Annotated in this window: 41 protein-coding genes and 1 pseudogene (2 of these 42 only partly in view); 24 read left to right on the forward strand and 18 right to left on the reverse strand. The window is 42.6% G+C overall.

What is annotated here, in order from left to right; translation table 11 throughout:
- A protein-coding gene (locus C4F40_RS06180) for a sulfatase family protein (protein ID WP_196938479.1) crosses the window boundary here: on the reverse strand, nucleotides 1-823 show its 5' portion. The gene continues 623 nt to the left of window position 1, outside the view; only the first 823 of its 1,446 coding nucleotides appear in the window; its start codon is at nucleotides 821-823; its stop codon lies beyond the left edge, outside the window.
- Nucleotides 824-1,173: 350 nt separating this feature from the next.
- Here C4F40_RS06180 and C4F40_RS06185 point away from each other — a divergent pair, with 350 nt between their 5' ends.
- Together C4F40_RS06185 and C4F40_RS06190 are read left to right on the forward strand one after the other, a co-directional pair.
- On the forward strand, nucleotides 1,174-3,990 hold the full coding sequence (locus C4F40_RS06185) for a hypothetical protein (protein ID WP_196938480.1): 2,817 nt from the start codon (nucleotides 1,174-1,176) through the stop codon (nucleotides 3,988-3,990).
- Nucleotides 3,991-3,992: 2 nt separating this feature from the next.
- Entirely contained in the window at nucleotides 3,993-5,987 is a 1,995-nt protein-coding gene (locus tag C4F40_RS06190) for a metallophosphoesterase family protein (protein ID WP_196938481.1), read from the forward strand.
- Between the two features lie 131 nt (nucleotides 5,988-6,118).
- On the opposite strand, the gene C4F40_RS06195 is transcribed toward C4F40_RS06190, so the two are convergent.
- Both C4F40_RS06195 and C4F40_RS06200 read right to left on the reverse strand, forming a co-directional pair.
- Entirely contained in the window at nucleotides 6,119-8,029 is a 1,911-nt protein-coding gene (locus C4F40_RS06195) for an AAA domain-containing protein (RefSeq protein WP_196938482.1), read from the reverse strand.
- A gap of 85 nt (nucleotides 8,030-8,114) precedes the next feature.
- A complete protein-coding gene (locus C4F40_RS06200; RefSeq protein WP_196938483.1) occupies nucleotides 8,115-8,801 on the reverse strand; it encodes a head GIN domain-containing protein in 687 nt (228 codons plus the stop codon).
- Nucleotides 8,802-9,057: 256 nt separating this feature from the next.
- On the opposite strand from C4F40_RS06200, the gene C4F40_RS06205 reads away from it, so the two are divergent.
- The 6 genes from C4F40_RS06205 (at nucleotide 9,058) to C4F40_RS06230 (ending at nucleotide 16,574) form a co-directional block, all read left to right on the forward strand.
- Complete coding sequence (locus C4F40_RS06205) at nucleotides 9,058-9,474, forward strand: glutathione S-transferase family protein (protein ID WP_196938484.1); 417 nt, start codon at nucleotides 9,058-9,060, stop codon at nucleotides 9,472-9,474.
- Complete coding sequence (locus tag C4F40_RS06210; RefSeq protein WP_196938485.1) at nucleotides 9,465-10,145, forward strand: N-acetylmuramoyl-L-alanine amidase; 681 nt, start codon at nucleotides 9,465-9,467, stop codon at nucleotides 10,143-10,145. Before C4F40_RS06205 ends, C4F40_RS06210 begins: the two co-directional genes overlap by 10 nt.
- A gap of 42 nt (nucleotides 10,146-10,187) precedes the next feature.
- On the forward strand, nucleotides 10,188-10,499 hold the full coding sequence (locus tag C4F40_RS06215; RefSeq protein ID WP_196938486.1) for a hypothetical protein: 312 nt from the start codon (nucleotides 10,188-10,190) through the stop codon (nucleotides 10,497-10,499).
- 284 nt (nucleotides 10,500-10,783) lie between these two features.
- Nucleotides 10,784-12,418 (forward strand): tetratricopeptide repeat protein, encoded by a 1,635-nt coding sequence (locus tag C4F40_RS06220; protein ID WP_196938487.1) that lies wholly within the window; start codon nucleotides 10,784-10,786, stop codon nucleotides 12,416-12,418.
- Nucleotides 12,419-12,658: 240 nt separating this feature from the next.
- Nucleotides 12,659-15,454, forward strand: coding sequence for a TonB-dependent receptor (locus C4F40_RS06225; protein WP_196938488.1), 2,796 nt, complete (start codon nucleotides 12,659-12,661; stop codon nucleotides 15,452-15,454).
- A gap of 40 nt (nucleotides 15,455-15,494) precedes the next feature.
- On the forward strand, nucleotides 15,495-16,574 hold the full coding sequence (locus C4F40_RS06230) for a phytase (RefSeq protein ID WP_196938489.1): 1,080 nt from the start codon (nucleotides 15,495-15,497) through the stop codon (nucleotides 16,572-16,574).
- Between the two features lie 172 nt (nucleotides 16,575-16,746).
- Here C4F40_RS06230 and C4F40_RS06235 read toward each other — a convergent pair whose 3' ends face one another.
- Entirely contained in the window at nucleotides 16,747-17,751 is a 1,005-nt protein-coding gene (locus C4F40_RS06235; protein ID WP_196938490.1) for a cytochrome d ubiquinol oxidase subunit II, read from the reverse strand.
- Between the two features lie 6 nt (nucleotides 17,752-17,757).
- Nucleotides 17,758-19,084: pseudogene (locus C4F40_RS06240) on the reverse strand (cytochrome ubiquinol oxidase subunit I).
- Between the two features lie 350 nt (nucleotides 19,085-19,434).
- Between C4F40_RS06240 and C4F40_RS06245 the strand changes: the two are divergent.
- The 7 genes from C4F40_RS06245 to C4F40_RS06275 all read left to right on the forward strand — a co-directional run bounded on the left by C4F40_RS06245 (nucleotide 19,435) and on the right by C4F40_RS06275 (nucleotide 29,813).
- Nucleotides 19,435-20,025, forward strand: coding sequence for an RNA polymerase sigma factor (locus C4F40_RS06245; RefSeq protein ID WP_196938491.1), 591 nt, complete (start codon nucleotides 19,435-19,437; stop codon nucleotides 20,023-20,025).
- A gap of 64 nt (nucleotides 20,026-20,089) precedes the next feature.
- Entirely contained in the window at nucleotides 20,090-21,280 is a 1,191-nt protein-coding gene (locus tag C4F40_RS06250) for a FecR family protein (protein WP_196938492.1), read from the forward strand.
- Between the two features lie 173 nt (nucleotides 21,281-21,453).
- Nucleotides 21,454-24,831: a SusC/RagA family TonB-linked outer membrane protein gene (locus C4F40_RS06255; protein WP_231389940.1), complete on the forward strand. Its 3,378-nt coding sequence runs from the start codon at nucleotides 21,454-21,456 to the stop codon at nucleotides 24,829-24,831.
- Between the two features lie 30 nt (nucleotides 24,832-24,861).
- Nucleotides 24,862-26,343 carry a RagB/SusD family nutrient uptake outer membrane protein gene (locus tag C4F40_RS06260; RefSeq protein WP_196938493.1) on the forward strand — a complete coding sequence of 494 codons (1,482 nt, stop codon included), beginning with the start codon at nucleotides 24,862-24,864 and terminating at the stop codon, nucleotides 26,341-26,343.
- A gap of 16 nt (nucleotides 26,344-26,359) precedes the next feature.
- The gene (locus C4F40_RS06265; protein WP_196938494.1) at nucleotides 26,360-27,178 is read left to right on the forward strand and encodes a DUF4843 domain-containing protein; all 819 of its coding nucleotides are present in this window, start codon (nucleotides 26,360-26,362) and stop codon (nucleotides 27,176-27,178) included.
- On the forward strand, nucleotides 27,159-28,628 hold the full coding sequence (locus tag C4F40_RS06270; protein ID WP_196938495.1) for a PKD-like family lipoprotein: 1,470 nt from the start codon (nucleotides 27,159-27,161) through the stop codon (nucleotides 28,626-28,628). The genes C4F40_RS06265 and C4F40_RS06270 overlap by 20 nt, the downstream gene beginning before the upstream one ends.
- Nucleotides 28,629-28,673: 45 nt before the next feature.
- Nucleotides 28,674-29,813, forward strand: a complete 1,140-nt coding sequence (locus C4F40_RS06275) for an AhpC/TSA family protein (protein ID WP_196938496.1) — start codon at nucleotides 28,674-28,676, stop codon at nucleotides 29,811-29,813.
- A 52-nt stretch (nucleotides 29,814-29,865) separates the two neighbouring features.
- Here C4F40_RS06275 and C4F40_RS06280 read toward each other — a convergent pair whose 3' ends face one another.
- Entirely contained in the window at nucleotides 29,866-30,720 is an 855-nt protein-coding gene (locus tag C4F40_RS06280) for an NAD(P)-dependent oxidoreductase (RefSeq protein WP_196938497.1), read from the reverse strand.
- 263 nt (nucleotides 30,721-30,983) lie between these two features.
- On the opposite strand from C4F40_RS06280, the gene C4F40_RS06285 reads away from it, so the two are divergent.
- Both C4F40_RS06285 and C4F40_RS06290 read left to right on the forward strand, forming a co-directional pair.
- The gene (locus C4F40_RS06285) at nucleotides 30,984-33,656 is read left to right on the forward strand and encodes a glycoside hydrolase family 78 protein (RefSeq protein ID WP_196938498.1); all 2,673 of its coding nucleotides are present in this window, start codon (nucleotides 30,984-30,986) and stop codon (nucleotides 33,654-33,656) included.
- A 575-nt stretch (nucleotides 33,657-34,231) separates the two neighbouring features.
- Nucleotides 34,232-34,600 carry a diacylglycerol kinase family protein gene (locus C4F40_RS06290; protein WP_196938499.1) on the forward strand — a complete coding sequence of 123 codons (369 nt, stop codon included), beginning with the start codon at nucleotides 34,232-34,234 and terminating at the stop codon, nucleotides 34,598-34,600.
- A 59-nt stretch (nucleotides 34,601-34,659) separates the two neighbouring features.
- Here the strand turns inward: C4F40_RS06290 and C4F40_RS06295 are convergent, their stop codons facing one another.
- The 4 genes from C4F40_RS06295 to C4F40_RS06310 form a co-directional block, all read right to left on the reverse strand.
- Nucleotides 34,660-35,331 (reverse strand): hypothetical protein, encoded by a 672-nt coding sequence (locus C4F40_RS06295; RefSeq protein ID WP_196938500.1) that lies wholly within the window; start codon nucleotides 35,329-35,331, stop codon nucleotides 34,660-34,662.
- Nucleotides 35,332-35,728: 397 nt separating this feature from the next.
- A complete protein-coding gene (locus C4F40_RS06300; protein ID WP_196938501.1) occupies nucleotides 35,729-37,453 on the reverse strand; it encodes a hypothetical protein in 1,725 nt (574 codons plus the stop codon).
- A gap of 4 nt (nucleotides 37,454-37,457) precedes the next feature.
- Nucleotides 37,458-38,531 (reverse strand): FecR family protein, encoded by a 1,074-nt coding sequence (locus C4F40_RS06305; protein ID WP_196938502.1) that lies wholly within the window; start codon nucleotides 38,529-38,531, stop codon nucleotides 37,458-37,460.
- Complete coding sequence (locus C4F40_RS06310) at nucleotides 38,528-39,061, reverse strand: RNA polymerase sigma-70 factor (protein WP_196938503.1); 534 nt, start codon at nucleotides 39,059-39,061, stop codon at nucleotides 38,528-38,530. Before C4F40_RS06310 ends, C4F40_RS06305 begins: the two co-directional genes overlap by 4 nt.
- A gap of 364 nt (nucleotides 39,062-39,425) precedes the next feature.
- On the opposite strand from C4F40_RS06310, the gene C4F40_RS06315 reads away from it, so the two are divergent.
- The 3 genes from C4F40_RS06315 to C4F40_RS06325 all read left to right on the forward strand — a co-directional run bounded on the left by C4F40_RS06315 (nucleotide 39,426) and on the right by C4F40_RS06325 (nucleotide 42,119).
- Nucleotides 39,426-40,202, forward strand: a complete 777-nt coding sequence (locus tag C4F40_RS06315) for a lysophospholipid acyltransferase family protein (protein WP_196938504.1) — start codon at nucleotides 39,426-39,428, stop codon at nucleotides 40,200-40,202.
- 103 nt (nucleotides 40,203-40,305) lie between these two features.
- Nucleotides 40,306-40,866 carry a DUF4230 domain-containing protein gene (locus tag C4F40_RS06320; RefSeq protein ID WP_196938505.1) on the forward strand — a complete coding sequence of 187 codons (561 nt, stop codon included), beginning with the start codon at nucleotides 40,306-40,308 and terminating at the stop codon, nucleotides 40,864-40,866.
- A 149-nt stretch (nucleotides 40,867-41,015) separates the two neighbouring features.
- Nucleotides 41,016-42,119 (forward strand): NYN domain-containing protein, encoded by a 1,104-nt coding sequence (locus tag C4F40_RS06325; RefSeq protein WP_196938506.1) that lies wholly within the window; start codon nucleotides 41,016-41,018, stop codon nucleotides 42,117-42,119.
- On the opposite strand, the gene C4F40_RS06330 is transcribed toward C4F40_RS06325, so the two are convergent.
- The 3 genes from C4F40_RS06330 to C4F40_RS06340 are packed head-to-tail and all read right to left on the reverse strand — an operon-like array spanning nucleotide 42,120 to nucleotide 47,559.
- Nucleotides 42,120-45,263, reverse strand: a complete 3,144-nt coding sequence (locus tag C4F40_RS06330) for an error-prone DNA polymerase (RefSeq protein ID WP_231389941.1) — start codon at nucleotides 45,261-45,263, stop codon at nucleotides 42,120-42,122.
- On the reverse strand, nucleotides 45,263-46,765 hold the full coding sequence (locus C4F40_RS06335; protein WP_196938507.1) for a Y-family DNA polymerase: 1,503 nt from the start codon (nucleotides 46,763-46,765) through the stop codon (nucleotides 45,263-45,265). The genes C4F40_RS06330 and C4F40_RS06335 overlap by 1 nt, the downstream gene beginning before the upstream one ends.
- Complete coding sequence (locus tag C4F40_RS06340; protein WP_196938508.1) at nucleotides 46,759-47,559, reverse strand: ImuA family protein; 801 nt, start codon at nucleotides 47,557-47,559, stop codon at nucleotides 46,759-46,761. Before C4F40_RS06340 ends, C4F40_RS06335 begins: the two co-directional genes overlap by 7 nt.
- A 54-nt stretch (nucleotides 47,560-47,613) precedes the next feature.
- On the opposite strand from C4F40_RS06340, the gene C4F40_RS06345 reads away from it, so the two are divergent.
- Complete coding sequence (locus C4F40_RS06345) at nucleotides 47,614-48,420, forward strand: XRE family transcriptional regulator (RefSeq protein WP_196938509.1); 807 nt, start codon at nucleotides 47,614-47,616, stop codon at nucleotides 48,418-48,420.
- Between the two features lie 46 nt (nucleotides 48,421-48,466).
- Here the strand turns inward: C4F40_RS06345 and C4F40_RS06350 are convergent, their stop codons facing one another.
- The 5 genes from C4F40_RS06350 to C4F40_RS06370 all read right to left on the reverse strand — a co-directional run bounded on the left by C4F40_RS06350 (nucleotide 48,467) and on the right by C4F40_RS06370 (nucleotide 53,523).
- A complete protein-coding gene (locus tag C4F40_RS06350) occupies nucleotides 48,467-49,429 on the reverse strand; it encodes a helix-turn-helix transcriptional regulator (protein WP_196938510.1) in 963 nt (320 codons plus the stop codon).
- Between the two features lie 105 nt (nucleotides 49,430-49,534).
- Complete coding sequence (locus tag C4F40_RS06355) at nucleotides 49,535-49,822, reverse strand: transcriptional repressor (RefSeq protein ID WP_196938511.1); 288 nt, start codon at nucleotides 49,820-49,822, stop codon at nucleotides 49,535-49,537.
- Nucleotides 49,823-49,834: 12 nt separating this feature from the next.
- Nucleotides 49,835-51,574: a heme ABC transporter ATP-binding protein gene (locus tag C4F40_RS06360; protein WP_196938512.1), complete on the reverse strand. Its 1,740-nt coding sequence runs from the start codon at nucleotides 51,572-51,574 to the stop codon at nucleotides 49,835-49,837.
- Nucleotides 51,575-51,582: 8 nt separating this feature from the next.
- Entirely contained in the window at nucleotides 51,583-52,608 is a 1,026-nt protein-coding gene (locus tag C4F40_RS06365) for a FecCD family ABC transporter permease (protein ID WP_196938513.1), read from the reverse strand.
- 51 nt (nucleotides 52,609-52,659) lie between these two features.
- The gene (locus C4F40_RS06370; protein WP_196938514.1) at nucleotides 52,660-53,523 is read right to left on the reverse strand and encodes a heme/hemin ABC transporter substrate-binding protein; all 864 of its coding nucleotides are present in this window, start codon (nucleotides 53,521-53,523) and stop codon (nucleotides 52,660-52,662) included.
- A 315-nt stretch (nucleotides 53,524-53,838) separates the two neighbouring features.
- On the opposite strand from C4F40_RS06370, the gene C4F40_RS06375 reads away from it, so the two are divergent.
- The 3 genes from C4F40_RS06375 to C4F40_RS06385 form a co-directional block, all read left to right on the forward strand.
- Nucleotides 53,839-56,217 carry a TonB-dependent receptor gene (locus C4F40_RS06375; RefSeq protein ID WP_267134661.1) on the forward strand — a complete coding sequence of 793 codons (2,379 nt, stop codon included), beginning with the start codon at nucleotides 53,839-53,841 and terminating at the stop codon, nucleotides 56,215-56,217.
- 158 nt (nucleotides 56,218-56,375) lie between these two features.
- Complete coding sequence (locus tag C4F40_RS06380) at nucleotides 56,376-57,107, forward strand: HmuY family protein (RefSeq protein WP_196938515.1); 732 nt, start codon at nucleotides 56,376-56,378, stop codon at nucleotides 57,105-57,107.
- Between the two features lie 327 nt (nucleotides 57,108-57,434).
- Nucleotides 57,435-57,671: the beginning of a hypothetical protein gene (locus C4F40_RS06385; protein WP_196938516.1), read on the forward strand. The gene runs 447 nt beyond the window's last position; the window shows 237 of its 684 coding nt (coding positions 1-237); its start codon is at nucleotides 57,435-57,437; its stop codon lies beyond the right edge, outside the window.

Genomic DNA, 57,671 nt, shown 5'->3' on the forward strand with positions numbered 1-57,671 from the left:
ACTGAGGCCCCTGTTCTCCAAGAAAAATCACAATCGTATTTTCCAACTGCTTGTTAGCTTCTAAAAGTTGCAACACATCCCCCACTTGATTGTCTAATCTCCGTACTTCAGCGAGATATTTGACAAATTGTCGACGGGTCAAATCGGTGTCTACCCAATGTGCCGGAAGCTTTAGCTTTGCCTTATCAAACTCGGCGGTATCCCCTACCGTCCAAGGGGCATGGGGATTAACACTCATGACAAAAAGACAATAAGGGTCTTTATCCTCTTGTATAAAATCGGCGATGCTATCCAAAAAATACTCGTCTGTAGTCGCTACACAGTTTTTTTCAAAACCGGGAACAAGTTGAAATGGAAAACTGGATTTAGGCTTTGTTACATGATCCTTTCCTGTTAAACCGACCCGATACCCAAGCTCCTGCAGGTAATGCGCTACACTTTTTACATCTGGATATACGGGTTTGTGATTCTGATAGGCGCCATGCCGGAGGGGATAAAGCCCGGTAAACAATGAGGCTCTGGTGGGTACGCACATCGCCTCGGAAGCGATTAGGTTGTTAAACTTTAATCCTTCTTGAGCTAAGCGGTCAATATGCGTTGTTTGTAGATTCTCACCTCCATAACAACTCAACTGCCTGCTGTCCAAATCATCGGCCATAATGATGACGAAATTGGGCCGGTTTGCTTTAGACGACGAAACTGAAGTTTGTTGCTGTGAAAATGCTTTAGGAAAGAACAATATGACCAATATAGTGACCAATAGAAAGCGAATATGGTATTCTTTTTGTCTGAGACGTTGATATGCTAGCTTTATTTTTAACATAATAAGTTGACGTGAGTTCTGTCTCTCAAACTTACCGTTTGTTACGGAAGAATAATTGTCATTTCTGATCAAAACGCTATCAAATTATGTCATTATCTAGAACACTTAAATAGTAAAGCGACTGTATGGAAGTACAAATGCTTTTATGTGGTCTGAAAACAAACTGGTTTTCAATACATCAGATTGCCTAACGGAAAATATAGACGTGGGTATATTACCCAAGTTCCACCTTCCCTCATTAATTTGCATTATTCACTCACCCATAGTAACATTTCGCTCATTTACAAATAAATAGACCCTTATAGACCCTTAAGTTTATTGAATTTAGTATCACAATAAAGAATAACGATATGGCTACGAACAAACGTCTTACCGATTTAACTGCTTATAAATCTGTACTACCCTACGCCAGTGAAATTTTCGGCGTATACCAACCTTTAATCGGATGGAAGGGAAAAAGAAATACGAAAAGGTTTATTTGGAAACCTAAATTAATACCTTACGTACCTACACACGAGGAAAAATATCGCGGAGAGTTTACAGACCGTTTGGATAATACGACGATCCCATTCAATCATTACCTAAAGATGAATGGCGACGAAAGAGCCGGAAAAATGCCTGATGACTTGCTATTTTATGAGAACATCCGAATTCAGACTAGTGCCGAATCTAAAACTGGAGATGCTGTTTTCTTAGATGTACTCCGGGCCAATATAACCGACGAAGCGGAAATCGAAAACGTATTTAGCAAAGACAGTTACCAACAGATACTGGATGCAGCCACGGACACCCTGTACGCAAATTATAAAGAAAATTTTGTACTCACTAAGGAAACTTCCTCGGAGTACTACTATCGTCTCAACAACGATCTTTTAAAACAGGCACATCAGGCATCACAGGCTTCGAGCAAATTAATGGCGATGTTCAATGCAAGAAATATAGCGGACATAAAAGCCGTCATTTTTAACAAGACGGAACTCATCATACCCAAACAATATATCGAAAACCCGTTTGAAAGTTTTGATCCAACACAGCAACTTCAGCGCGTCGGTCTCTCGCCAATCGGAATTGTTCATTTATTCCGCCAGTATTTTTATGAACTAGACACCTTTCTGGGTACACCTGTGGGCCATGTGTGGTTATCACCGGGATCGTCCGTCGAATTAATAGAAAGTTCAACCCGGAAAACACTGATAGAACGAACCTCCGAAATTTTCCAGGAAACGATCTATAAAACAGAATCATCACTGACCGAAAAGGACGAGCTCTCCGAAGCTGTGAAATCCGAAAACGAAAACTCCATTAAATTTGGTGCAAACGTAACCGCTGAACAGAAATGGGTATGGGGCGAAGCCTCGCAATCTGCCAGCTTTGACTTAGGGACTACCCAAAAGACGGCAAGAGAAAACACCCATGGCAAGATGCGTGAACAAAGTTCAAAACTCTCCTCTGAAATTAGAAAAAATTATAAATCGACGTTTAAAACCGTTTCCGAGACAACAGACGTATCCAGCAAACGGATGGTATTGAACAATACCTCAATGGATCTCGTCAATTATGAATTGAGAAGGAAAATGAGACAAGTAGCTGTGCAGGTACAGGATATCGGCACCTACTTATGCTGGCAGACGTTTGTCGACCGTCCGGGCGACGCCTTGGGCTTATCGACGCTCGTCCATATTGCGCAAAAGCCCGATGGCCAAATTCCGCAACCGCCGGCAGAAATTCCAACAATGCAACCGTTCAGTAATCAAGAAATTATAACGATCGACTGTATTCCAACCACAAAAAAAGGAATCGAAGAATTTGATGGCAATGCGTTGGATGAGACCTATGTTATCTGTCAAGAACATGGTGGCAGCCATTTAAAGGAGGACAATGGACATGAATATGTTATCCGACGGTATCATGAAGTCGTACTAATACCCAAGAACCCCGGTTATAAGCTGATAGATTTAAGGTTTGTTGCCAATCCCGACGTCAGCTTGAGCACGGAAATTGAATCCGCTACGGGAACGGTCAAAATAACGCTGAATACCATAAATTTTCGAGATAAAACCAGTATCGCCTTAAACGCGGAATCCGTGTGGGAAGTCGATAAAACGAGTCCCTATTACCTCGATTTAGAACAAAAGCGAATTGATGCACAAAAGGTGTATGATAATGCCGTACGAAAAGAACATGAATCCCAATTTATTCAAGCCGCCCGAGAGCGTATTAAGCTCGCAAACGGGATTCAAACCAGAAAATATGAAGAACTACGCGAAGAGGAACGTATCGTTGTGTATAGACAACTTATTCGAGACTTAGGTAAAGATGTCGTATATAATAAAGACGAGACTGAAAAAAAGACAAGCCAAAAGGAAGCTGATTCCGATTTCCACGTCTTTTATGAATTATTGAATTCTATTTTTGATATCGATAAAATGCTCTATTTTGTTGCTCCGGAATGGTGGCGTGCGAAACCCGTTACACAACTAAATGTAGGCACAGATGACGGAAGTGACTCGAATTCGTCTGGTACATTACAAGATGCAAAAACGATTATTCCGAGAAGTAATTTTGCCACTTGGGGAGAGCCAAGACACAATAACTATTTTATCACGGACGATCAACCTTATCCTGCAAAATTGGGTAGTTCTCTTGGGTGGCTGCTCCAAATGGATGGCGATAATCTGCGAAACGCATTTCTGAACTCACCTTGGGTAAAAGCCGTCATGCCGATTCGCCCGGGAAAAGAGAAAGAAGCATTGAATTGGCTAAAACACGTAGAAGGTATGAACGGTATTTCGGAAAATGATATGTACCAAGGGCCGGAAGAAAGTCACAGAGGAAAAACATTATTGCAGGTGTTGGAAGATTTAGCCGAGAAAGTAAAGCAAAAACATAAAGCCTCCATCGAATCGAGGTCTTTCCCAGCAGATGATGAAGATCTAATCAATTCAATCGATCCCGAAACAAAAGAAATAATAGACGATAGAAACATCGTTAGTTCCACGCCTATCGACCGGGTTTATGAACATGGATTCTATCCTTTGCAGGAAGGATTTCGAGCTGAAGTCGATAAAGATTTTCAAATTTTTGATCAGTGGATAGAGGTGCTGCCAACTGATCAGGTTGTGCCGGTGGAAGTCGTCTATGATCCGAAAACAGGTCGACAAAAATAACTATGGGACTTCAATTTTTTGCTGGCCCCTTACTACGCAGGGTTTCACCCAAGAAAGTAATTATCTGGGCCGCTACTATTGGCTATCCCAGTATATCGGGCAAACTACATATAGATGGGCAAAGCATCGCGGAAGGTTATTCCAAATCCATATCTATTCAGGATAAAATCTTCATACACCTGATAGAAATTGAACCGGGTGCAGCAAATGCGCTTTATACCACAGCGGCTCGGCAAGCTATACAATCCTTGTTAGGAAATTCTTTCCCGACAAATAAAGTAATATCCTACAGCGTAGGCATACCCGATGGGGATATTTATAATTATACAGAATTTAATCAAATCGTCATTGACCAAAAGCTAGCATATGGGAACGAAGATTTGTATCCATCCGATACGCCGGCAATAAAGGATCTCACAAATCAACTGCCTAAACTGCCTTGTTTTATTATCCCCTCCACCAATCAGCAACTAAATATCGCTTTTGGCTCCTGTAGGAAACCACATGATAAAGGAGCCGACGCATTCGAACATATCGATCGAAATTTAAAAAACAGTTATACGGATGTGATGAAAAGGCCGCATGTACTTTATATGGGAGGTGACCAGATCTACGCAGACGACGTGGATGATAGCGTAATCCATGCCATTAAAAGTATGTCAAAAAAATATGGGTTAGAAGAAATACTCCCTAGCACGAATATACCAACAGATCAACTAGGCGATCGGTCTAAATTTATCAACAAAATCGGCTTTACAACCGGAGAAGGGAAAAATCACCTGTTAAGTTTGGGTGATTACCTAGCCATGTATGGACTGGTCTGGAATGCCGAAAACTGGAAAGGATTGGAAGGCATCCCCGACTTTTCTCAAGGCCTGATTTCCGTGAGACGTGTACTCGCCAATACACCCACGTACATGATCTTTGATGATCATGATGTCACGGACGATTGGTGTATTACCAATGAAAGGAAACAGAAAATTTTAGAGCATATCACGGGTAAGCGAATTATCGCGAATGCGTTAGCCGCCTATTTCCTCTTTCAGGGTTGGGGAAATGACCCTCAAAAATTTGATTATACTAAAATCAAGAAAGCTATTGAAAACAGGAAGTCTAGTACCACAGCATACGATTCTCTTTTTATGCACCAAGACTGGGAATTTGAAGCGCCCACTGTGCCTGTTAGCTATTTCTTAGATACGAGGACGAATAGAGGTGGAACAGGATTCCCAACCCTATTAAAATCCATCGATTCTTGGCAACGCACCCAGATACATGTTACAAATAAAAATCTCCCATTTGTATTGATCACTCCCGGTCCCATGGTCACGTTCCGTGGCATTGATCGTTTACAGGAAGATGTATCGAAATGGCCCGATAACCCTGTTGTGGGGCTCATGGGTAAATATGGTGCAGATTATGAATCCTGGTCATCCAACCCGATCAACTACAAACTTTTTTTTTCGTATTTCAAACAAAAAAATATAACAAAAATAGTCGTATTAAGTGGGGATGTTCATTATGGCTTTTCTGCCGTATTTTCTATCTTCGACAAAAAAGCAATGTTGGACATTCCCAATGGGTATAAATTAAAGGGCTTGCAGATTACCTCCAGTGCCTTCAAGAACAGCGCAAGTATTTTGGGGTGGTTTTCTCAGAACGGTTATAGAGGCAATATATACTTGTTAATTTTTAAAGACCGATCTAGTTATGCCTTCGATGAGGACAACAATAAATCCTTCATCCATTCCAAAAAACCGCGCCTTATAATTAACGGCAGCAAGATAAAACAGCTAATAGGTAATAATACAGACTCCTTATATGAAGACCTGTCTGAAGATTTATACCCAGAACTGATTATGGAAGTAAAAATTAACTCCGCTATCCCAAAAACGGCTGAATATATAGCGGAACACAATTATGGATTGATGAACATCAACCAAAATCAGATTCATTATTCTTTTAACAATGGAGGTAAATATTCCTTTAATCTCTAAGTGTGCGGTGCACCGTCTCTCTCCTCCTTCTGGCGAATATCCTATAATTGTAAAAGTGCTAACGAAAGCTTATTGGGTTCATGTTGTGTTGTGTTCGAAAATGCGACCATGGCGCTACTTCGTACTAATCTTTATACCTGTATGTCCCATTCCCAAACACTGTGATACTGATCAATGGATTCGATATAATCTAAAAAACCCTTATAAAAGCTGTGCTGCCCTATTGTACTGCTATCGCCTATCACAATCAGTTTTTTCTTGGCGCGGGTCATTGCAACATTCATGCGCCGTACATCGGATAAAAAGCCGATATGCTGCTCTGCGTTACTCCGCGTTAGACTAATGTAGATAATATCTTTTTCCTGGCCTTGAAAACTATCAATGGTATTGATCTGAATGGAATTGGTAAATGGAACGATTTCTTCGTCTTGTCCTAGTAGCTCCTTTAACAAAATGGCTTGCCTTCTATAGGGGGCAATAACGCCTATGCTCGGAAATGCTTGATCAGAATAGGCTACCTTGAGGTCTTGCAGTAATGCGCGAAGATGTGTTTTTAAAAAATAAGCTTCTTCGGTATTATAGATAGCGCCATCAACCTGCGTTTCTTCAAATCCTGCGCCTGCTGTGTCGATAAAAAGTATGGGTTTTACGTCATGCAATAACGTCCAGTCGGATACCGAAGCTGCTGCTTGCAATTGATCTGCATATAGGGCCTGGGATGGATATTTTTGAATCTGTGCATTCATTCTATACTGAACATTCAACAGCGAAACTTCCGTCGGATAACGCTTTACTAATTTTTCGAATAAGGTATGATACAGCCCTTCCTTGGAGCTGCTATTGGATTTAACGGTTGGAGGGAGTTGACAATGATCACCCGCCAATATCACTTTGTTTGCTTTTAGGATTGGAATCCAGCATGCCGGCTCCAACGCCTGGGCTGCTTCATCGATGATGATCGTTTCATAGTGTCTACTACGGATGGTATGATGATTTGCGCCAACTAATGTTGCGGTAATAACCTCTACCTTGTTCAGAATATCTTCAACGATATAATCCTGAATTCGATCTATCTCCTTCCGAAGTTTACGGGCCTCATCAAATAGGGCCTTTCGTTGTTCCCGTTCCGACTTACCGAAGTTGCGTTTGTATTTTTGCGCCAGATCCGTATACGCACGGGCTTGCTTTTCCAAATTTTTCATTTCCCTATTGGCGCTGTGTCTCTCTACCTTAGCATCCAATGTCAACTCCTGCAGGTGATCGGATACCTTGACGGGGTTACCGATGCGGGTTACTGAAATCCCAATAGCATCCAGGCGCTCGGTCAATACGTCTACGGCGGTATTGCTAGGTGCCACAAGTAAGAGCTGCTTGTTTTCCTGCTTTAACAAAGCTTGCACCGCTTTAATTAGGGTTGTAGTCTTGCCTGTACCTGGCGGGCCATGTAGGATAGCGAGGGGGCTGGAACTTAAAATATGCTGAATAGCGTTATTTTGACTGGCATTGAGGTCGGGGTGTTTATAGGCTACTTCCACTTGATCCTGCACAACCAGCTCCTCTCCGATGAGCTGCCGAATAAGGCGTCCCTGTCTAAAATCTGCACGCAGCTCTTTGGCTTGGCTCAACGCATCATGCATTTCCCGATAGGAATTTTCGTCAAATAATAGATCAACACCCAGCTTTCCTCTCCGACTCCATTCCGGTAATTCTTCTACCCTAAATGAAATCCGCATGGTATCCCGGCTTACAAAGGCTATAATACCATCCAAACGGTCTTCGTCTGGAGCATGATTGGAAAATAAGGAAACAGGCATACCGAATCGAAACCGATGGCCTTCTTCTAAATTATTGGTTTTGCTCAGGGTTATCGTTAGGTAGTCGCCTCGACCGAGCGCACTGTTCGTTATCGAAATTGGAAACCATGTTACACCTTGCACCCGCCGCTCGTTTAGGTTGCTTTTTAAAAGCAGAGCTTCGTGCTGGGCTTTGTCGTAACGTTGCTCCTCATTCAATAAGGCGGTGAGCTCTTCAAAATAGTTCATACGGATATTTTCACTATAAAACAGGCGCAGTGTATATACCGGGCCTGATATCTAGTTGTTTTCATTACAAGAGCGAGTATAAAAATTATGGCGCGGAAAGGAAATTGATTTTTCCACCAGCGAGTTTCCGTTGCTTCCGTTCGGCCGGGTTACCATAAATGTCTATTACTCCTCCTGCTCTGGTTTGCACATCGACACTTTGCTTCGCATTTATTTCGCAGCGACCGCCGGCATTTACACGTGCATATGCATCGTCCGAGTGCAAATCTTTTGCAATATACGTTCCGCCAAAGGCTATATTGGCCTCTTGCTTTGTGGCTTCTCCCGAAAGATCGATGGTACTTCCTGATGTGCTATACGACTCCAAGAAGTCTACACGGACAACTAAGTTTAATTTTGCCCCCTCATTAGCCGTTAAAACAAGAGAATCGGTTTGTATTTCCCCATGTTCCATTTGTACATGGGCCCCCTTTCGGACGGCAATGGTATTAAGCGTGGGCGTATAAACGGTAACCTCCGCTTGATCGCCTTTCAGCAGGTAGCCTGAGGTCATTTTTATGCGTAGTGTCCCGTTTGTTTCGATGACTTCAACCTGATTGGCGAGTTCTCCTGTGATAACCACCTCATTCTTATCATTCGGAATCAATATTACATTTATTTTATCCGTTACATCTAATTGCCGTATCGCACCTATACTTCTGGATAATTGTGAAAAGCCTGTTTGAATCATTAATACAATAAGCGCAGCGGCAAATACTATTCTGTACATCATTTTAAATTAAATTAAATTTATCGTTATCGTCCTATAGTTATCGTTCCAAAAATAACCAATTCTTTTGGTATATACCTTTTTCTTAACGGGCCATTGTAAAAATCGAAAATAACTAAAGATACTATACATGATCGTCGAGCAAGATAAAGAACAGTAAAATTAAAAACAGGCGCTTTATAACTGCTCCAAAATTCGTATCTTTAGTACTTATTTAAAAAGTAATGCGGTGGCATTGCCGTATATAAAACGTTCTTCTATGATGATTAAAATAAAACTAGCATCCCTATTACTCCTAGCAGTTTTTAGCACTTCATGTCAGCAAACTTCGGAAAATAAAAATGCTTCTTCTGGTGCACAACAAACGAAAATAGACTCGCTAGAGGTAGAACATGATTTGCAAAATGAGACCTTAACGGATATGGATTCTACTGTAGTATCAGTAGACCTGAGTCTTGCACCTAAAATATATAATGCAAAAGTACTTTCTCAGCCCAATCCGACGTCTATCCACCCGGATTGGGAGCAAAGTGAGTTGGGAAAATCATGGAGCTTGTTTGCAACTAAAAAAATCAACAATAAAGATGGTATATTTTACGAAGGGGATCTCGTATCGCCAAGAGGAGGTAAAATGGAAAATGGTCCGTACTATTTTATAGCGTCAGAATGGGAATAGTGATCAGGTCGTACGCCAACACGATAGGAAAAATGGTCGTAATGGTATTTCTATTTATAGGAATTAATAACAGCGAAGTACTGCTGGCAGATGCGGGGGGCAGTAAACATGTTGTTGCAGATTCAGAAAATAGCAAACAAATTGATACAGTAACTATAGTGCCTCGAAGCGCTTGGAATGCACAAGAGGCTAAACCCTATAAAGCACATTTGCCGGTATTAATTACCGTACACCACGAAGGTGGTAAGATATTGCATAAAACAGATAACGCCAAACAGCGATTAAAGAATATACAAACTTGGTGTATGGGACCTGATCGCAATTGGTCGGATATCCCCTACCATTATTTGATAGCACCGGATGGCACGGTCTATGCGGGAAGAAATCCCCTTATTGTGGGAGAGACGAATACGGAATATGATCCGACGGGTCATTTACTGATATGCTTTTTGGGCAATTACAACGAACAAAAAATAGATGAACACCTGCTAGCGGTATTAACCGATCTACTACGGGATTCTTGTAAAAAGTATAAGATATCTCCAAAGGACATATCCACTCATAAGGATCATAGCAAAATGACCAGTTGTCCGGGAGAAGATATTTATTCCTACTTTGAAAGTGGATATATTTTGAATGAAGTCAGCAGAAAGATGAAAAAGAGATCATAATATTCTTTCTAAGTTTAAATTATAAATCAAGAATCATTAGCCGTGAAAAAACGTAAGGTTTATAACAATCAGGACTTCAAAGCGGGCGATATTGTGCGGTCTCACACGCCCGTACCCGGCAATGATCCCGATATGATTTTCATCGTAGTACAGGCATATTACGATAAGGAATTGCCAATGGTAGAATTGGTCAAATTTAGTAGAGAACTCAACTACTATTTTACGGTCAAAAAATGGTTTATTCATGATTTGGAACGCGTACCTAATGTAAGCCTAGAGCTGGAAAAGGAAATAGAAGAATTCTTAAAGCGTAAGCCGGGTAATTTATTGGTTAGCAGACTATTGAAATCGTAATTACTTTAACACTTAAAACAAAACAGTGATAACCCCACCTAAAATACGACAGAAGGATAATCTACTGCGATCTGTCACCGTGAAGCCGTCTTTCGAATAAAAGCATCCAACACACACACGTACTCGCTCATCTATCCAGATGCGCACTCTTTAAAAAAATCTGAGAGAAAAAATTTGTGGTCGCTGTTAACTGAATTAAAGTTAATGATAGCGTAACATTATATTCACTTTGCAACTTTACTTTTAAATGTCGAAATGTATCCTCAGTATTTTTTTAATCCAAAATGAAGCAATTTTTCACGTATATACATCTTTTACTTTTTATCTTCCTATTTGCTACAGGTGTGTTTGCGCAACAGGAACAATCCACTTATTCAACATCAAAAAAGGAATCGATGAGGCAGAATCCCGATTTGGCTTTCAAGCAAATAAAGCGTAACCTCAACGATGCATTGGAGGAAGGAAATCAGCTGTTTGCAGCACGCTGTTATAGGCAAATCGGAGAACTGTACTACTACCAAGCAGCTTATTTACAGGCGCTTGATAATTTCTACAAGGCAGAATCTTTGTTTAGAAAACAAGAGCAATTCTTGGAACTGGCGAATACCTGGATCAAAATAGGAGAAACCAACTTTTACAATAAGCAGTACACGGTATCCTCGGAGGCTTTTGAACAGGCACTCTCGCTGTATACATCGGTCGATAACAACGAAGGTATGGCCGATGCATTAGCACATATCGGACAGGTATATGAGAAAACAGAAAATCTTCAAGAAGCCAAACGATACCAATATTTAGCTTTAGATCGCCTTGGAGATAATGCGGATCAAGCATTGATGGCCAAGATTTATGAAAACATTGGCAGTATTTACGAAGATAAGTTTCAGCTGGATTCGGCACTGTTATTTTTTCAAAAGGCGTTAGAGATCATTAACCGACAAGATGATAAGATGGGCAAAATAGAGGTAATTAATAATCTGGGCGACGTTTTTCGCAAAACAGGTGATTATGAAACTGCGTTGAGATACACCCGAGAGGCTACTTCATTGGCCAAAGATATGAACGAGCATTATCAGTTAGCAAGTGCTCATCGTGACCTAGCAAAGACTTTCTCGTTGATGGGAAGGTACGACAGCGCATATTACTATAGCGAAGCCGGCAGAGAGATCCACGCCGAAATTTTTTCAGAAGATATGACCAAGCAGCTCACAATTCTTCAAACTTTGTTTGAATTGGAACAGAAAGATGATGCTATCGTACAATATGAAAGGGAGCGAAAGATTCACTATACCATGCTTTTGTTCGGAACCGCTATCGTGCTGCTATTGATTTTTCTAGGCATCAGTGTGATCAGTAGACAAAAACTGAAGATCACGAATGGAAAGCGGCTCCATGAGCAAAACCAGATTCTTTATGAAACCCAAAAGCGGGCTATGGAAACCGACCTGTACAACAAAAAACTGAAGGAGGAGAATCTGAGAAATGAACTGGAGCTAAAAAGCAAGGAACTTACCAGCCATACCCTGCACTTGATTCAGAAAAATCAATTGCTAGATGAACTTAGGGAGAAATTGAGTGTGGTGGTAAAAAGCGATAAGAGAGATCAACGAAAAGAACTGAAGCATATCATGAACCTCATCCAGCTAAACCACAACCAAGATAAAAACTGGGATGATTTTCGCATCGTATTTGAACGCGTACACGAACACTTTTTTGACGGACTAAAAGAACATAGCGAAACCCTAACTTCGTCTGATTTTCGACTAGCCGCTTTATTGAAAATGAACCTGAGTTCGCCCGATATTTCGACTATGCTGGGCATATCGCAGGACAGCCTACGGATCGCACGATATAGGCTGCGCAAGAAATTGAACCTCCCAGAAGGAGAAAGCTTAGCAACATTTATTCAACGCCTGTAAGCGCAGCACATCTGCTTAAAACTATGGTAACACCCGGTTAACAAAAAGTTAATGGTTATTCAGAAAAATCATAATAAGCTTATTTACAGGATATTAAACACTAAATCTTTAGCATTGTTGCTATGCTGTATATGGGCGAATTGACGTTGTTGCTGTTTTGTTTACGCACAAAAATTGCCGCTATGCCTGCCGTCTACAATCTTTGTCGAATAAATAAAACCACACCAAAAAATGTTTAAAATGAAAGGACTACTTTACTTATTTATTTTTTTCCTATGTTGTTCAAACGCAATTGCGCAGACAACGATTTTAAAAGGGAAAGTCATGGATTCCAGCGACAGCTTTTCGCTTCCGGGCGCAACGCTACGCTTGGAGCAGGGAAACCGTTATACCGTATCGGATGCAACGGGGTCTTTTGAGTTCTTGAATCTTCCTGCTGGAACATATACCCTCTCCGTAAATTATATGGGCTATCAAGCTTATAATCAATCAGTCACTATCAATGGCAAACAGGAACAGTTGCAGGTTCTTTTGGACCCGGCGTATAAGACTGTGGGCGAAGTACAGATTATCGGCGATATGGCCCGAGGCCAGGCGAAGGCATTAAACCAACAAAAAAACAACAGCAACATCACTAATATTATCTCGTCAGACCAGGTGGGTCGTTTTCCGGACCAAAACATTGGAGATGCATTGAAGCGCGTCCCAGGTATCACCATGCAAAATGATCAAGGAGAAGCACGCAACATCATTGTACGGGGTCTATCTCCGGAACTAAACTCGGTAACACTAAATGGTGACCGTATCCCCTCGGCCGAAGGTGATAACAGGAACGTACAAATGGACCTGATCCCTTCAGATATGATTTCGAGCATTGAGGTGAATAAGACGTTGACACCAGACATGGATGCCGATGCCATTGGTGGTTCTGTCAACCTGATTACTCGCGCTGCCCCCAATGGCCAGCGACTATCTGCAACGTGGAGCGGTGGATATGCCCCTATACGGGAAAAAGGACTGTATAATGGATCGATAGTCTATGGTAACCGTTATGCAAACAATAAACTAGGTCTAATAGTAAGCGGAACAATCCAGACCCAAAATTTTGGTTCGGACAATATCGAAGCTGTCTGGGAAGTGGACGACGATCGTACCTTTGTCGAAGAAATGGACATCAGAAAGTACGATGTACAACGTATCCGCCGCAGTTTTTCCGTCGCTTCAGATTTTGAAATAAATTCAAGAAACAAATTGGAGTTTAATGCCATATACAATTGGCGCGACGACCGCGAAAATCGCTACCGTACACAGTACAGGAAGATGGAATGGGATGAAGATGAACAATCTTTTGTCGGAGACATACGTCGCCAAACAAAAGGAGGTGCTGATGGAAAAAACCGTAACACGCGACTCGAGGACCAAAGGGTGCTTAACTTCTCGCTAAGAGGAGAGCATCTTTTATCTTCAAAGCTCGACTTTGACTGGGCAGCATCATATTCCAAAGCTTCCGAAGATCGTCCACATGAACGTTATATCGATTTTGAACAAGAGGCAGTAGTATTGGGCCAGGATCTGAGCAATGCATATAAACCGCTAATCATTGATAATTACCATGATTACTCCCGGTTTGAGCTTAATGAAGTAACCGAAAACCACGATTATACGTCCGAAGATGAGTTCGGAGCAAAGATAAACTTCCGATTGCCTCTTAGCGTGATCGATGGACAAAAAGGACGTTTCCGCTTTGGCGGACGCTTACGCTTAAAGAACAAGACGAGAGACAACGTCTTTTATGAATATAAGCCAACAAGCGGTTTTGAAAGCATGGCCGCTCTGCCGTTGGAAAACTGGCAAATGAATAATTTCGGACCGGGTAGCCAATATGTGCCCGGGGGGTTCGTAGACAAGAAATACTTGGGAAGCCTGGATTTTGGTAATTCTGGTCTCTTCGAACAGGAAGCCGTGCCTTCGGAGTACCTGGCGGTAAATTACAAAGCCAAAGAGATGATCACTGCAGGCTATATACGTTGGGATCAAAATTTTACGGAACGGACCTCGATGATCATTGGAGCGCGCGTAGAATATACTAAAATAGACTATACAGGTAACTACGTGGAGGATGAGGAAGATTTAGTTGGCGCTGTCAACAACAAGAATGACTACATCAACATTCTGCCAAGTTTGACATTGAAACACGATGTAACTAAAGACTTGATCCTTCGTGCAGCGGTGACCACGAGTCTAGCCCGACCTAATTATTATGCGTTGGCTCCTTATGTCAATGCTCTACCTGGAGATGCTGAGCTTAGTGCGGGTAATCCCAATCTGAAGGCGACATATGCCACTAATTTTGATTTTATGGCCGAAAACTATTTTCAAAATATCGGTTTGGTTTCCGCGGGTGCATTTTACAAACGGCTAAATAATTTCATATATCGGTATAACGATCCTAATTATAATACCGGGAAGTTCGAGTCTGATTTCCCAACGGTATCTAACCCTGTTCCAGCCGGGGAAAACTGGCAATTTGTACAGTACCGTAACGGAGATAATGTCGATGTGTATGGGTTTGAGGTAGCATTCCAGCGTCAACTAGACTTTCTACCAGGAAGGTTTTTAAAAGGTTTCGCAATCTATACGAACTACACATTTACGGAATCCAAGGCACAGGGAATCCAAAGTAGCGAAGATGGAGATGAACGTACTGGTCTGGGTTTACCGAGAACAGCTCCACACATGTTTAATGGCTCTCTTTCTTGGGAGAACAACAGATTCTCAGCCCGTGTATCCGCAAACTATACCGCCGCTTACCTGGATGAGATAGGCGAAAGTGATTTTTATGATGCCTACTACGATAAACAGTTTTTCCTGGATGCGAATGCGTCGTACAAAATAACCCGTCAATTACGCATCTTCGGCGAAACCAACAACTTGACTAATCAACCGTTACGCTATTATCAAGGTAGCAAGGAACGGATGATGCAGCTGGAGTATTACCGTCCAAGATATACGTTGGGACTGAAATTTGATTTATAGTAATACGCAGACATTTTTAAACTCAAAAAAATTACAGGAAATGAAAAGACATCTCAATATTTTATCATTTTTGGCATTTGGCCTAATGATTTTGTCTTGCCAAGACAGCATGGCACCGGTCGCTGAAAATGCGATCAAACCCACGTTTATTACAGAACCTACACCTCATGATACAGATGATCCTGCTTTTTGGATTCATCCGACAGATCCTTCGAAGAGCCTTATCATCGGCACTGATAAAGAAGTTGGTGGTGGTTTATATGTCTATAACCTGGAAGGAAAGATTGTGAACAGTTTTGATAATATGCAACGTCCAAACAATGTTGATGTGGCGTATGGATTGGATATCAATGGTGTGAAAACCGATATCGCCGTGACAACTGAGCGGAAAACAAATACGATCCGGATATTTTCGCTGCCTGACTTAACACCCATTGACAACGGGGGAATTCCGATTTTCGAGGGAGAAACAGTCGACGGAGAACGAGATGGCATGGGCGTAGCATTGTATACCAAACAGGTCGATTCGACTAGCAGCGAAATTTATGCAATTGTTGGACGGAAAACTGGTCCTGCAGAAAATTATTTATGGCAATACAAATTGTCCGGAAATACCGATGGCACAGTTGGAGCGGCAGTGGCACGCAAATTTGGCAGATACAGTGGAATAAAAGAAATTGAAGCGATCGCGGTAGACAACGAGCTCGGATACGTATACTATTCGGACGAGACAGCCGGAATACGGAAATATTACGCCGACCCCGCTAAAGAAAACAATGAGGAACTCGCTTTTTTTGGGCAAAAGGATGCAAAACGGGATCATGAGGGGATTGCTATCTATAAAAAAGATGCTGAAACAGGATATATTCTGGTATCTAACCAACAGAAAAATATATTTTTGGTTTATAAAAGAGAAGGCTCAGAAAACAATCCACACACACATCAGTTGATCGCAGAAATTCCTGTTTCAACGGTAGAATGTGATGGAGCCGATGCCGTCAATGTCAACTTCGGTCCACAATTCCCACAAGGCATTTTTGTAGCAATGAGCAACGGGAACGTGTTTCATATATACGACTGGAGAATAGTGCAGGAATGGATAGATAACAATTCTATGTAACAAAAATATTAAAATCTAATTATTGGCAAGTAATTTGATCTATATGTAACTCATAATTTAGGTTAATAATTGGTTAGTTAGAAAATCCTGAGGCTCCCCGCTTCAGGATTTTTTTATTTCATATGTCGTTATACTCAGAAGATCCTTCCTACTTCTGACAGCCTAAGATTTATTAAGGTCTTTTCTTGTGAAATGAATAAAGTAGATAAAAAAGAAACGGGAGTATAAAAATGCTTCCAAGCAGTAGACCCCACGCTAACAGCGCAATTGTCTTTTCGCTACTCTGCTGATCTAAAAGCGAGAGTGCGCTTCCATCGGCAAATAGAATAAGTTCCGGAAAATGATTATAGGTCGCAGCGATCAGGATCATGAGAACCTGAAAGGCGGCACAGATCCGCATTAACGTACTTTTGTAGCGGCGGGCAGCAATAAAAAGCACGATGATGGATACCGTTGCCAATAGGATTGCCGTTTGACCGATCAGGCTTCCGAATACCCATTCAAATAACGGTATACCCGTCCAGTAAGCCATTACAAATACTAGACTACCAGTGCCCAATACCACGAAAAAGTATATTTTAGCTTTGCGCATGAGGTAAGCAGCAAACCCCTTGTCCCCCGCTTCCCCGACAATATATATGGAAGCCAGATAGGCGCTGATAGATACCGTGAAAATGCCAACTGCGATACCGAATGGATTCCACCAGCTATACACATAGGCTGCCAGGAAGTCTGTGGCGGCAGTATCAATCTGTCGGGAAACGGTACTGGCCGCTATAATACCTAAAAAGAAAGGCGTTACCAGGCTACTGAGTTGAAAGATTCGATTGTAAACCCACTGCCATTCGTCTTCAATGGCATCGTAATGCCGGAAAGTAAATGCGGTACCACGTGCTATAATACCCAAGAGCATGAGCAAAAGCGGGATATGAAGGTAAATAGACAGCGTGCTATAGATTATTGGAAAACCAACGAAAAGTACGACAATCGCAATAATTAGCCACATGTGATTTGCTTCCCATATTGGACCGATCGACTTGTAAGCGGTAGCTTTGACCTGTTGTTTGTTCTTTTTCCCCGTAAATAGTTCTATAATACCTACGCCAAAGTCTGCTCCTCCCAGTATGAGATAGAGATAAAGGGAAACCCAGAGATAAGTGACAACCACGTATAGCATATCGTATTATTTAGATTTTATGCCAAAGTTAGGATCCGTTACATCATATAATCTTCCCACCATTTTTAATTGTCTGTGCAGCAAAAATATCACAATTGCGGAAAGCGATACAAATACGGCGGTAAATATATAAAAGGAATACACAATGCCGGGCATTGGCGTAACAGCATCTTTTGTACGCATAATGCCGTAAATAATCCAAGGCTGACGTCCGACTTCCGTAACTACCCACCCCGCTTCAAGGGCGATATAACCTAGGGGTATAGCAAATACAAAAAGGCGCAAAAACCAGTTGGCTTGCATCCAATGCTTTTTTTTCCACATAGCGATGAGGTATAAGAGCGAAATCCCGCAGAGTATCATGCCCAAAGTGATCATGATCTGAAATGCATAGTGTGTGATGGCTACAGGAGGCCAATTTTCTTTTGGAAATTCGTTGAGTCCTTTGACCGGCTTATCCATGTCACCATGTGCGAGAAAGCTAAGTACGCCCGGTATTTTGATCGCGTAATCTATCTTTTGTTTTTCCTCATTGACAATGCCTCCGAGGATAAAAGGCGCTCTCGCCTCCGTATTGAAATGTGCTTCCATAGCCGCTAACTTTATCGGCTGCCGTTGGGTTACGTCCTTTGCAGATATATCTCCGCTGATCGGTTGCAATACAGCCACAAGTTGCAGCGATCTTAAATGCCTTAGCATGGAATTCCACATTTTTTCGCTTTAAAATCATCAGGGCATGCATGCCGGCTACCGCGAATCCCGTGGATACAAATGCGGCTAACACCATATGCAGTGCTTGAGAAAACCATGCATCGTTGAGCATAGCGGCGATAGGGTCAATATTGGAATACACACCGTTATGATAATCAAAACCCGTCGGACTGTTCATCCAGGCGTTAGCTGCTACAACGAGTATGCCCGATGCTAAACCGCTGATACCGACCAACACCCCCGTAGCCCAATGGAACCATTTATTGAATCGATCCCAACCGTACAAAAAGAAACCCAGTGCAATGGCTTCGATAAAGAATGCCGTCCCTTCCAATGAGAATGGCATCCCAAATATGGGCCCCGCATGTTTCATGAACTCGGGCCATAGCAGCCCCAATTCGAATGATAACATGGTACCCGAAACAGCACCTGTAGCAAAAAGAATCGCTACGCCTTTGCTCCACGCTTTTGTTAAGCCTTTGTAGATCTCGTCTCCCGTCCGCAGATATTTAAAATGACTAATCGCCATAAAAAAAGGCATGACCATGCCCACGCAGGCAAATATAATATGAAAGCCAAGTGACATGGCCATTTGGGAACGGGCGGCGATAAAATCATCCATGTTTTAGATCATTTGTAAGCGTATAGGTCAGCTGCTTTCATTCACAGTTGTTTCTTTTTCCAGACTTTCTGGTATATGTTACTAAGGTACGGATTGGATGTTAAAAGCACAACCCGTAAATCACTTCCGACATTCTTAACCTACAGAATAAACAGAAACTTTAAATTAGCGACGCCGGAACCTATGACATCTTTTCCTCACGAAATTCATTAAATTAAACACAAACAGTGACAAAAGCACTCATCCACCAATCAGATTCAATGTGATTCATTCATTCGCGCCGTATTTTCATCTAATAATGCTTATATTTACGAAATAAATCATACTAGCCACGTTCTTAACGAGAAAAAATGAAATATACGAGTGAAATGCTTTTACTTTACGATCTAAAAAATGGAAAAGAGAAGGCATTTGAGTATATATTCCACCGATACTACAATCGGCTTTGTGTATTTGCTTCTAATTTTGTTGATGAGACCAAGGAGGCAGAGGATATCGCAGAGGAAGCTTTCGTAAATATATGGAACAGCAAACGGGATTTTCAAAGCATACTCCATCTTAAATCATCGTTATACCAAACGACCCGTCGTATAGGATTAAACAAGCAAACTGCTCGGCACCGCCGAATGATACGTACGGATAATTACCTAGCAAACCAAGAACAATTTCAGGAAAGCCAGCTACAACATATTGTATACGCGGAAGCTATGGGCGAACTGTATGAGGCTATAAAAAACCTGCCTCCTAAGGCCCAACAAATTATCAAAGCAACTTATCTGGAAGGAAAAAGTAATCAGGAAGTGGCCGATGAAATGGGAATAAACTTACAGACGGTAAAAAATCAAAAACTGCGCGCGCTAACCATTTTACGCAACCGCCTGAACAAAGATTCTTTCAACCTTTTAATCTCTGGTGTATTTATTATAGAAAAATTTCAATAATTTACATTTTTCTTTAGTACTTTTTTAAATCGGCGTGGTATATATAGGTAACAAGCGGAAAAATATGTACCAAAACGAAGAAGAACCCGTCATTATCGGTGAAATTATTGCAAAAGAGATCCAGGGGATACACTTAACCGAGGCAGAGCAGGGACTATTGCAATATTGGTTAAGCCTTTCGGATAAAAATCAGGATGTTTACCGGCGCTGTAAGAACACAGACGAACAGCGACAGGCGTATGAAAATTTTTCGGGAATAGATAGTAAGCGAGCGTTTGCCAGGTTAACGGAAAAAGTTTTTCCTTATCCGGTAGTTGAGAAAGTACCTGTCCTAATACGTTCACGGCCCTACCTTATCGCTGCATCCTTGTTGTTGCTAATTGGCGTCTGTTCGTATATATTTTTCATGCGGACGGGAGAGCCGACAACAATTGGCGCACCTATCACGGCCTTAGATTATGCCCCAGCGGGGAACAAAGCGACGATAACGCTATCCGATGGACGATTGTTCGAGCTGGACGAAAGCCAACAAGAAATCTATATCGATGAAAATGGGGTAAATTACCACGACGGTGAAGTGGTCGCCCATACAAAAGCTGTAGCATCTGTAAAAATAGCTACACCGAGAGGTGGGACATATCAAGTAACACTTCCGGATGGTACGCGCGTAAAGCTCAATGCGGACAGCGAGATAAATTACCCTGTTACCTTTTCCAAAGACAAACGAGAGGTTAGCCTAAAAGGAGAAGCCTACTTTGAGGTAACGAAAAAAACAGACCTTCCTTTCATTGTCGTTACCGACGATCAAATATTAACGGTGTTGGGCACCCATTTCAACGTGAACGCCTATGCAGCAGACTACCCAATCAAAACAACATTGACGGAAGGTAAGGTACGCGTACAGGTTTTGGCAAACCGAACGGAAACTGTACTTGATCCAGGACAACAAGCTGTATTGGAGGGAGGGAAAATTTCTAAAAAGTATGTCGATGTGCTACAGGAGCTAGCCTGGCTTCACGGTAAATTTAACTTTGACGGTAAATCGCTCAGAGAAGTTATGCGAGAGGTATCCCGCTGGTATAACGTCGAGGTCGTTTACAAAGGCACCGTGCCCGATATTGAATTTTTCGGCGGCACTTTTCGGACGAGTAAACTATCCACCATATTGACCTTACTGGAAAGCAATGACCTAAGCTATCAACTCACAGCAGATAACAAGTTGGTGATTTCCGCTGTATCTCAGGCTAAAAAATAATTGATTGCACTTAAAAGAAAAGAAAGGAGGTTCGGGGAACATATTTAAGAACATGTAAGAACAATAAGCGGAAAGGTAGTTGCAATACCTTCCCGCCGAACTCAACCAGGGGTCTAACTGGCCTTTAATTAATCGTATCGGACGTAGTCCAATTACTAACCACGACAAAATTAATGAATATAAGTTACTTTATCAGAGTGATCAAACTAAGTACATTATTGTATTTCGTTGCATGCCTACAATTTAGTTATGCAGCCTACACCCAGACTGTCACCTATACGGGACAAAACACGTCGCTAACGACCGTGCTACAAGCGATAAAACAGCAGACCGCCTATGAAGTTATGGGTACAAAGGAGCTGTTGACTAATGCGCAGCCCGTAAATATAGTGGCTAAAAATATGCCCTTAACGGCATTTTTGGACAAAATCCTTATTCCCCGGAATATCACGTACCGCATCGTCGAACGTACCATTATTCTGGAACGAAAACCCGTGGAAAGGAATGTCCCAACAAAAACAAATCGGGTAACCGAAGAGGCGGAACAACAGACCATCCAAGGTAAAATTATCGGAAGGGACAATTTACCACTAGCCGGAGCCAGCTTTGCCGCCGACGGTAAAATGATCGCTGTTGCCGATATGGAGGGTAATTTTACATTGCCCGGAACACCCGACGGCCGGACGATTACGGTCACGATGATAGGCTACAAACGCCAGGTATTTAAGCTTCAGGAAGGAAAATTCAGTTATCCCATACAGCTGCAAGAGGACGCCGCGGATGTGGAAGAAGTCATCGTGACGGGCTATCAGACAATCAAGAAAGACTCCTACACCGGTACAGCGATCACAAAAAGTGGTGAGGAACTCCGACAAGTGAACCCGCAAAATGTATTACAGGCAATGCAAGTATTTGATCCCTCATTTAAATTGCTGGATAATAATCTTGCTGGTGCAAACCCAAATGCGATACCGAATATTAATGTACGTGGTTCCTCTGCCCTACCCGCAGGAAGTGGGGAAGTATTACGTCGCGATAATATTACGGGGACAACGAATATGCCAGCCTTTATACTTGATGGGTATGAAGTCAGTGTACAAAAAGTACTCGATCTTGACATGACACGTATCGAAACAGTCACCATACTTAAAGATGCGGCTGCTACAGCTATCTATGGATCACGGGCCGCAAATGGTGTAATGGTAATCACCACGAAAGCACCGAAAGAAGGAAAACTTCAGGTAACCTATTCACACGAGAGCAATATCAACGCGCCGGACATTAGCGACTACAATGTATTACGTGCACCTGAAAAACTGGAGTTTGAACGGTTGTCTGGCTTATTTGATTCCGAAATTCAACGCCAGCCACAAAGTAATCTCGATGAGCTGTATTATAGCAAGCTAGCAAATGTATTAGGCGGCGTAGACTCCTACTGGCTGTCGCAGCCCTTACGCACGGCTGTCGGACAAAAGCATGGTTTATTTGTTGAAGGGGGCTCTGAAAGCTTCCGCTATGGTGTGGATGTACGCTATCAGACCAGACCAGGCGTGATGAAAGGTTCGGAGCGGAATCAGTATTCCGGAGGCTTAAACTTTAATTACAACCTGAAAAACAAAATCCGTTTCTTCAATGAGCTAGCGGTTACAGTCGTGCAGGGTACAGAATCTCCATATGGTGCTTACGTCAATTATGTACGCATGAACCCGTATTACCGCATGACCGACGACAACGGAAATATTATTCAACGGGTGGATACCTGGAGACGTGTCGACGCATCAGGATATACTAACGATGAATCTGTACTGAACCCATTATATAACGCGACCTTAAACAGCTTTAATCGGCAAGGTTACACGGAAGTTCTGAATAATTTTGCCGGAGACTTTGATTTAGGGTATGGACTACGTCTGCGCGGACAGGTTAGTCTAATGAAACGCATGAATACAGCAGACGAGTTTATTTCGCCAATGGCGAATGAATTTTATAATTATTCGACAGACCGCACAGATGAAAAAGGTAGCTATGAAAGCTATTACAACAACGAACTACAATGGGATGCAAACGTTCGTTTAAACTGGCTAAGACGGATTGGAAAAAGCGATTTTAATGTTGTCGGCGGAACCAACATCCGTACCGAAAGCATGGATGAACGCTCTTTTACGGCGATTGGATTTCCCAACGATCGCTTTCAAAGCATAGGCTTTGCGAAAGGATATGCTGAAAATGCGAGCCCATATAGTTACTTAGCTTTATCCCGATTATTCGGTGCTTTTTTGAGTACAAACTATTCTTACGATAACCGATTCCTTATGGACGCTACGGTGCGTATGGACGGCTCGTCAAAGTTTGGGGACAACAACCGCACAGCCCCCTTCTGGTCTTTCGGTCTGGGTTGGAATGTACACAACGAATCCTGGTTTCAAAACAAGGTTATTAACTTATTCCGATTACGCGCAACAACGGGCTTGACAGGTTCGGTCAACTTTGCACCCTATATGTCTACAACTACTTATACCTACGATCAAACCAATTGGTACTCTTCAGGTATTGGTGCTAACGTCCGTAATTATGGAAACGAAAACTTAACTTGGCAAAAAACACAGAATACAGATGTCGGCATAGATATGGGACTCTTTAATGACCGTATAACCCTATCGCCGAGGCTATATTACAAGTTAACAAAAGATATCTTGACGGATCTTACGGTAGCGCCATCAACCGGCTTTGCATCATACAAAGAAAATCTGGGCGATATGGAAAATAAAGGCTTTGAGATCAACCTCAACGCAGTCGCACTGCGAAATACCGATTGGACTTTAAGCTTAATGGCGAACATGGTGCGAAATGAAAATAAAATTGTGCGTATTTCCAATTCGCTAAAAAGCTATAATGATCGCGTTGATGATGTACAGCAAGAAAATGACTTCTTGGGAGTGCCTTTATTACGTTTTAAGGAAGGACAGTCGGTAGATGCGATTTATGCTGTTCCATCCTTGGGTATTGATCCGGAAAGCGGACGCGAGGTATACCTGAATAGACACGGGTCGTTGACGTATGACTGGAATGCAAGGGATATTACCGTAGTAGCTGTTGCAACCCCCAAACTAGAAGGTTTTTTTGGTGGTACACTACGGTACAAACAGCTAACAGCGGTAGCCTATTTCCAAGCGCGCATGGGTGCTAAAATGTATAACCAAACGCTGGTCGATCGTGTCGAAAACGCCGATCCGCGGTACAACGTAGACAGTCGCGTATTGGCCGAAAAATGGAAGAATCCGGGCGATGTCACTTTTTATAAAAGCATACAAGACCAAGGACAAACGAGGGTATCCTCTCGTTTTATTATGCCCGATAATCTATTGGCCTTACAGTCTGTGTTCCTATCGTACGATTTCGAGACAGCTTGGGTGCAGAAAATGTCGTTATCCCGCCTTCGCTTAGGACTAACGGCCAATGATATTTTCCGAATGTCTACGGTACGGCAAGAAAGAGGGATCAACTATCCCTTCGCAAGAAGTATTAGCTTTAGTTTACAAGCAGCACTATAAAACAGAATACATATCATAGCGAACTGAAAAATGAAAAAACTCATAATATACATCCTGCTGTTATCGCAAACTGCTTTTTTATCCTGCTCCAAATGGCTCGATATTCAGCCAGAAAGCGATATCGATCGGGATCTTCTCTTTTCAACCGAAGAAGGGTTTAAGGAAGCTTTATTGGGAATTTATACCCGAAGTGCCAAGGCAGATCTGTACGGGAAAGAACTTACCGTCGGCACCCCGGAAATATTGGCGCAAAATTACAGGATAAAACCTCTGGAACACGACAAACACTTAGCCACAAAGAACTACAAGTACGACGATGCTGACTTTATGCAACATAGAGACGCGATATGGTTGGGACTTTATAATGGCATTGTAAATGCCAATCTTATTCTAGAACAAATCGATCGACAACAGCGCCTGTTTATCGGAGATAATTACCGTATTATCAAGGGAGAGGCGCTAGCACTACGCGGCTATCTGCATTTTGATGCACTTCGGTTATTCGCCCCTGCTCCTCTGGTAAACCCAGAAGCCACTGCGATACCATATGTAACTTCCTATTCAAATAAAACGACAGCAATGTCTAAGGTGACAGAAGTATTGGATTCCGTCATTGACGACCTGGAACATGCGAAAGAACTATTGGCAGACGATCCAATTCGCAAATCAGCCTATATTATTGGATATCCCAATGCTGACACACTGGCCAACACCGAATTACATAACCCAAGCTTATTCTTACAAAATAGAAGGCATCGACTAAACTACTATGCGGTATGCGGCGCCTTAGCCCGCATTTACTTGTACAAGGGAGACAAGATGAATGCCATGGTGAATGCGAGAATAGTTATTGATGCTAAAAAATTCCCCTGGACAAATAAAACTGATTTCCTAGCGGTAGACAATGACAAAAAAGATCGTATCTTTTATAAAGAACTGCTTTTTGGATGGTATATCCCAGCGATGAACAACCAATACAATAGAGACTGGTTCCCAGAAAACACAAACTATATGTATTTAGAAGTAGATGACACGCAGAGCATCTACGAAACATCAGGTCCAGGTGCCACAGACATTCGATTTTCGCAGTGGTTTATCGGATTGAATAGTAATGAAGTGGCGGTTCAAAAATACCGGCGTAACCCATTAGGAGACACCTTTATTGCAAATAGACACTACCTTATGGCACCAGGCATCCGACTTAGCGAGATTTATTATATAGCGGCAGAATGCACCTATGAAAGCGATCCGATACGTGCTCTAGCTTATCTGGATGAAGTTCGGGAGCAACGTGCAATCGATACAAAAGTGCAAGCCGCTAGTTTGGAACAGTTTCAGACCGAACTGCTCAAAGAATATAGGAAGGAACTATATGGCGAAGGACAGCTTTTCTACGCGTACAAAAGGTTGAATAGAGCCATTATAGGTCTACAGGGTGAAACGATTCCAGCAAGTCAAACTGTATTTGTTTGGCCTTTGCCAGACGATGAGATTATTTATGGACAGCGTTAATCTAATGGAAACAATTATGAAAAAACTAAAATACTTCGTTCTAGCATCTATTGGTTTTCTGTCGCTACTTAGCTGCAAAGAAGCGGAGCTGAAGCTCTATGAAGAAGATGCAAATATTTATTTTAACCTGAGTCAACGCGATCGCGATAGTATCGTTTACACGTTCGCTTATGATATGACAAAAGCTGTAGACACCGTCTATCTACCTGTACGAATTACGGGGCATCGTCTTCCACAAGGCAGTACTTACAAGGCCTATGTGGAACAGGACTCCTCCACTGCAGTTCCCGAACTACACTATAAACCCTTGGAAGATAATTATTCCATAGTTGCTAACTCAGGACACGCATGGCTTCCTCTTATTCTGTACAATGTATCCGATCTAGAAGAGCGGTCTGTGTCTGTAATTTTAAAACTACAGGGAACAGAAGACTTTGGTGTTGAAAACCCTAACATTATCCGTGCGCGGGTTATACTGTCAGCACGATTAGAAAAGCCGCATTGGTGGGATCAATGGCTCGGTGAATATTCCCGCGCAAAACATCAATTATTCACGCTTGTAACTGGGGTAGATTATATGACAAACACTGATGACGACCCATTTGGTGTACCAAAAAACACCTACATTGCGAGCGTGCTTACGATGATGCTAAATGATCCCTTCCGCTGGGTAAATAACAATCCAGAGAAAGGCTACGTACTCACCACAGAAGATGATGGTTCGACTTATTCCTTTTACCATAAGGATAATCCGAATAGGCCGATGCTACTTCGATATAATGCAGGATCCGGAAAGTATTTTTTTATAGATGAAAATGGAAGAGAGGTTAGATAATATGAAAATCAAGACAAATATCAACATGTTCCAAGTTGTGTTCTTTGCTTTCTTGCTATCATGCTTAGGCAGCTGCTATAAGGACAAGGGCAACTATGACATCAATATGCCGATTACGCCAGAAATAATTGGTTTAGACACGCTGTATGAAGCTGTAGTAGGGGACAGCCTGATCATTGAACCGAGATTTGAGGGTATTGATGCTAACCAGCTGGAATTCCTATGGAATATCATGGTTCCCGAATCCATTAACCCGGAACGCGATCTGTATGAAGGTTCTTCCCTTCGCATGCTGTTTGGATATGGAGCTAAAGTATATACGACTCGGCTAACGATTACAAACAAAGCGAATGGGATGAAGTATTTTCACAATTTTAAAATTCGCGGAATCACCGAGTTTTCTAAAGGCGACGTTGTTTTAAGTATAGAACAAGGAATAACGAAACTTTCCTTTGTCAAACCGGATAATACCGTACAACCAAATATTTACGAAGCAATCAATGGAGAAAACTTACCACGGGATCCCTTGCACATATATTTCATGCGTCACACCGGTATAAATAATGCAACTCCGTTGGGCTATTGGATAGTAACCAAAAATGGAGGGGTAAGAATAGACGTAGATGACCTGGGACTGGAAAAAGTGAAGCCGAATACGATACGCGATAATTTCTTTTTAGCACCCGCTACCATAGAGATTGGGAATCTCCAAAATCACCCCAATGGCGTACTGATGGGTGTAATTAACGGCAAATTTTATGGCGGAACCATGCAAACCTGGGACCAGGCGCACACGTACGGCATGTTTGGGAATAATGCCGATGGGAATTATGAATTGGCACCACAGTTCATCATGAGTACTATTAATGGTAATACCATCATGATTGGATACGAAAAAGATAAAAAACAATTTGTGCGATTAAACATCTACGGTATACCAATGTATTTTGGCACCCAATATACGCCCATCGATCCCGGAATTTTCGACCCCCACAATGTAGGTATGGATCTACTACATATCATACAAATCAACAACGCGGATACGTATGCCTATATGAAAGATGCAACCGGCAACATTTATGAGTTAAAGTTTAAATGTGATTATATCCGAGATTTCAACTTCAGATCCGAACATAAGAAACTATTTGTTCATCAGGATTGGATTAACGCCGACACGAAAATGGTGGCCACACAAACGGGAAATATCTACATCGCTGCACAAAACAAGGTATACAGGTATAACCCAATTAATCAACAAATCCGGGAAATGGAAACAACATTTAACGACAAAGTAACCATGTTGAAATTGGAGGATGATGAGAACACCCTTATCGCAGGGTCAGAAGGCAGCATTTATTACATGGATATCCATGTGGGACGTAACGGAAACCTTATTAAGAAAATTGAAGGAATACCAGGTACACCTGTGGACATGGCCTGGAGAAAATAAAAATGTGGAAATTGATAAATAAACGATAAAAAACAAATAATCTATATGAATATCCTAAAATTAACAGCAGCACTTTTGGTGCTATCCCCTATTCAATTGCTTGCACAGGACGGCTTCGAGTTAAAAGGCACAGCTCCTAAAAAATTCGATGGAAAAAAGGTTTATCTCGATTATACCAAAGAAGGCTTTTCTATGGCAGACTCCGCAGTCATTAAAAATGGTAAATTTACATTCACGGGTTTGGTCGACGAACCGGCCTATTCCCGAATGGTATTTGACCCAGAGGGAAAAGGCAAAATGATGGTGCAGAATACAGGTGATAGGCTTTACTTCTATCTCGGTAACGAAACCTATAAAATGGCTATTAAAGACTCCTTAAGCACGTCTAAGATTACGGGCTCTCCTATGCATGATAGCTACACAAAATATCTTACGGAAATCGGCGGTGATTTTATGAGCATCATCGATGGCGCGAATAAAGAGTTTGCTGCAGTAAAAGCGGACGCGCCTGATGCTAATGCACAGTACACCGCTATAAACGAAAAATATGAGGCAAAGTTTGAAGCCCGAAGAGGGAAAGAATTTATCTTTGCCCAGAATAACCCCAATTCCATATTTTCGATCGACGCATTGAAAGATGTGGCCAACAAACGTAAGCTTTCAGAAATCGAACCCGTCTTCTTAAAATTATCCAAGGAAGTAAGACAGCTTACATCGGCCCGCGAACTCGAAGCACGAATACTGGCGGATAAAATGATCAAAATAGGTAGTAAGGCTCCGGATTTCGCGCAACCGGATATGGATGGCAAAATGGTTAAAGTGTCTGATTTCTTAGGTCAGTACGTACTAGTTGACTTTTGGGCAAGCTGGTGCGCTCCTTGTCGTGCTGAAAACCCACACCTGGTTAAAGCGTACGAAAAGTATAAACCAAAGGGATTAGAAATACTTGCTGTATCCATCGATGATAACAAAGGTAGGGATGCGTGGCTAAAAGCTGTCGATGAAGACGGATTGCCTTGGGTTCATGTGGCGGATTTAAAAGGCTGGAGCAATGATGCTGCAGTGCTATATGGGGTAAGAGGTGTGCCGCAGAATTATTTGATAGATCCCACGGGCAATATTGTAGCAGTCAATTTACGTGGTGAAAAACTTGACATAGAACTGGCAAAAGTATTCGGTCAATAGAGTCAATAATTGGTTAACAGAAAATCCTGAAGCTCCCCACTTCAGGATTTTCTCATATCTTATTCTTCTCGTCCTTTAAATAGTTGATGATTCCAATAACGTCATCGGATCCAAACCCTTTATCGTGTGCCGACTGGTATGTATCAACCAACACTTGAGTTAATGGATAATTGGCTCCCGCCTTCTGGGCTAGAAGAATATCTTTCAGCATCAAGTCCAATGCAAAAGCAGGTGTATAGTCGTTTGCGATCAATGGATCGGTTTTAACTTTTGTTGCACCACTGCCGCTCGCACTTTCATTGATTATTTCGAGCATAGCATTACGATGTATCCCCAGTTTCTCGGAAAATAAAACCGTTTCTGCCAATCCCTGATAGATCATGGAAAGAAAATAATTAATCGATAATTTCGCTGCTATCCCCTGACCATTCTCTCCCAAATGCTTAACAAGTTTTCCTAATTTTTCCAAATAAGGTTGAGCCCGTATCACATCCTTTTCCTCTCCCCCAACCATAATAATTAACGTCCCCTCTGCAGCGGGTTTGGTGCTTCCGGCAACAGGTGCATCGATAAAAGAGGCTTCTTTTATCCGTATGGCTTTGGAGATTTCAATGCTCGCCTCCTGCGATATGGTACTCATATCCACAAAGAGCTTCCCAACTATGGAGACACCTAAAACCTGCTTATAAACTTCCTTTGCAGCATCGTCATTAGTAAGCATTGTGAAGATAATATCACAATGCGCAATCAATTCTTTAATGCTGCTGTAAATAGTGGAGTGCATCTTGAAATCTTCCGCTTTTGTAGCTGTTCGGTTATAAACGGAAAGCGGAAATCCCGCTTTTTCCAGATTTTTTGCCATGGGATGGCCCATATTTCCTAGTCCGATAAATCCGATTCTTTCCATACGTATTGTCTATTTTTTGTCGTTCAACCCTGTAATTTTCATCCTTCAGATAATAATAAGTTTGGATCCGCTCCATGCTTATTCGCGTTAGATGCCTCGATAAAGATAAAAAATAATGCACAAACCTCACGCCACTTTCCGCTGATGTATTATTTAAATAGCATATTGTTAATAAGCGGTATTCTATATATCTTAGTGAAGAATATACGTCTTCTTTTAGGCACCTTTCGGGATAATATTCACTCCTAAAAACAATTAAAACTATGCGTACTATTTTCTTCTTCAGCCTTTTAATGTTAGCAAATGCATTTACAAGTCCGCTTGTTTACGCACAGAAAATCAACGTATTTGATCTAAAAGTGGAACATCAGTCAAATCCCCTATGTATAGAAAGCGGCGCTCCCCGTATGAGCTGGAAATTGCAGACAGCATTGAAGAATACATCGCAAAACTCTTATGAGATTAGGATCGGCACGGACCCTAAAGACATTAAAACAAATAAAAACATCATTTGGAGGGTTTCAAAAAAAACCAGCCAATCTATATTGGTTCCCTATGAAGGCCCCTCTTTAAAACCCGGATGCCGCTATTTTTGGCAGGTACGTGTCACAGACAATCATAATAATACGTCGCCCTGGAGTGAAATACAATCCTGGCGAATGGGAATCACCGCATCAGACTGGACAGCAAAGTGGATCGCACTGCCATCTGCGGATACGACAAAGGCGAGTCCTTTATTTAGGAAAGCATATCGTTTAAATAAAGATATAAAATCGGCGACAGCTTATGTTTCGGCGCGCGGTCTCTATGAAGCCTACATTAATGGACAACGTATCGGAGATGCCTATTTCATGCCGGGCTGGACAAGCTATAAACACCATATACAATACCAGACCTACGATGTAACGGCGCTGCTAAAAAAAGGCGACAATGTATTGGCAGCCATGTTAGGTGATGGCTGGTACAAAGGTAGGATTGGCTTTAGTCATCAAAAGGCATTCTATGGGGATACCCGTGCATTACTTCTGCAAATAGAAGTACAGTACAGCGACGGCAGCAGGGAGATACTTGCTACGGACGGGCAATGGAAAACCGCTGTAGGTCCTGTGTTGGCATCTGACATCTACGATGGTGAAATATATGATGCGCGACTGGAGAAAAAAGGTTGGGCACATCCCGAATATACAGAAGATACCGATTGGCAACCTGTCCGGGTGATGGAATATTCCTATGACAGCTTAGTTGGTATGAACGCCCCTCCTGTTAAAAAACAGGAGCGATTTAAGGTGAAAAACATTACCCGAACGCCACAAGGTGACCTAATTGTTGATTTCGGCCAAAATCTAGTAGGCTGGGTAGAACTTAAGGCCATGGGTGCACAAGGAACTAAAATAACCCTCAGCCATGCTGAGGTACTCGATAAGGCAGGCAACTTTTATACCACCAATCTCCGAACAGCAAAACAACAGAATATCTACCTACTGGATGATAACACCGAACAGATTTTTTCACCGCATTTTAGCTTTCAGGGATTTCGTTACCTGAAGGTAGAAGGCTATCCGGGTGAACTGACACCTGAAGATCTGACGGCAGTTGCTCTTTATTCCGATATGCCGCAAACCGGAACATTCGAAACCTCGAACCCGCTACTCAACCAGTTGCAACACAACATCGTATGGGGACAGAAGGGGAATTTTGTAGACGTACCCACAGACTGTCCGCAACGAGACGAACGACTGGGGTGGACGGGTGATGCTCAGGCATTTTTTAACACCGCAGCCTTTAACATGGACGTCAGCGGATTTTTCGTTAAATGGTTACTGGATGTTCGTGCCGACCAACATGCGAGTGGCAGTATACCATTTGTTATCCCTGATGTGCTTACATCAAATGACGCGGGCGCCGCAGGATGGGGCGACGTGGCTACTATCGTTCCCTGGGGAATGTATTATGTTTACGGTGATACGTGTATCTTGGAAAATCAATACAGCAGCATGCAAGCATGGGTAGATTTTATAACGGCCAAATCGCCACAACATCTCTGGAATAACGGCTTTCATTTTGGCGACTGGCTATTTTACCGTCCAGATGACGATAACGATGGCAGGGCTGCCGTTACCGATAAATATCTTATCGCGCAATGTTTCTATGCACATTCTACACAGCTATTGATAAATGCGGCAAATGTACTGGGAAAGACCGAAGATGAAAAAAGATACAAGGATCAATTGGAGCGTATAAAACAGGCTTTTCAACAGGAATACCTCACTCCAAATGGCAGATTGGTTTCCTCCACACAAACAGCATATGTACTTGCCTTGCAATTTGATATGCTCCCCGAGAATTTACGGCAGCAGGCCGCCAACAGATTGGTGGAAAATATTAGAAGTTATGGCAACCATCTGACGACGGGATTTCTAGGCACCCCTTATTTGTGTCACGTTTTAACGCGATTCGGTCATACCGAGACGGCATACGATTTACTCCTTCAGGAAACATACCCTTCGTGGCTGTACCCCGTAAAAATGGGCGCGACAACAATATGGGAACGTTGGGATGGCATTAAGCCCGACGGTACTTTCCAAACACCGAGCATGAATTCGTACAACCATTACGCCTACGGCGCCATAGGCGATTGGATGTACAAAAATATAGCCGGTATAAATCCAGACGAAGCAGGCTACAAAAAAATTCGAATAGAACCTCGATTGGGACGCGGGATAACAACGGCATCTGCCAGTCTAGATACGCCGTATGGAGTTGTCTCATCATCGTGGAAACTCGAAAACGGAATCTTTAAACTTTCGGTTTCCATCCCTCCTAACACAACCGCTACGGTAATTATGCCCGGACGTATTGCGAATACAAATGGTGGACAAAGCAACAGTGCGATTATAGGATCGGGATCTTATTCGTTTGAATCTGAAATAGAATGACGTCGGAAATTAGAAAGGAAGAAAAAAGTAATCCTCCATGTGGGATATAATCAAATAAGGTAAGCTTTGGAGCCTAGTCTTCAAAGCTTACACAATCATCACCATCATAACCAAGCTCTTGCAAGTCGGTACAGGTGTCATGTTCGAAAATTTCTAAATCTTTTACCATATAACTCTTGTTTTTATTTTACACAATAAACTTCGCAATACATTATGAACTGAAGGTTATATATGTGTGAAATAATTATTAATTCGATTAACAACTTATCAAAAATATAAAATATTGGTAACAATAAAAACAATTTAATGTAAAAATTACAAAAAGCAACTTATTCTGAGATATTTATCCACATCTTCTCCCTTGCTTCAACCACTTACCATCCTGGCGGATTTTAGAGAAAAATGCAACTACGATATGCATCAAGAATGCTAATGCTACTATAGAGCTTGGGATAATATCTATCTGGAAGGCCGACGCATAATCCATTTTGTTAAAACATCTGAGGGGCTTGCAACGTTCTAGTAAGATGATAGTGTTACAAAAGTATTTTTTCAAAAAACTATCGCATTAAGGCATGAAAGACCAAAAGTTTTCGTTATCAAAAAGAATAGCCAGTTTTGGGCCTGCTTTTAATGGGTTGAAGATCTTGCTAAAAGAAGAACATAATGCAACAATCCATATGACAATAGCGCTCTGTACGTTAATAGCAGGTGCTGTGTTCAGGTTGTCGGCATCCGAATGGACCGCGATTATTTTTGCCATAGGGTTGGTATTCGCCGCTGAATTAATAAATACTACTGTAGAGCATATCGCAGATTTTATCTCTCCCGGACAAAATGATAAAATAAAAAAAATCAAGGATATGTCTGCTGCTGCGGTATTAATCAGCGCAACAACGGCCTTAACGATTGGGTTGATTATTTTTATTCCGAAAGTTTTTTAGTCGTATAATGACTTTATAAATTGGTTACCTTAAACATATATTTCTGTCTCAAATCACAATTACTTTCCAAACCCAAATAACAGCTGTACATAGAAATTACGCACTCGATCCGCGGGCGCTCCTGTAACCGTCGCATCAGTTATCTTCCATTCTCTTTCTTTTAAGCCATGGCGATAGCCAATTTTGAATAGGGTTTTGTAAAAATCGGTATTTGGCTTTGCTTTTTTGAAAGCGATGCCGAAGTCCAATGCCTCCCCTTTATTTTCCAATTGTACGCGATTGGATGTACTGGTTAGCAACTCATCAAATGTACCTGTTACCCCTTCTTTAACAAACCGAGCCCGTGTTTCCTCATACCCAATTCCCACTTGCGGACTTATAATCAAATTATTAGCACGAATAGCATTTGTAGAAAGATAGAATCCGACATACGAATTTTTCACATGATTATCATCTTCCGTACGGAAGCTTGAACTGGAAATACTTGTATTTAGACCTAAGATAATATGTTTAATACGATAGGAAAGCCCGAAACCACCTGCCATTCTAAATTTGTCTGCTTTATCTACACCTAACGTTCCCAAGCGTTCATTCAGATTACCGAAATTACTATATTCGCCTCCTGCGGAGAAATAGAACTCCAATGGAGGTAATTGCCGTTTTGACATTTCCTGACTATAAACGGGAAAAATAGATAAGAGAATACAGGAAATTGTAAGTAGCTGCTTCATCGTAACGTTGTTTATAAATTACAGCTAAAAGTAACTATAATTTATAAACAACGGTTTGTATTTTGTATTAAAAATATACTTAAACAAGTAAACATTTCAAACCGGCAGCTATCAACTGGCCTCTTAGATAGGTTTTCTAATGTACCGGCATTTAAATAGGGTACTTCGTTAATTTCATCCTTATTTGTTAAAAATTGTTAATACAACGAGGATAACACACTATTGTCTATAACGCGTCGTTATAGATGTAGTTAAAACAAATGAGTAAAAAATTTCATAATTTCATAAGTTAGGTTAATAATTGGTTTGGTAAAATCCTGAAGTTCCCAGCTTCAGGATTTTTTATTTTCTTACTATTTACCCGTACTTCTGTACTTATTACCAAATCAATCAGATATTAAAAAACATAGGTAATCCCTACCGTACCTCCACCATGGAAAGTATTCCGTTGTCGCTCCTTACCCCATAGTTTCCATAAAATCGCTTTGGAAGCCGCCGGCTCTACTGCTTCAGAATAGTGGAACGATGGGGCGACATACAACTGTAGCTTTTTGGAAACATACACGGCAGGAATGATGCGAAATGATATACGTTGTACATCTTTCGGGTTGAAACGATCACCAAAATTTGTTCTTTGCAACAATTCCGCAGAAAGCGTAAATTTAGGTGTTGTTAGCAGTTGTGCTCCTATACCAAACTCTGCTCCATACTTAAGGATAGGATCATCTAAGTAAAGTCCAAAACCAATCAAGCTATACATTACGCGTCCACCGGATCGAAAACTAAGACCAAAAAATTTACTATCATCTACCCCGGCCGAAAGTTGTTTTGTTCCATTTTTTATCCAATTAAATACACCGATCGGATAATCACTGCTATCGGAAATATTTAGTAACCCGGCGATCTGGATGCCAGATACGCTTTTGGCTATATTAAATCCTCCAGCAATCTGATTTCGAACCTGTCCGTTCGAGCGATTCGCCAAGCCTGCAATCTGGATACCATCTACTTCTCTACCCAAGTTAACGGCGCCTGCTATTTGTAATCCACTTTTAAGGGTATCTACTTGATTCCAAACACCGCCTATCTGCACGCCAGATAGGTTATGCAGTACCACATTACCGACTCCAGCCATTTGTAAACCCTTTACATTTCCCCCTACAATATTAAGCACACCTGCAAACTGGGCACCATCCACATCGTACTGATTTATATTAAGCGCCCCCGCGAGTTCTACTCCGTCTACTCCGGCACTAGAACCTCCGATAATGTTAAGCGAGAAATTATTGACTACTTGAGAATCGAAAAAACCGTGTGTGCTTAACCCAGGGGTTAAGGAGACTTGAACGGGACTGTACGCAAACATTCCCCCTAGGTTAAGGCTTTGTATTTTTTGAGCGGAGCTGGTAAAGAAATTTCCAAAGAAATTGTTATACACCGTCTTACCCGCACCATTTACCTGATAATACCCTACCTTCCGTTTTTTTAACGATCTATAGGCTTCTACCGGCAGCAGCAATATTATCGACGTATCGCGGTAATTTTCTTTACTTAGGGCAATCGCAACCAAATTTTCAGAATTTTTGATATCGAGCGCAAAAAAGCCGTTCTTATCCGAAAGCGTAGATGCACGAAAGGCCTCTCTTTCGTAAACACTGGCATTTGCAATTGCCCTATTGGTACGAATATCTTTAATATATCCACTGATCATCGCCCTGTTACTCTCCTTTGAAGAAATATTAGCTGCTACATCCATACGCTCCGGTGCATAGGAAATTAAAATATGGGATGTAGTTTCTTTAAAGCTAAATCTTTCGCCCAATAACCCGGTGAGATAGTCAATAAGCACTCCATTATAAGATTTTTTGTTGACGAGGCTATCAAGGTTTACCAAATCGCTATTAAAAGAAAAATAAAAAGATTCTTTCTTACTGAGACTATCAAATATCTGGCGTATACTGGCACGTTCGTACCGAGGGATATCGACTTGCCTGGATAACTTTCCTTGCGCCCAGACCTGATTATAGGTCAGAAGTATACCGAAAAATACAACAAAAAGTTTTGCCTTTCTAATAATATAAATGATCAACTTGATATCTCTGATAAACTTGAATCTGGACATGTTATTATTTAATATGGTATTCGTTACCGCGCTTTTCTACTTTTAGATCAAAGGTTCGCACGATCACATGGATAATTTCGGAAATATTCTGTTCCCTAAATGTGGCAGTAAGCAAAAGCTTCTCGTGTTCAGGATTATCCAAAACAAATTGTTGATCATAGGCCCTACTCAAGACATTCATTACGCGTGAAAGTGGTGTATTTTCAAAAATAAACTCCTGATGTACATAATATTTATAGAGTTGATCTGGCACAGTGTCTACTTTGACTTTAGTATGTACTGTATCTTGGATAATTAAGGTCTGCTTGGGTGTAAGTACCAATTCTTGATCAGCATAATTTACTTTTACAGAACCTGTTGCAACGATAACTTCTGTTTCTTGTTTACCGCGGCGAACGTGAAAGCTGGTACCTAATACAGTGATCGTTGTCTTACCGGTTTCAATTATAAAGGGCCGTTCCATATCTTTCTTAACATCAAAAAATGCTTCTCCTTGAACAAGATTAACCCGCCTGTTTCTGTTGAACAAACTGCTACGATAGCTTAATTCGGAACGCTTATTCATGCTAACCGCACTCCCATCGGGCAACTTACTGTGCTGCGTATATGATCCTGTTTTGAAATGTTCTTTTTGATTGTACGATGAGGTGATCAGAATAGGAAAAAGAGACACGATTGCAACGGCAGCAGCTATTTTCCACCATCCTATCGACATAATCTTTTCTATTGGTGTTAAAACCCTCGCATTGTACTTTTTATCCTTCAAATTTACAAAATTGATCCAGGCCCGATCGATATCTACTTCTGCCGGCGGATTCATTTCTCTACCTAACTCCCACGCCTTTTTCATATCCAAATATTCGTTCTCATGATCTGTATCTTCTTTAAGCCATTGTTCTACCAGGTAACGTTCTTCCATTGTTCCCTCTCCCAAAATATATTTAGTGATCAACTCCTTTTTCATATCCAAATATTCGTTCTCATGATCTGTATCTTCTTTAAGCCATTGTTCTACCAGGTAACGTTCTTCCATTGTTCCCTCTCCCAAAATATATTTAGTGATCAACTCCTTTTTCATAACCCAAACATTAATGTTAATACTAAAACGGTTAAATAGTCCACCAGATAGATCCGCAGATGCCGAAGTGCTTTGGTCATATGTCCCTCTACTGTTTTTAAAGACAAATTGAGCTCATTTGCAATTTCCTGATTCTTCAACTCTTGAAACCTGCTCATCTCAAAAACCGTTCGACATTTCTCTGGCAAATGCGATAGCGCTGCATGTAATTGCTTCTTTAACTCGGTATCGCTACCATCATTATATCCTTCCGCAGCCACATGTTGTGACTGATATGTTTCGTACTGCTTTTTCAGTCGATTCCGCTTCAATAGGTTTAGGCTTTCGTTGTATACTGCCCGATATAGGTAAGCCCGCACGGAAGTATGGATCAACTTCTCCCAGTCTCTCTCCCAGAGCTTTAAAAACACCTGCTGAACTACTTCTTCAGCAACATCCGTATCCTCAAGAAACCGATAAGCGTATCCATGCAATTCACGGAAATGCATGCGAAATATTTCTTCAAACTTCTTCTCTGTTTGTAACGACATATTTAATTTTACTTCGTTAATAGCGACTAATACGATGTACTGTTTCGCGGTTTAATAGTAAGACAATCAAATTCCGGAATACCCTTGCGTCTCTCCATTTTTTTTATTAATAACTTAAAATATATAAACAAGGGTAAACGTAATTTCAATTGTCAAACTTAGATAAATTTGCATTTAGATGTTGTTAGATATGCGTAGAATAAAAATGATAATTATTTATAGCGGTAATCTTAAAAAAGCTTTTTTATGTTTGTAATTATCTTCTTGCTTGGCTTTTCCTGCCTATTTTTTGCGATACTTTTCTATCTATTATATACGTTAACGAGGTATATTCAAGAAAGTGTGGATTAAAAATCTCATCTTTATGCAGATAATGGATAAAATATACAATTTCTTGGGATTCTTGATTGGCTCGGTTTTTCACTATAGATCACAGGTAGCCGTGCAGAATCTAGCAAGGGCATTTCCAAACGCCTCCTATGGGGAAGTAAAGCAGTATCTGCTTTCGTTTTACCGTAATATGGGGCGGGTACTGTTAGAGAGTATATTTCCTTTCCTTCCTAAGCCCATTGTTGATGCAGCAGCAGTCGAACATCTCCAACAGATACACCATAGTAATAGAAACATCATCTTAATAATAGGACATTATGGAAACTGGGAAACGTTGAATAAACTGCCCATGCAAATCGATATCCCGATTCAGGCATTGTATAAGCCGATAAAAAATAAGCTTTTAAACGGTATTGTGATGAAGCTGCGCGAAAACTATGGTGCGCGAATGATACCAGCACAACACGGAATACGGACATTAATTAAAGAGAAAAATAACCCGAGTATTACCTTATTTGTTGCAGATCAGTTTCCGGGACATCAAAACGGCCTGCCTATGCAGTTTCTGAATCAAAACACGTGTATGTTTACCGGGGCCGAAAAGGTGGCCAAAAAACTTAATGCCTATGTGGCGTACGTAGAAATGGAAGCAACCACGCAGCATCGGTGGAACGTAACGTTTCGGACTATATGCGATTTTGCCGCAGAAACAGAAGATGGCTTTATTACGGAAGTTTACACGCGATACCTGGAACGGAGTATTCAGCACGATCCATCCTGGTGGCTTTGGACACACCGGCGTTGGAAATAAATGGCGTATAATATATTTAGTATAATATATTTAGTATAATATATTTACGAAAACTTTACAGTTCACTGCATACTATTGGTCTATATTTTGAGTCTGTTATTATATGATGAAATTTTTGAAAGTTATAATCGTACTGGCTATTATTGGGGTATTAGGCTGGCTGGTATTTAACCAGATGAGACCAACTAACCGGGTAGAAACCAGCCATCAGCTTTTGGTTGAACGTATTGAGGCCATGGGCAAGCTGGAGTTGGTGAAATACCGTTTCAGTGATGTGGTGGAGCACAAGAACATAAGTACCTTCTTACCCGATGCGAGTGTACTCCTTATTATAAAGGCGGATGCCGTGGGCTGTATCGATCTAACAAAGCTTACGGCAGATGATATCCGTGTTTTTGGAGACTCGGTAGCCATACAGCTGCCTCAACCGGAGGTTTGCTACGTGAAAATAGACCACAAAGCATCAAGAGTATATGATACAAAAATGGCCTTTTTCAGGGAAGCTGACCTGGTGGGAGAAGGCTTTAAAGCCGCTGAGGCAGAAATAACCAAAGAAGTAAATAAATCCGATATGCTCCAGCAGACGAAAACAAATGCGATTAACGTATTCAGACCGCTCTTGCAGGGCTTAGGTTATTCCAAAATAAGCTTATCATTTAATTAGATTAATCGATAAACCAGTCTATTTCGTGCTGTATTCCGTATATTTATCCAATGTTTAAAAGCGCTATATTCCCCCTAGGTTGATTATTCCATGCAAAATTAATAGCTACTTTGGACAAATATTTATAGCGCTATCTAAAAAATTGAACCATGGCAGAACAAAAAGATCTAAATATTGCTATCCTAATTGATGCGGATAATGTGTCGTATACCAAGATTGAAGGTATTCTCAACGAAGTAAAAAGATATGGCATCCCGACGATAAAAAGAATTTACGGAGATTGGACCAGCTCGTATGTAGTGGGTTGGAAGGAAAGCTTACTCATACATGCGATCACCCCTATTCAACAATACAGTTATACACAAGGAAAGAATTCTACGGACTCTGCGTTGATTATCGATGCCATGGATATATTGCATTCTGACCGTGTTGATGGTTTTTGTATTGTATCAAGCGACAGTGATTTTACGAGATTGGCTACCCGGCTTAGGGAATCCGGCAAACTCGTGCTGGGTGTTGGGGAAAGAAAGACACCGAAACCTTTTATCGCATCGTGTGACAAATTTATTTACGTGGAAATATTAGATAAAAGTAAGGTGGAAGATCGTCTTGAAAATACGGTCAATACGAAAGAAACCGCACAAAAGCAGTCCCCACTCAAGAAGACTGAGCCCGTAATAGATAAAGAGACGCTATCCCTCTTAAAAGATACCGTCAACGATACGGCTGATGAAAGCGGCTGGGCCTTTTTGGCTGAAGTGGGCGGATTGATTATGAAAAGAAAGCCCGATTTTGATCCGCGTAATTATGGTTTTATGAAATTATCCCAGTTGTTTAAATCGTTAAAATCTGATTTTGAAATTGAGGAAAAGAATACGGAAAAATCAAAAATAAAACACATCTATATCAAAAGTATCACGCATAAATCCACACGTTTATCCGATACAACCCCAACACAAAAGGCTCCTCATGGCATTATTCCTTCGGCAGGAAATAAGATAACAGCCGACGACGTACGCAAAAATCAGATTCGGATCACAAAAGATGTAAAACCTTTTTTCCCCAGCAGTAACCAAAAAATTAAAGTTTTAATCCGAAATGAATTCGAATGCACTTTTTCCCATCGCGGAGAACGTCCGCATGTTTTGCGTTTAGGAAAGGAGGCGGCCAATGAATTGGGATTAGCAGAGGGAATTACCCTTGCCTTTACACGGATCGATGACAGGTATTATAAGATAGAAAAGGTAAGTTAATTATTTAAAATTTCTTCCCTTATAAAAAACAGCATCTGTTTCTTCTTCATGGGTTTGCAAGTTGCGCAACCAATTGTTCATATTGTAACATCTCGTTACGACTACATGAATAACTTCTCCTTCTACCTGAATTTTGCCGTCAACCATAAAGAGTTTTGACTGTAATATTTCACGCCGGTATTTTTCAAACACCTTACCCCATAGCACGAGATTCGCAAATCCTGTTTCGTCTTCTATCGTTACAAATAATACCCCTTTGGCTGTACCGGGCCGCTGTCGTACCGTAATTATTCCGCAGACTTTTACCGGCATTCCATTCTTTACTAGGTTTAACTTTTCTGTTGGCACGACGTGTAAAAGATCAAGCTGCGGGCGCAAAAAACTAACGGGGTGCGCTTTGATCGAGAGCGACGTCGTGGCGTAATCCTGTACCACATGTTCACTGGCTGTCATCAGCGGCAGTATGATCTGTCCTTCTTTCGTGCTTTCTGAAGGTTGTCCCTCAAAAAGGGCTATTGGTCTATCCTTTAATGCGGATACCTCCCATAAGGCCTGTCTTCGGTCTAAACCCAATGAACGAAAGCTATCCGCATCGGCCAGTCTTTCCATGGCTGCTATCGCTACAATAGAAGCCAAAGCTTCCACCGTACGGTAACCCGCCCCACGATGCGCAATCAACAATTGCACATCCTCTTCTGAGAGCCCCTTGACCTGCCTAAAACCAAGACGCAAAGCATGGTGCTTTATGCCAAATTCACCTTCCAACGTATTGTCCCAGTGGGAGTGATTGACATCTATAGGCAATACCGTAATGCCGTGATTTCGGGCATCACTTACCAGCTGAGCAGGCTGGTAGAACCCCATAGGTTGGCTATTGAGCAGGGAGGCGGCAAAGATATCGGGATAATGGTATTTGATCCAACTGGATACATATACCAATAAGGCAAAAGAGGCCGCATGGCTTTCGGGGAAACCGTAACTACCAAATCCTTCCAGCTGTCGAAAAACACGATTGGCAAAATCTTCGGAATACCCTTTACCGACCATCCCATCCACCATCTTCCGATGAAAACGGCTCACCTCCCCTTTGGCTTTGAAGGTAGCCATGCTCCGCCGCAGCTCGTCTGCCTCGGCCGGTGTAAATCCCGCAGCCACGATAGCAATCTCCATAGCCTGCTCCTGAAACAACGGCACACCTAACGTACGCTTCAGGATATGTTTGATTTCTTCGGAAGGATAATCTACAAGTTCTTCTTCATTACGCCGACGCAGGTAAGGATGCACCATATCGCCCTGTATGGGTCCCGGCCGTACAATAGCTACCTCAATAACCAAATCGTAAAACTCTTTAGGTCGCAGGCGTGGCAGCATAGACATCTGCGCACGGCTCTCGATCTGGAACACCCCCAGTGTGTCTGCATGGCTAATCATGTCGTATACCTTAGTGTTATCCTGCGGGATATTGGCCAGGGTAAAATTTTCTCCATAATGCTGTTTGGCTAGATCAAAAGCCTTACGGATACAGGTCAGCATACCTAATCCCAATACATCGACCTTCAGAAAGCCCAATGCCTCCAGGTCATCCTTATTCCATTCCAGATTCGTACGTCCTTCCATACGGGCCGGGATAATCGGACAGAGTTCGTGCAACTTCCCCTGCGTAATGACAAATCCGCCCGTATGTTGCCCCAACTGCCTGGGAAAGCCCATAAGTTGTTCCGATAGCTCCAGTATTTTACGAAAATGGGGATCGGCCGGGTTGAATCCCTGCTCGACAAAGTGCTCCATCTCGAGTGTTGTATCCCAATGGGAGCCTATGGCATTGGAAAGACGGCCAAGCGCGTCCATAGATAGCCCCATCGCTTTACCCACATCACGTATCGCTCCTTTGGAACGCTCTTGGGTTACGGTCGCCACAATTGCTGCGCGGTCACGTCCATATTTTTCATAGATGTACTGGATCACCTCTTCCCGTCGCTCGTGTTCAAAATCCACGTCGATATCCGGTGGTTCATCTCTGGCATCCGACATGAAACGGGCAAATAGCAGATTGATTTTTGTAGGATTGACTGAGGTGATCCCCAAACAGTAACAGATCGTAGAATTGGCTGCCGAACCACGTCCCTGACAGAGGATACCGCGTTCGCGGGCAAATCGTACATAATCATATACAGTTAGGAAATAAGAAGCATAGTTCTTTCGTGCAATAAAATCAAGCTCCATCTCAATGGTTTCTTTTATCTTCGAAGGAATATGATCTCCAAATCGAGTAGCAGCTCCTTCCCAAGTCAATTGATTCAGTTCTTCTTGTGGTGTACGTCCATCTGTCGTTAATTCTTCGGGATACACATACTTCAGTTGATCCAGCGAAAAACTACAGGCATCTGCTATTTCTGTGGTACGCGTGATAGCATCGGGATAAGCCCGAAACAGACGCTCCATTTCTTCCTTGGGTTTTAGGTAGCGTTCGGCATTGGGATGCAAACGAAATCCGGCATGATGAATCGTACATTTTTCCCGTATGCAGGTCAGGATATCCTGCAATTCGCGGCGCGATGGTTCATGATAATGTATATCCCCCAATGCCACCATGGGTGTGTGAAGCCGTTGCCCCAGTTGATTGATCCGAAACAGTTTTTTGGCATCATCTCCCCGGTAAGTACGTGATGCACCCAGATAGAACTGATGCTGAAGCGCATCCCTGTATTCTTCAATATGCTGGACGAATTCGGGCTCAAGTTCAAATGAGGGTGTCAACTGATCAGGTGGCAGCGCGATGAATTTGATACCTTGACTATGGGCATATACATCGGCCTTATAGAGGTAACATTTTCCCTTCTCGGCACGCAGATTACCGGTAGTGAGCAAGGTTGAAAGCCTTCCATATGCCGCTAGATCTGTGGGGTAAGCCAATAAACCAGGTCCATCCAACAAATCAAGCCGACAAGCCGGAATAAGACGTATCCCGTGCTTACGTGTGGCGACATGAGCCCGCACGATCCCCGCCATGCTATTCCGGTCGGTCACTGCCAATGCTTTATATCCAAGCTGTGCAGCCTGTTCCACCAGTTCCTCCGGATGGGAAGCACCGCGAAGAAAACTGAAATTGGTGGTTACCTGTAACTCTACATATCCAATAGTCATCACGCAAAAAATCCATGCAAATACCATTGATGAGAACGGTCATCGCTATAATGCCCTAAGCGGAATAACCAATACCGTCGCCCTTTCTCATCCTCTACATAATAATAATCGCGATGTTCTCCCTGATCCATCCACCACTCCCGCTCAATCCGTTCGGGACCATCTGCCTTTTTGATCATATGCGTCTCTCCTTTATACCGGAACAGCATCGGAGGATAATCCGGAATAGGCGCCGTTACTTCTATCGGCTGAGGTATAGCAAGCAATTGCGTAGGTCGTGGACGTTCGGTAGGCCAAGAAATGGAAGGTTGTTCTTCTAGCGATGCAGCCCGTTTCACGCCCCGTTCGGGCCAATGGTGCTCATCGGGCAGATAACGTCGGATCGATTCCTCTCCTATGCGGCCAGCTATCCGATCCAGCAGATGGCCAATTTCTACACGATCAAAGGCGTTATCCTTATTCCACAGTCTTTCCTGCTCCACATGCAGTTCCTCCACAACCGGTGCTTCTAAGACAAAAAGCTCAATCCCTAATCCCGGTGCTATATGAACGATTTTCTCGTTGAATAACCGAAATACATGTTGCCTATCGCGCGAAGGGCGATTGGTTCCAATGGCAATTTCTTGAACCTTACCATCCATACGGAATGATTTGAAGACCGCTTTCCGCAATCCCTGACCTTCTTTCAACAGCCGATCGGTTAACGTCTCCAGCAGATGCTCCAAAGCAAGCTCTATTGCTTTTCGGGTGCGCACCGGTTCCATGCAGGGAAGCCGTTCCTGATAGACGACTACCGGACATACCGGTTCCAGGTATTCCGGACTTGTGCCCAATGCCTGCCCTATACGATCAAGCAACTGTTGCCCGAAACGACGACGTAAGGTCGTCGCAGGTAGGTGTATGAAATCACGAATCTTTCTCATCCCCAGCTTGTACATCCGTTGGGTAACAGCATCATCCAATCGTAGTGCTGCCGGTGGCAGGGGCAATAAAGCCGTCAGCAACTCGCCCTCCACAATGATCTGTCCCTCTTTTCCATAGCGCGAAACAGCCCAGGCTATCCCAGGAGTATCTGCCATCGCAGCACGTACATGATATCCGCCAGCTTTCATCTTTGTTGTAATTTCGTTTAGATAATCCCCCTCTCCTTTCCAAAGGTGCGTACAGCCATTTACATCCAACAGTAACCCATCTGGTACATCCACACTTACTAGGGGTGTATAACGGAGACACCATTCTCCCAAACGGCGGAGCAATTTTTCGGACATAGTGGCATCAAAATCAAACACCGAGAGATTAGGAAAGAGCGCTTTGGCATCAGCCAACACCATGTTCTCCTTAATTCCTTCCGCCTCCGCTTCCGGGCTTACGGCGCGGATCAGCATTCGACCTTTTTCGGCTATGGTCAGCACAAAAGGTTCGCCCTGCAACTCAGGCCGACGAATTACCAGTCTATCCGTGAGCAAATACGGAAACCAAATGGCGACATATCTCTTTACCATGTTCCTGTCTGCGTATAAACATCTCCCTTAGTTACCACTTGTGCATCTAGATAATGGAATTGTCCTGCAACCCAACAAATCTGCCAAGTTCCCGGTTTACCATTTCGGATCTTTTGCAGTTCCACTTGCCATACTGGCCGGCCGATGCCGGGTAGCCCGGTATCGGCACTGCTCGGGAGCGGTCGAATATACCAACGTGACACGCAGGCCACATTTTCAATCCGTCTGGGGCGATACCGATGTAGAAAACCCGTAACCTGGCTCTGCTCTACCGCAAGCTGCAGCCTTCGGGAAGCTGTCAGGTCCATATCCCGGATTTCGCCCACTACCCCCGCTAAAGACGGACATTTTAATGCTTCTTCGATGGCCCATAACGCATCCTTCTCCCGCGACACCTGGATGAATATCACCCGATCTGGATCTATACCAAAACCTTTAAGCGATGGCGGATACAGCTTGTTGCCTATACTTACCCATACACAAAGTCCTTTTTGTTTCATCAGCATCCCCATCAGGCAAGAAATAAATCCGCTGGATGATGCTGCGGCGGCTGCATCACTGCTAATAAATTCATGAATTGCACCTATCGGAAATATTCCTGTAGGAAAGGATTTATCCATGAGACCAAGATCGGAAAGTGGATTATTGCGGTCACTTGGCACAACGAAACCCTCTGCTGCAACAATCATCCTGCGCAGTTCCTCGATTCTCTGCTTTTTATCCAATAAACCTTCCATATCCTCATTTTTTGCAAATACGCAAATCTGCGCATTTGCATCTAAGCAAAAATTCATTTACATTTGTCATTATAAATGACAAAATAACGTCACCAATAATAACAATACATAATGGAAGATGCAAAACTTTTTTTCAACACGAATCTGCGTTTCCTAAGGAATCGGAAAAAATTCAGCCAGGAATACCAAGCTCAAGTGCTTGGTTTTACACGCAGTAAGTATACCGCGCTGGAAAACGGAAAGACAGAGAATCCGCCACTTCTAGACCTCATAAAGATTTCTGATTTTTTTAAAGTGCCATTGGACAGCCTCCTTAAAGTAGACCTGAGCCATTGGAATGAATTCGACCTGCGTAAAATGGAAACAGGTGCCAAAGAATATATCTCCGGTAACAATCTCCGGGTACTATCCATCACCGTGACTCCCGACAATAAGGAGAATATGGAGTACGTGCCGGTTAAAGCCAAAGCAGGGTACGCTGCAGGACATACAGATCCTGATTACCTGGCAACATTACCCAAATTTTCCTTGCCCAATCTCCCCGCAGGAGCGACCTATAGGATGTTTCCTACTTCAGGTGATTCCATGCTTCCCATTCCCGAAGGAAGCGATATTGTGGCTTCCTATGTGCAAGATTGGACTACACTCAAAAGCAACAGCCTATGTATTGTGATTCTAAAAGGGGAACAGGATTTTGTATTTAAACAGGTAAGCCTACTCGAGGATGGAAAAATACGGCTCACCTCATTGAACAGCAACTACCCCCCTTTTATAGTGCCCGTGGATGAAGTATTGGAGCTGTGGCAGTATGTACGGCATCAGACCGATAGTGTCCCCGAACCAGAAACCGATTTACAGGAAATAAAACAACTGTTAATCGATATGCAAAAACATATCGGCAAGTTACCAACGGTTTAATTGATTAACTGGATATTCGTACGTTTCGGATCCTCTTCTGGCCGCGTTACATTTTCAATTCACCGGGAGATACCCCGTAGTATTTCTTAAAGGCGCTACTGAAATTATTCTGATGCCCAAACCCGGTAAGAAGAGAGACCTCATACACGGTATTCTGTTTGGTCAGAAGAAGAATACGTGCTTTTTCCATCCGTATTCGCGTGAGGTAATCGTGTATCGTCACGGAGAAATATTCTTTGAAATCCTTACGCAGCTTGCTTTCGCTCATCATGACAGCAGATGCCAATTCCTTTTGCGTAGGTGGATTTGCAATACGTTGCTCCAGGATCTGTCTTGCCATTTCAAGGCGCTGTATATCCTCCGCGTTGAATACCTCAGCCGCTGGTGTCCCCTGTTCGTTATATTGTTCAAACTGATACATCAGCAGCTCAACGATGCGTGATTCCGTATGTAACCGCCGGATCTCCCCTGATTTTTTGGACTCAATCAATTCATGGATCGTATGCTGCATTTCATACGTCGCCATCAGGTCTTCTTCGGCGTAAGACGTATAATACCCTTTTTCAATATTTTTTACAAAATCACGGTGTAAAAGCGAATCCCGCTTAATGAGGTTCAAATAATATTCCTTAGAGATCACAGCGATGAAATAACTGTACTGTACATCAGTCTTCATCTCATGGGTAGATTTTACGGCAGGAATATATCGGATATTATGGCGGCTCATGCCGTAAGGTAATTTACTATCCGCTGTCTTGTAAAAGATAAACTGACTGGTAATGGCCTCACCTTCCACCTCGGTATAGATATGTACCGGTTTATCAAAACTCATTTCCGTGTAGAGGATAAAAAGACCACTGGTAGACAACTGGTAATTCGTCATGGTAATGGGATCCCGTTTAATCTCTATCCTCTTTTCGATCAGCGGCTTATCGGGTATATAGCGATCCGGTATCTCTTCGATAAAAAGCCATTCATCTAACTCTTCAATTTTACTCTTGATCAACATATAGCAGAATATTCCAATATTTTCAGGTTAAAGATACATTATTTTTTGCCAGAAAACGCAGTTATTTAAAATCTTTCTAAATAAACAAACTGTTTAAACGTCATTTCAATGTGGCTTAACTGCGATCCGAAAAAATTTCGTTCGGTCGCTTTCCACTTTCTTTTCAACGATCCCAGCACTTACAAGCAGCCGCAAGGTCTGATAGATACAACTTACGCTTACCGTTCTTTTCATACTGATCCAGAGGTCTACGGCATCTATCCAATCCTTTTGCTGCAGGATGTGATTCAGAATGATGTGTCTTTTTTTGGAGTACTGTAACTGCTGTTCGGTACAGTAGACCTGCAATAAACGGTGTATCTCTTCCTGTACAGATATTGTCATACTTTCCATAATGCATCAGATTTAAATCGAATTCTTTATTTGTTCAGCCTGTGCTTCTAAAACATAATCCGCGCAGACCGGATGAGCAAGTAATTTCTTTTCTACCCGAAACTGCAGGGCAACCGTATCGTTCACAGCATATAGGCTGAATGTTGCCGCATCCGTATCTGTTTCATTTTTTTCCAGCACTATTTTTACCCCTTGCAGCCTATCCAGTGTAATCGTGCAATCGGGATAGATAATCTGGTAGCGCTCGCCCTGGTCGACCAAAATCATAATCCGGCCTTCATACGCATATACCCCTTCTGCATGGATCATCGAACAGGATGCTGTTGTTTTCTGCGCAAAAGATTGGGCTACGATCCCTTTCCACACCGAAAGTGCAATCGACCTGTTGCCGTAAACCGGTAGACTAGGTACCGAAACCGATGAGGACGAATCCGTATTTGTTTGAAGCATATCCTGGTTGAGGGATTTATAGCGTGTACGCAAAGCCTCAAATTCCGCCCTATTACTGCTCCCTTCTATCAAAGCCACCTTATGGAGAAGTGCCCCTTTTTCGTCAAAAAACTGAAAACTTTGTCCCCATTCGTTACATACGGCAACGCCAACTTTCCATTTCGTGATATCCAGTATCATGCGATAAGCGCCATATTGAACAATCCAGGTTCGCTGATTCTGATCGCGTATCGGGAGGCTATACATTCCTTTAAGCTCCATATAACCCACTTTATTATACACGATAGAATATACCGCGCCCAATTTCACAAATTCCGTGAGCAGTGTACCAAAGTCAGGAATAAGCACGCTGATCTGCTGCGGATAAGCCATTTTGAGCAATTGCAATTCCGATAGTCCCATTTCTACTGCCACTTCATCCATCCTATAAAACGGATCTGATTTATAATCCTTTATACAGCCATCGATCAGCTTATCTGCATGTGCGGTATGTGGTAATTTCGTATTAAACTGATCCGCATCCAAGAACAGTTCTTCCAACTTGACAATAGGCTGTAATGTCTTTGTATCGATCGATACATCCGCCTGAACCGAGAATACCGTGTAGATATTCTGCTTCTCCATCACTTCTATCGGTGTACCCTCACACCATTTGCGGCCGTTTTTGAGCATGAGTATACGATCGCTATATAAGGCCGCCAGGTTGATATCATGCAGCACCACCACGACCATAAGCCCTTTTCTGGATAGGGCTTTCGTGAGGGCAAGTACCTGTTGCTGAAATTGTAAATCCAGTGCGGATACCGGTTCATCCAATAAGAGCAGGCTATCCGGATTATCCCAGATCTGCACCAGTACACGCGCCAATTGTACCCGTTGCTGCTCACCGCCCGATAGGCTAAGGTAAGAACGGTCAGCAAAATTACTTATCCCACACACGTCCATTACTTCGTCTACGATTTCGTGATCGTGAGCCGATGGCACCGAACGGTAATGCGGATACCTTCCCATCTGTACAATTTCCCGCACTTTGAAGGCCATGCTCATATTGTTGTGCTGCGCCAACATAGCTCTTTTCTTAGCCAGTTCTATGGGGCTGTATTGCTGAAGCGGTTTCCCCATCAAACTCACCTGTCCTTCCGTAGGCACAGTATCGCCGCATAATAAACGCATCAGCGAAGATTTTCCGGCTCCATTAGCCCCCAGTAATGCCAGCACTTCCCCTTTGCGCAATTGAAAGGAGACGTCTTTAAGCAGCTTCCTGCCCTTTACCTCATAAGTTATTTTTTCGACACGTAGCATGTGTATTCTTATTCTTCCGTTATTAAAATATACAGGAACACCGGTGTACCCAATAGCGCCGTAATCACACCTATCGGCAATTCAATCGGTGCGACCAACACACGGGATATGATATCGGCCATTGTGAGTATTAAAGCTCCAAAAACTGCCGAAGCAATCAATACGTACCGGTGCTCTACCCCACCCAATAAACGTACCGTATGCGGTACGAGCAATCCAACAAAACCGATGATACCCGATACTGCTACCGACGCGCCCACTGCCATCGTGGACAAGATGACCACCCATCGCTTGACCAGATCGGTGCGCATACCCAATAGATCGGCCTGGGCTTCCCCTAGGGCAAATGCATTCAGCGGTTTACTAAAAAATGGTAAAATGAGCAACGGAATGAGGATAAAAGGAAAGATCGCCATCACATTGTCCCAGGTCGCTCCGCCTAGGCTTCCCAACATCCAAAACGTAATGGTCCGCAACTGTTGTTCGTCTGCTATGTAGGTAATTAATCCGGTCAATGCACCGGCGAAAGCATTGATCGCAATACCTGCTAACAACATCGTCGTTACCCGTGGCCTCCCTCTCTTTTTAGAAAGCTGATACACTAAAAACGAGGTCAGTCCCGCTCCGATAAAAGCCCCAAAAGCCAATAGATAATAACCAAGCAACTGGCTGAGTCCCACAAACAGGATAGCTTCAAAAGCGATGATCAATACGGCAAATAGGGAAGCTCCTGCTGATATCCCTATTAAGCCAGGTTCGGCCAGCGGGTTGCGGAATATGCCTTGTATAGCCGCACCGGATATCCCCAGCGCAGCACCGACCAATACCCCCAAAAGCACCCTGGGGAACCGGACGATGTACAATACATCACTATAGGTTTCATCGACCTGTATATCGCGCAGGAGTCCGACTTTCTGTACCAGTAGTATCAATACATCCCGTACCGGAATCGAAAACGCACCGACTCCCAATGCCACAATTATAGCGACCAGCAACCCTGCCGTTAATATCCAGACAATGCTATGTTGTTTCATTTAATTTATATCTTATTTAAAGGCTGATTCGCGTATTTGCAGATTTGCTGTTTATTTTTCATATATCAAGCTGTTAAGTTTAATAATAGCTTCAGGAAGGCGTGTGCTGAAATTAATCAATAAAGGGCCGTTCATCTGTATAATACGTTTGTGTTTACCGGCCTCGGTTGTCCGCACTCCCGGCATCTTGAGTATGGCATCCTTCCCTCCTAAGCTGCTCAGTCCAAAATCGAAAAGCAGGATGACATCGGGATTAGCTTTGACCAGGGATTCGGTGGTATACGGTTTGAAATCCGCAAATTCCTGTACCGCATTGCGGGCCCCTGCCAGGGTTATTATTGCATCAAGGCTGCTACCTTTACCAGCTACACTCATCGTACCTGTACCCCGTGCATAAATAAACAGCACTTTCGCTTTTTTTCCGTCGGCTTTTTTGGCTACTGCATCTTTTACCGCCTGCAACTCCCGCTGTACCTTGGCGATCAGCTCTTTTCCTTTATCGTCTGCATGTAAAGCCTGCGCAACGGCATCTATATAGCGTATGGCGCCTTTCTCCGAGAATTCCTGCTTGATCTCTACCACACGGATACCGGCGGATTTCAATTGGCTCATGATTCCCGCGGGCACATCACCTGCCGGAGCCAGAATAAGATCAGGACGATAAGCCATAAGTCCCTCAGTTGAAACCGACCTATTCTTACTTACCCGTGGTAACTGCGCTGCTTCGGCCGGCGATACACTCGTTACATCGGTAGCAACAATAGATGCCCCATATCCCATCGCATAAACGGTCTCCGTCAATGCACTGCTCAGTGTAATGATGCGTTGTGGAACTGTTGCTACAGCAGCGGACACCCACCCGATAAGAAAAAAAACAACTGTTATCCGTACCTGTATAATTCTATTTTTCAACATATTATATAAATTGTTTTTACGTTGATTTTGTCACCCTGACACCAGGAAGGATCTTCTCCATCTCAACAGTATTAAAGTACAAATCAATCAATAATAAGTCTAAATAAAAATTTTAAAAATACGAATACAATGGAGTAAAAAATAGTAAAAACAACAATAAAATACTCAATTACAATTATTTAACAACAAAATACCCCTGTATTAAATTGCAATAAATATCAATTTTCAGATAAGATTTATCAGATTTCATAGATATAATATCAGAAACATTCCCTTGTTTTGTAACATTATTTAGAATGATTAAAAATAAAAATAGTGAGTCAAGCTATATTTTTGGTAAAGTCAACGATGTGCATCATCGGCTTATTCTTTTTCAGTTTACCGGCCTATACCCAAGGGCTGCACCAGATCCGGGGGCGTGTGCTCGATGAGTCCGGGAATCCGGTCGTACAGGCCACCGTCGTGCTCCTTCCCGATCAGCATACAACGATTACCGATAATGATGGCCGGTTTTCTTTCACAAAACTATATGAAGGCACCTATCAAGTACGGATCAGCTGCGTGGGCTATCATCAGATCGAACAGGATTTGCCTTTGGAAAAGTCACGCACTGTAGAACTGGTCTTGAAATCCAATGAAGCCAGCATTGCCGAAGTGTCCGTTCAGGAGCGGCAGCGAAGCGTTGACAACCTCATCAAAGCCGAAAATTCAGCTATGCCGGTCAAGGTAATTACCCGACGGGAAATCGAGCTCATGGGCAGCCGACGCTTGGACGAGGTGTTAAAGGAACAGACCGGTATCGCCGTTGTCAATGATATTGCAGGAGGTACACGCGCGATCGGTGTACAGGTGCAAGGCTTCAGCAGCAACTATGTCATGGTACTCATCGACGGACAGCCTATGCTCGGCCGCAATAGCGGCAACTTTGACCTTTCGCGCATCTCCGTAACGAATATCGAACGCATCGAAGTCATTAAGGGAGCCACCTCCTGCCTCTACGGCAGCGATGCCTTAGGAGGAGCTATTAATATTATTACGCGACATGGCGCCGTGGCACCTCAGGCGCACGCCTCGCTGCTCTATGGTAGTCAGAATATTGTAGACGCTACACTAGAAGGTGAAACTCCTTTCGCTAACCAACGTGGTTCCGTAGTCGTTTCGGGCAACTATTACCGTACAGATGGTTTCAATACCGATCCCAGATACCTTACCGGTGAAAGCACAACGGTACCTCCCAGTCAGGATTATAGCGTTCAGGGGCGCACACGCTATCGCATCAGCAAAAACGGAACAATCGGCCTTACCGGCCGTTATGCGGCACGTCGTTCCAAAATGATCAATGGTTGGTCTGAAGATATGACGATCAACGATAAGCAGCTGATTCAAGACGTTAATTTATCTGGCAGTTACGACCATACCTTCAGCAACGGCCTACGCAGCATGACACGTTATTATTTTACCCGCGTTCATACAGATATACAGGCCGACTGGGTGCGGCAAGGTGTGCTGGCCAGCGCAGAAGAATTTGGGCAGCAGGTACACCGTGTCGAGCAGCAGTTTGCCTATAGCCTAATCAACAGTCTTAAGTTTACCGGAGGTTTAGGCGGAAGCATGGAAGTTATGGATGATCAGGACCTTGACGATAAGCGGTCGCTCAATACCGCTTTTGCTTTTCTACAGACCGAATGGAAGCCCATGGATCGTATGTTGACCACATTGGGTCTGCGCTACGATTACACCAATGTATACGATGGCCGCCTCAGCCCGAGTTTCGGATTACAGTATCACATCAGCCCCACCCTCTTGGCGAAGGCTGGCGTAGGTGCCGGATTTAAGGCACCGGATTACAAAATGCGTTATCAGGTCTTTTTTAATCCGCAGGCCAATTACCTTGTAGTGGGTACCGACCGGGTCGCCGATGTAATCCATGCGATGGAAACTAGCGGGGAGCTCAGCTCGAAGAACAGCTATATGCTCAACCGCGTAGCTGGAAATTTGAAGGCCGAAAAAAGTTTATCCAACAATATCAGCTTGGTATGGACCCCGACTCCAAAATGGCAAAATGAAGTTTCGGTCTTCTACCATCGTATCAACAACCAGATCAACTCGGTTATTGTTGGTACGACAACCTCATTTTCGCAAATATATACTTACCGGAATCTCCCCCAAGCGGTCAACAAGGGGTTTGAAGTTTCCACTACGTACCAAGCTACGCGCGATCTACAGCTTTCCGCGGGTTATCAATACCTCATCGCCAAAGATCTCAGTGTACTGGATAGCATCCGCGCCGGCCGATGGCCTTATAATCAAACCATTAATAATCCGGCAACGGGCGAATCCCGGGAGCCTACCGTAAAGGATTATTGGGGTATAGAAGACCGCTCGCGCCATATGGTCAACCTCAAAGCACTTTATACCTATCGACCTTGGGATACGAACTTTAATCTACGCGCTAATGTCCGCGGCAAATACCCTTTTCAGGAGACGACCACCAATCAGTTTATTGATGAGTTTGATGAATTTGTACCATATCATGTCCTGCTTAACTTAACAATAGAAAAAAGCTTATGGAACAGAAAGTTAACCTTACGGTTAATAGCGGATAATCTGCTCAACTTCACACACCGCAATATGCTTGGTCAGCCAGGTAGGGTCATACTAGGTGGGGTAAGTTATCGGTGGGTTAGAGACTAGGGGTTAGAGACTAGGGGTTAGAGACTAGGGTAAAGTTGTAAAGATCAGTGCTTAAAATGATTTCTGCAGTGTGCTATACTTTACGGTTAGCCGACTTTACAAATACTTAATACTTAATACTCAATACTCACTACTTAATACTCAATACTAATATAAAAATGAAAACACTACAAATAATACTAAATGAATGCCGGAGTATCTTCTTGCTGGGCAAGGTATGTTTCGGACTGCTGTTTGTTCTGTCGCTTGCTTCCTGCGGTAAAGATGAAGATCCTCGGCCGGCACTGGAGGACGGAAAAAGTACCGTTATCTACGATTTGGCAGGTGATCTGGAAGCGTCCATGGCCGAGGGTGTGGAAGGGAAGGAAAAACGCCCTTTTTATACTTTTCTTTTCCGGTTCCGCGATCAGAAGCAAATCTGGATCAAAACCAAGCAGGATTCTTTGCAATGGCTTAAAACGAAAGATTGGGATATTGCCTTCACCGGCCCGTATAATTCGGAGGTGTATGTTAACAATGCCCAGTATCAGTTTAATCCTGGATTTGAAGGAGAAGCGACCAGTACGGCTGTTATCAAACTGGATCAATCCTACGAAGCTGTCAGCACCGCGCCTGATGATGCCGAATTTGATCAAAGCGAAGTGACCAAAATCGGATGGGCATCTTCGGAATCATCCTACGGCTGGTTTCGGTATAGCTTAAGTACCCATATTATGCAGGCTTTGCCCAACAGAACCTATGTAATCCGGTTGCCCGACGGCAAATACGCCAAGTTACAGCTTATCAATGCCTATAAAGGCAATCCGCCAGCAGTAACGAATATGAATTGGCCGGCCCCCTATTTCACCTTCCGGTATTACGTACAACAGGATGGCAGCAAGAATCTATAGGGATTGGTAATTGGTGACTTCCCGAAGGTAACATATCATCGTCATCGCGAACCTGAAGAACGAAGGTGCAGCGATCTAATTACGTCAAAAACACAGATCGCTGCGTCTTTCTTCCTCGCGATGACGCTATTATTTACTCGTCAGAACGAGGAATACGACGCGGCAGTCTTTTCAAAACTTATAATAATAAGATTGCTTCTTCGCTACGCTCATCGCAATGACGTGTTATACTTAATACTTAATACTCAATAGTTTAATAATAAACATATTAATACTTAATACTTAATACTTAATACTTAATACTTAATACTTAATACTAATATAAAAATGAACAAACTATTTAAAATTGCCGCACTAGCATGTGCATTGACTGTAGGATTTACCGCGTGTGACAAACATGCCGAGACACCGTTAGAACAGGAATACCAAGCCAAGGTAATGGTAAAAGATGGCGAGACAAAAGACCTGGCCAATGTCTCTACCACCGTTAACACAAAAGGCACCATTCGTCGGAGCGGAGATGTGTATGCGCTACGTAATTTCAGACAGTTTACCATTGGTGAA

Source organism: Sphingobacterium pedocola (genome assembly GCF_015209965.1).
Taxonomy (GTDB): Bacteria; Bacteroidota; Bacteroidia; order Sphingobacteriales; family Sphingobacteriaceae; genus Sphingobacterium; species Sphingobacterium pedocola.

Excerpts from the sequence above, each read along its gene's own strand:
- C4F40_RS06200 (WP_196938483.1), bottom strand. The coding sequence starts at position 8,801 with ATGATGTACAGAATAGTATTTGCCGCTGCGCTTATTGTATTAATGATT.
- C4F40_RS06305 (WP_196938502.1), bottom strand. The coding sequence starts at position 38,531 with ATGAAAAAGGAGTTGATCACTAAATATATTTTGGGAGAGGGAACAATG.
- C4F40_RS06345 (WP_196938509.1), top strand. The coding sequence starts at position 47,614 with ATGGAAGATGCAAAACTTTTTTTCAACACGAATCTGCGTTTCCTAAGG.
- C4F40_RS06210 (WP_196938485.1), top strand. The coding sequence starts at position 9,465 with ATGGGAATAGTGATCAGGTCGTACGCCAACACGATAGGAAAAATGGTC.
- C4F40_RS06230 (WP_196938489.1), top strand. The coding sequence starts at position 15,495 with ATGAAAAGACATCTCAATATTTTATCATTTTTGGCATTTGGCCTAATG.
- C4F40_RS06350 (WP_196938510.1), bottom strand. The coding sequence starts at position 49,429 with ATGTTGATCAAGAGTAAAATTGAAGAGTTAGATGAATGGCTTTTTATC.
- C4F40_RS06360 (WP_196938512.1), bottom strand. The coding sequence starts at position 51,574 with ATGCTACGTGTCGAAAAAATAACTTATGAGGTAAAGGGCAGGAAGCTG.
- C4F40_RS06265 (WP_196938494.1), top strand. The coding sequence starts at position 26,360 with ATGAAAAAACTAAAATACTTCGTTCTAGCATCTATTGGTTTTCTGTCG.
- C4F40_RS06310 (WP_196938503.1), bottom strand. The coding sequence starts at position 39,061 with ATGTCGTTACAAACAGAGAAGAAGTTTGAAGAAATATTTCGCATGCAT.
- C4F40_RS06205 (WP_196938484.1), top strand. The coding sequence starts at position 9,058 with ATGATGATTAAAATAAAACTAGCATCCCTATTACTCCTAGCAGTTTTT.
- C4F40_RS06225 (WP_196938488.1), top strand. The coding sequence starts at position 12,659 with ATGAAAGGACTACTTTACTTATTTATTTTTTTCCTATGTTGTTCAAAC.
- C4F40_RS06300 (WP_196938501.1), bottom strand. The coding sequence starts at position 37,453 with ATGTCCAGATTCAAGTTTATCAGAGATATCAAGTTGATCATTTATATT.
- C4F40_RS06365 (WP_196938513.1), bottom strand. The coding sequence starts at position 52,608 with ATGAAACAACATAGCATTGTCTGGATATTAACGGCAGGGTTGCTGGTC.
- C4F40_RS06250 (WP_196938492.1), top strand. The coding sequence starts at position 20,090 with ATGTACCAAAACGAAGAAGAACCCGTCATTATCGGTGAAATTATTGCA.
- C4F40_RS06320 (WP_196938505.1), top strand. The coding sequence starts at position 40,306 with ATGATGAAATTTTTGAAAGTTATAATCGTACTGGCTATTATTGGGGTA.
- C4F40_RS06260 (WP_196938493.1), top strand. The coding sequence starts at position 24,862 with ATGAAAAAACTCATAATATACATCCTGCTGTTATCGCAAACTGCTTTT.
- C4F40_RS06255 (WP_231389940.1), top strand. The coding sequence starts at position 21,454 with ATGAATATAAGTTACTTTATCAGAGTGATCAAACTAAGTACATTATTG.
- C4F40_RS06330 (WP_231389941.1), bottom strand. The coding sequence starts at position 45,263 with ATGACTATTGGATATGTAGAGTTACAGGTAACCACCAATTTCAGTTTT.
- C4F40_RS06340 (WP_196938508.1), bottom strand. The coding sequence starts at position 47,559 with ATGAATTTTTGCTTAGATGCAAATGCGCAGATTTGCGTATTTGCAAAA.
- C4F40_RS06280 (WP_196938497.1), bottom strand. The coding sequence starts at position 30,720 with ATGGAAAGAATCGGATTTATCGGACTAGGAAATATGGGCCATCCCATG.
- C4F40_RS06380 (WP_196938515.1), top strand. The coding sequence starts at position 56,376 with ATGAAAACACTACAAATAATACTAAATGAATGCCGGAGTATCTTCTTG.
- C4F40_RS06315 (WP_196938504.1), top strand. The coding sequence starts at position 39,426 with ATGCAGATAATGGATAAAATATACAATTTCTTGGGATTCTTGATTGGC.
- C4F40_RS06235 (WP_196938490.1), bottom strand. The coding sequence starts at position 17,751 with ATGCTATACGTGGTTGTCACTTATCTCTGGGTTTCCCTTTATCTCTAT.
- C4F40_RS06295 (WP_196938500.1), bottom strand. The coding sequence starts at position 35,331 with ATGAAGCAGCTACTTACAATTTCCTGTATTCTCTTATCTATTTTTCCC.
- C4F40_RS06290 (WP_196938499.1), top strand. The coding sequence starts at position 34,232 with ATGAAAGACCAAAAGTTTTCGTTATCAAAAAGAATAGCCAGTTTTGGG.
- C4F40_RS06220 (WP_196938487.1), top strand. The coding sequence starts at position 10,784 with ATGAAGCAATTTTTCACGTATATACATCTTTTACTTTTTATCTTCCTA.
- C4F40_RS06355 (WP_196938511.1), bottom strand. The coding sequence starts at position 49,822 with ATGGAAAGTATGACAATATCTGTACAGGAAGAGATACACCGTTTATTG.
- C4F40_RS06270 (WP_196938495.1), top strand. The coding sequence starts at position 27,159 with ATGGAAGAGAGGTTAGATAATATGAAAATCAAGACAAATATCAACATG.
- C4F40_RS06190 (WP_196938481.1), top strand. The coding sequence starts at position 3,993 with ATGGGACTTCAATTTTTTGCTGGCCCCTTACTACGCAGGGTTTCACCC.
- C4F40_RS06370 (WP_196938514.1), bottom strand. The coding sequence starts at position 53,523 with ATGTTGAAAAATAGAATTATACAGGTACGGATAACAGTTGTTTTTTTT.
- C4F40_RS06275 (WP_196938496.1), top strand. The coding sequence starts at position 28,674 with ATGAATATCCTAAAATTAACAGCAGCACTTTTGGTGCTATCCCCTATT.
- C4F40_RS06285 (WP_196938498.1), top strand. The coding sequence starts at position 30,984 with ATGCGTACTATTTTCTTCTTCAGCCTTTTAATGTTAGCAAATGCATTT.
- C4F40_RS06335 (WP_196938507.1), bottom strand. The coding sequence starts at position 46,765 with ATGGTAAAGAGATATGTCGCCATTTGGTTTCCGTATTTGCTCACGGAT.
- C4F40_RS06325 (WP_196938506.1), top strand. The coding sequence starts at position 41,016 with ATGGCAGAACAAAAAGATCTAAATATTGCTATCCTAATTGATGCGGAT.
- C4F40_RS06185 (WP_196938480.1), top strand. The coding sequence starts at position 1,174 with ATGGCTACGAACAAACGTCTTACCGATTTAACTGCTTATAAATCTGTA.
- C4F40_RS06195 (WP_196938482.1), bottom strand. The coding sequence starts at position 8,029 with ATGAACTATTTTGAAGAGCTCACCGCCTTATTGAATGAGGAGCAACGT.
- C4F40_RS06245 (WP_196938491.1), top strand. The coding sequence starts at position 19,435 with ATGAAATATACGAGTGAAATGCTTTTACTTTACGATCTAAAAAATGGA.